General features: G+C 67.2%; 52 protein-coding genes and 1 pseudogene (1 of these 53 cut by a window edge). 18 read left to right on the top strand and 35 right to left on the bottom strand.

The window, feature by feature from the left end; all coding sequences use genetic code 11:
* The 3 genes from Q0Z44_RS04160 to Q0Z44_RS04150 form a co-directional block, all read left to right on the top strand.
* A protein-coding gene (locus tag Q0Z44_RS04160) for an MFS transporter (RefSeq protein ID WP_298010796.1) crosses the window boundary here: on the top strand, positions 1-588 show its 3' portion. It extends 621 nt beyond the left edge of the window; the window shows 588 of its 1,209 coding nt (coding positions 622-1,209); its start codon lies beyond the left edge, outside the window; the stop codon is at positions 586-588.
* Positions 589-708: 120 nt separating this feature from the next.
* Positions 709-3,159, top strand: coding sequence for a catalase (locus tag Q0Z44_RS04155; RefSeq protein ID WP_298010793.1), 2,451 nt, complete (start codon positions 709-711; stop codon positions 3,157-3,159).
* 507 nt (positions 3,160-3,666) lie between these two features.
* Positions 3,667-5,844 (top strand): phage integrase family protein, encoded by a 2,178-nt coding sequence (locus Q0Z44_RS04150; protein ID WP_298010790.1) that lies wholly within the window; start codon positions 3,667-3,669, stop codon positions 5,842-5,844.
* Positions 5,845-5,992: 148 nt separating this feature from the next.
* Here Q0Z44_RS04150 and Q0Z44_RS04145 read toward each other — a convergent pair whose 3' ends face one another.
* Positions 5,993-7,060 carry a ParB/RepB/Spo0J family partition protein gene (locus Q0Z44_RS04145; protein WP_298010786.1) on the bottom strand — a complete coding sequence of 356 codons (1,068 nt, stop codon included), beginning with the start codon at positions 7,058-7,060 and terminating at the stop codon, positions 5,993-5,995.
* Positions 7,057-8,184, bottom strand: coding sequence for an AAA family ATPase (locus tag Q0Z44_RS04140; RefSeq protein WP_298010783.1), 1,128 nt, complete (start codon positions 8,182-8,184; stop codon positions 7,057-7,059). The genes Q0Z44_RS04145 and Q0Z44_RS04140 overlap by 4 nt, the downstream gene beginning before the upstream one ends.
* A 762-nt stretch (positions 8,185-8,946) precedes the next feature.
* Here Q0Z44_RS04140 and Q0Z44_RS04135 point away from each other — a divergent pair.
* On the top strand, positions 8,947-10,272 hold the full coding sequence (locus Q0Z44_RS04135) for a replication initiation protein (RefSeq protein WP_298010780.1): 1,326 nt from the start codon (positions 8,947-8,949) through the stop codon (positions 10,270-10,272).
* Positions 10,273-10,276: 4 nt separating this feature from the next.
* On the opposite strand, the gene Q0Z44_RS04130 is transcribed toward Q0Z44_RS04135, so the two are convergent.
* From Q0Z44_RS04130 to modA, 9 genes are all read right to left on the bottom strand, one after another.
* Positions 10,277-11,068, bottom strand: coding sequence for a heme ABC transporter ATP-binding protein (locus Q0Z44_RS04130; protein ID WP_298010777.1), 792 nt, complete (start codon positions 11,066-11,068; stop codon positions 10,277-10,279).
* Between the two features lie 14 nt (positions 11,069-11,082).
* A complete protein-coding gene (locus tag Q0Z44_RS04125) occupies positions 11,083-12,201 on the bottom strand; it encodes an iron ABC transporter permease (RefSeq protein WP_298010774.1) in 1,119 nt (372 codons plus the stop codon).
* Positions 12,198-13,070, bottom strand: coding sequence for an ABC transporter substrate-binding protein (locus tag Q0Z44_RS04120; RefSeq protein ID WP_298010770.1), 873 nt, complete (start codon positions 13,068-13,070; stop codon positions 12,198-12,200). Before Q0Z44_RS04120 ends, Q0Z44_RS04125 begins: the two co-directional genes overlap by 4 nt.
* Positions 13,067-14,155: a ChuX/HutX family heme-like substrate-binding protein gene (locus tag Q0Z44_RS04115; protein ID WP_298010767.1), complete on the bottom strand. Its 1,089-nt coding sequence runs from the start codon at positions 14,153-14,155 to the stop codon at positions 13,067-13,069. Before Q0Z44_RS04115 ends, Q0Z44_RS04120 begins: the two co-directional genes overlap by 4 nt.
* A 48-nt stretch (positions 14,156-14,203) precedes the next feature.
* A complete protein-coding gene (locus tag Q0Z44_RS04110; protein WP_298010764.1) occupies positions 14,204-16,489 on the bottom strand; it encodes a TonB-dependent receptor in 2,286 nt (761 codons plus the stop codon).
* 27 nt (positions 16,490-16,516) lie between these two features.
* Positions 16,517-17,212 carry a PEPxxWA-CTERM sorting domain-containing protein gene (locus Q0Z44_RS04105; protein WP_298010761.1) on the bottom strand — a complete coding sequence of 232 codons (696 nt, stop codon included), beginning with the start codon at positions 17,210-17,212 and terminating at the stop codon, positions 16,517-16,519.
* 129 nt (positions 17,213-17,341) lie between these two features.
* Entirely contained in the window at positions 17,342-17,548 is a 207-nt protein-coding gene (locus Q0Z44_RS04100; protein ID WP_298010758.1) for a hypothetical protein, read from the bottom strand.
* Positions 17,549-17,793: 245 nt separating this feature from the next.
* Complete coding sequence (locus tag Q0Z44_RS04095; protein WP_298010754.1) at positions 17,794-18,036, bottom strand: hypothetical protein; 243 nt, start codon at positions 18,034-18,036, stop codon at positions 17,794-17,796.
* Positions 18,037-18,228: 192 nt separating this feature from the next.
* Positions 18,229-18,978, bottom strand: a complete 750-nt coding sequence (gene modA, locus Q0Z44_RS04090) for a molybdate ABC transporter substrate-binding protein (RefSeq protein WP_298010752.1) — start codon at positions 18,976-18,978, stop codon at positions 18,229-18,231.
* 158 nt (positions 18,979-19,136) lie between these two features.
* Here modA and chrA point away from each other — a divergent pair, with 158 nt between their 5' ends.
* Positions 19,137-20,504, top strand: coding sequence for a chromate efflux transporter (gene chrA / locus Q0Z44_RS04085; RefSeq protein WP_298010749.1), 1,368 nt, complete (start codon positions 19,137-19,139; stop codon positions 20,502-20,504).
* Positions 20,505-20,513: 9 nt separating this feature from the next.
* On the opposite strand, the gene Q0Z44_RS04080 is transcribed toward chrA, so the two are convergent.
* From Q0Z44_RS04080 to Q0Z44_RS04065, 4 genes are all read right to left on the bottom strand, one after another.
* A complete protein-coding gene (locus tag Q0Z44_RS04080) occupies positions 20,514-21,062 on the bottom strand; it encodes a cysteine hydrolase family protein (RefSeq protein ID WP_298010747.1) in 549 nt (182 codons plus the stop codon).
* A gap of 139 nt (positions 21,063-21,201) precedes the next feature.
* Complete coding sequence (locus Q0Z44_RS04075) at positions 21,202-22,179, bottom strand: GlxA family transcriptional regulator (protein ID WP_298010744.1); 978 nt, start codon at positions 22,177-22,179, stop codon at positions 21,202-21,204.
* A 78-nt stretch (positions 22,180-22,257) separates the two neighbouring features.
* Positions 22,258-23,667, bottom strand: coding sequence for a GntP family permease (locus tag Q0Z44_RS04070; RefSeq protein WP_298010741.1), 1,410 nt, complete (start codon positions 23,665-23,667; stop codon positions 22,258-22,260).
* Entirely contained in the window at positions 23,664-24,176 is a 513-nt protein-coding gene (locus Q0Z44_RS04065) for a hypothetical protein (protein WP_298010738.1), read from the bottom strand. The genes Q0Z44_RS04070 and Q0Z44_RS04065 overlap by 4 nt, the downstream gene beginning before the upstream one ends.
* A gap of 199 nt (positions 24,177-24,375) precedes the next feature.
* On the opposite strand from Q0Z44_RS04065, the gene Q0Z44_RS04060 reads away from it, so the two are divergent.
* Positions 24,376-25,629: an MFS transporter gene (locus Q0Z44_RS04060; protein WP_298010734.1), complete on the top strand. Its 1,254-nt coding sequence runs from the start codon at positions 24,376-24,378 to the stop codon at positions 25,627-25,629.
* 18 nt (positions 25,630-25,647) lie between these two features.
* On the opposite strand, the gene Q0Z44_RS04055 is transcribed toward Q0Z44_RS04060, so the two are convergent.
* The 6 genes from Q0Z44_RS04055 to ytfE form a co-directional block, all read right to left on the bottom strand.
* Entirely contained in the window at positions 25,648-27,651 is a 2,004-nt protein-coding gene (locus Q0Z44_RS04055; RefSeq protein ID WP_298010731.1) for a VWA domain-containing protein, read from the bottom strand.
* 4 nt (positions 27,652-27,655) lie between these two features.
* Positions 27,656-28,456: a CbbQ/NirQ/NorQ/GpvN family protein gene (locus Q0Z44_RS04050; RefSeq protein WP_298010728.1), complete on the bottom strand. Its 801-nt coding sequence runs from the start codon at positions 28,454-28,456 to the stop codon at positions 27,656-27,658.
* A gap of 6 nt (positions 28,457-28,462) precedes the next feature.
* Entirely contained in the window at positions 28,463-29,842 is a 1,380-nt protein-coding gene (locus Q0Z44_RS04045) for a cbb3-type cytochrome c oxidase subunit I (protein ID WP_298010725.1), read from the bottom strand.
* 15 nt (positions 29,843-29,857) lie between these two features.
* A complete protein-coding gene (locus Q0Z44_RS04040; RefSeq protein ID WP_298010722.1) occupies positions 29,858-30,730 on the bottom strand; it encodes a c-type cytochrome in 873 nt (290 codons plus the stop codon).
* Between the two features lie 364 nt (positions 30,731-31,094).
* Positions 31,095-33,812, bottom strand: a complete 2,718-nt coding sequence (locus Q0Z44_RS04035; protein ID WP_298010719.1) for a diguanylate cyclase — start codon at positions 33,810-33,812, stop codon at positions 31,095-31,097.
* 165 nt (positions 33,813-33,977) lie between these two features.
* Positions 33,978-34,631, bottom strand: coding sequence for an iron-sulfur cluster repair protein YtfE (gene ytfE / locus Q0Z44_RS04030; protein ID WP_298010716.1), 654 nt, complete (start codon positions 34,629-34,631; stop codon positions 33,978-33,980).
* Between the two features lie 154 nt (positions 34,632-34,785).
* Here ytfE and norR point away from each other — a divergent pair, with 154 nt between their 5' ends.
* Positions 34,786-36,336 carry a nitric oxide reductase transcriptional regulator NorR gene (gene norR, locus Q0Z44_RS04025; protein ID WP_298010713.1) on the top strand — a complete coding sequence of 517 codons (1,551 nt, stop codon included), beginning with the start codon at positions 34,786-34,788 and terminating at the stop codon, positions 36,334-36,336.
* Between the two features lie 68 nt (positions 36,337-36,404).
* Here norR and Q0Z44_RS04020 read toward each other — a convergent pair whose 3' ends face one another.
* Both Q0Z44_RS04020 and Q0Z44_RS04015 read right to left on the bottom strand, forming a co-directional pair.
* Positions 36,405-36,590: a hypothetical protein gene (locus Q0Z44_RS04020; protein ID WP_298010710.1), complete on the bottom strand. Its 186-nt coding sequence runs from the start codon at positions 36,588-36,590 to the stop codon at positions 36,405-36,407.
* A gap of 7 nt (positions 36,591-36,597) precedes the next feature.
* Complete coding sequence (locus Q0Z44_RS04015) at positions 36,598-37,404, bottom strand: NYN domain-containing protein (protein ID WP_298010707.1); 807 nt, start codon at positions 37,402-37,404, stop codon at positions 36,598-36,600.
* 202 nt (positions 37,405-37,606) lie between these two features.
* Between Q0Z44_RS04015 and Q0Z44_RS04010 the strand changes: the two genes are divergently transcribed.
* The 6 genes from Q0Z44_RS04010 (at position 37,607) to Q0Z44_RS03985 (ending at position 42,888) form a co-directional block, all read left to right on the top strand.
* The gene (locus tag Q0Z44_RS04010; RefSeq protein ID WP_298010704.1) at positions 37,607-38,863 is read left to right on the top strand and encodes a pitrilysin family protein; all 1,257 of its coding nucleotides are present in this window, start codon (positions 37,607-37,609) and stop codon (positions 38,861-38,863) included.
* 21 nt (positions 38,864-38,884) lie between these two features.
* A complete protein-coding gene (locus Q0Z44_RS04005; protein WP_298010701.1) occupies positions 38,885-39,367 on the top strand; it encodes a GreA/GreB family elongation factor in 483 nt (160 codons plus the stop codon).
* A 149-nt stretch (positions 39,368-39,516) separates the two neighbouring features.
* Positions 39,517-41,298, top strand: a complete 1,782-nt coding sequence (locus Q0Z44_RS04000) for a ribonucleoside triphosphate reductase (protein ID WP_298010698.1) — start codon at positions 39,517-39,519, stop codon at positions 41,296-41,298.
* 20 nt (positions 41,299-41,318) lie between these two features.
* Entirely contained in the window at positions 41,319-41,510 is a 192-nt protein-coding gene (nrdD, locus tag Q0Z44_RS03995) for an anaerobic ribonucleoside-triphosphate reductase (protein WP_109038654.1), read from the top strand.
* Positions 41,461-42,213: an anaerobic ribonucleoside-triphosphate reductase activating protein gene (locus tag Q0Z44_RS03990; RefSeq protein ID WP_298010694.1), complete on the top strand. Its 753-nt coding sequence runs from the start codon at positions 41,461-41,463 to the stop codon at positions 42,211-42,213. The genes nrdD and Q0Z44_RS03990 overlap by 50 nt, the downstream gene beginning before the upstream one ends.
* Before the next feature lie 51 nt (positions 42,214-42,264).
* Positions 42,265-42,888 (top strand): LysE family transporter, encoded by a 624-nt coding sequence (locus tag Q0Z44_RS03985; RefSeq protein ID WP_298010691.1) that lies wholly within the window; start codon positions 42,265-42,267, stop codon positions 42,886-42,888.
* 15 nt (positions 42,889-42,903) lie between these two features.
* Here the strand turns inward: Q0Z44_RS03985 and arsB are convergent, their stop codons facing one another.
* From arsB to Q0Z44_RS03960, 5 genes are read right to left on the bottom strand one after another with little or no spacing between them, the layout of a single operon-like run.
* Complete coding sequence (gene arsB, locus Q0Z44_RS03980) at positions 42,904-43,935, bottom strand: ACR3 family arsenite efflux transporter (RefSeq protein WP_298010660.1); 1,032 nt, start codon at positions 43,933-43,935, stop codon at positions 42,904-42,906.
* 12 nt (positions 43,936-43,947) lie between these two features.
* On the bottom strand, positions 43,948-44,451 hold the full coding sequence (locus tag Q0Z44_RS03975) for an arsenate reductase ArsC (protein ID WP_298010656.1): 504 nt from the start codon (positions 44,449-44,451) through the stop codon (positions 43,948-43,950).
* 5 nt (positions 44,452-44,456) lie between these two features.
* Positions 44,457-44,951 (bottom strand): arsenate reductase ArsC, encoded by a 495-nt coding sequence (locus Q0Z44_RS03970; RefSeq protein ID WP_298010653.1) that lies wholly within the window; start codon positions 44,949-44,951, stop codon positions 44,457-44,459.
* Between the two features lie 7 nt (positions 44,952-44,958).
* Positions 44,959-45,462: an ArsI/CadI family heavy metal resistance metalloenzyme gene (locus Q0Z44_RS03965; RefSeq protein WP_298010650.1), complete on the bottom strand. Its 504-nt coding sequence runs from the start codon at positions 45,460-45,462 to the stop codon at positions 44,959-44,961.
* Between the two features lie 12 nt (positions 45,463-45,474).
* Positions 45,475-45,822 carry a helix-turn-helix domain-containing protein gene (locus Q0Z44_RS03960; protein ID WP_298010647.1) on the bottom strand — a complete coding sequence of 116 codons (348 nt, stop codon included), beginning with the start codon at positions 45,820-45,822 and terminating at the stop codon, positions 45,475-45,477.
* Between the two features lie 139 nt (positions 45,823-45,961).
* Here Q0Z44_RS03960 and Q0Z44_RS03955 point away from each other — a divergent pair, with 139 nt between their 5' ends.
* The 5 genes from Q0Z44_RS03955 (at position 45,962) to Q0Z44_RS03935 (ending at position 50,065) form a co-directional block, all read left to right on the top strand.
* A complete protein-coding gene (locus Q0Z44_RS03955; protein ID WP_298010644.1) occupies positions 45,962-46,231 on the top strand; it encodes a helix-turn-helix transcriptional regulator in 270 nt (89 codons plus the stop codon).
* Positions 46,232-46,234: 3 nt separating this feature from the next.
* On the top strand, positions 46,235-47,584 hold the full coding sequence (locus tag Q0Z44_RS03950; protein WP_298010641.1) for a type II toxin-antitoxin system HipA family toxin: 1,350 nt from the start codon (positions 46,235-46,237) through the stop codon (positions 47,582-47,584).
* Positions 47,585-47,682: 98 nt separating this feature from the next.
* Entirely contained in the window at positions 47,683-48,684 is a 1,002-nt protein-coding gene (locus tag Q0Z44_RS03945) for a peptidase U32 family protein (protein ID WP_298010637.1), read from the top strand.
* 14 nt (positions 48,685-48,698) lie between these two features.
* Positions 48,699-49,604 carry a U32 family peptidase gene (locus Q0Z44_RS03940; protein WP_298010635.1) on the top strand — a complete coding sequence of 302 codons (906 nt, stop codon included), beginning with the start codon at positions 48,699-48,701 and terminating at the stop codon, positions 49,602-49,604.
* The gene (locus tag Q0Z44_RS03935; protein ID WP_298010632.1) at positions 49,601-50,065 is read left to right on the top strand and encodes an SCP2 domain-containing protein; all 465 of its coding nucleotides are present in this window, start codon (positions 49,601-49,603) and stop codon (positions 50,063-50,065) included. Before Q0Z44_RS03940 ends, Q0Z44_RS03935 begins: the two co-directional genes overlap by 4 nt.
* Here the strand turns inward: Q0Z44_RS03935 and Q0Z44_RS03930 are convergent, their stop codons facing one another.
* The 7 genes and pseudogenes from Q0Z44_RS03930 to narH all read right to left on the bottom strand — a co-directional run.
* A complete protein-coding gene (locus tag Q0Z44_RS03930; protein WP_298010629.1) occupies positions 50,066-51,295 on the bottom strand; it encodes an NnrS family protein in 1,230 nt (409 codons plus the stop codon).
* The gene (locus Q0Z44_RS03925) at positions 51,292-52,008 is read right to left on the bottom strand and encodes a Crp/Fnr family transcriptional regulator (protein ID WP_298010625.1); all 717 of its coding nucleotides are present in this window, start codon (positions 52,006-52,008) and stop codon (positions 51,292-51,294) included. The genes Q0Z44_RS03930 and Q0Z44_RS03925 overlap by 4 nt, the downstream gene beginning before the upstream one ends.
* 31 nt (positions 52,009-52,039) lie before the next feature.
* The gene (locus tag Q0Z44_RS03920; protein ID WP_294637083.1) at positions 52,040-52,735 is read right to left on the bottom strand and encodes a carbonic anhydrase; all 696 of its coding nucleotides are present in this window, start codon (positions 52,733-52,735) and stop codon (positions 52,040-52,042) included.
* 17 nt (positions 52,736-52,752) lie between these two features.
* Complete coding sequence (locus tag Q0Z44_RS03915; RefSeq protein ID WP_298010838.1) at positions 52,753-53,553, bottom strand: peptidylprolyl isomerase; 801 nt, start codon at positions 53,551-53,553, stop codon at positions 52,753-52,755.
* 33 nt (positions 53,554-53,586) lie between these two features.
* Entirely contained in the window at positions 53,587-54,288 is a 702-nt protein-coding gene (gene narI, locus Q0Z44_RS03910; protein WP_298010620.1) for a respiratory nitrate reductase subunit gamma, read from the bottom strand.
* A complete protein-coding gene (gene narJ / locus Q0Z44_RS03905) occupies positions 54,285-55,016 on the bottom strand; it encodes a nitrate reductase molybdenum cofactor assembly chaperone (protein WP_298010617.1) in 732 nt (243 codons plus the stop codon). Before narJ ends, narI begins: the two co-directional genes overlap by 4 nt.
* Before the next feature lie 3 nt (positions 55,017-55,019).
* Positions 55,020-55,771, bottom strand: a pseudogene (narH, locus tag Q0Z44_RS03900) (nitrate reductase subunit beta); the annotation flags it as partial.

Below are 55,771 nucleotides of genomic sequence, written 5' to 3'. Positions count from 1 at the left end.
CCCACACAGCACACGATCGCAGGCGGTCGACCGGTTCGCGACATCATCGCGCAGCCCAAGTTCGTGTCGGCGGTGGTGATCGGGGCCGTCTCCTACCTGCTGATGAACTTCCTGATGACGGCGGCTCCCCTGGCCATGCACTTGTGTGGCCTGCCCCGTTCTGCCTCGAACACCGGCCTGCAATGGCATGTGATCGCGATGTACGCGCCCAGCTTCTTCACCGGGCGGCTGATTGCGCGCTACGGCGCCCCGCGCGTCGCCATGGCCGGGCTCGCCCTGATCGGCCTGTCTTCGATGGTCGCGCTGCATGACATGGAAGTCGCCCACTTCTGGGGCGCGCTGGTCCTGCTCGGCCTGGGATGGAACCTCGGCTTCCTGGGCGCTTCTGCACTGGTGCTCGAGTGCCATACGCCGGAAGAAGCCACCCGCGTGCAGTCGATCAACGACTTCACGGTCTTCGGGGTCATGGCGATCGGCTCGCTGTCGTCCGGTGGGCTGCTGGCGGCATACGGCTGGAACACCGTGCTGTGGGTGTCCTTCGTGCCGCTGCTTCTGGGCCTGGCCGCATTGCGACTCGTCCGGAAGTGACCCGACGGCTCTGCACAGAGCCTCGTTCACCGCTGGACTGCATGCCGGCCTGCTGCAGCACGAGCGGGCACGGTGATTGCCGGCAGGCGGGCTTGTCCACCTCACTCACACAGGACGCCCATGCCCAAGACGCCACCGAATCCCGCGGCAGCAAAGAACGCTGCAAAGTCATCTCCCCCTGCGAAGAAGTCCGTCGCGGCCAAGGCCGCCGCCCGGAACACCGACAGCGGACCGTCGTACGCGACGCCTGCTCCGGACGGCGACCCGGCGGCCCAGCGCATGGAGCATGTGCAGGCGACGGCGGCTTCCATGCCCTACAACGCCACCAAGGGTGGCGAGTATGGCGCCGTACCGGGCACGGCACCGGCCACAGGCCAGCACGTGACGCCGCCGTCGAGGCTCGTCACGAGCGGCACCCTGTCCGAGGTAAACACCGGCGCGAAGGTCGGCACGCAGGCGCCCGAGGGCGTCAACGCCACCATTGCCCCGCTGGACCGCGTGCGGGTCGATTCCGCCGGCCAGGTGCTCACCACCAATCAGGGCGTGCGTGTGGCGGACAACCAGAACTCGCTCAAAGCGGGCACGCGCGGCCCGGTGCTGCTGGAGGACTTCATCCTCCGCGAGAAGATCACCCACTTTGACCACGAGCGCATTCCTGAGCGCATCGTGCACGCTCGCGGTTCGGCGGCGCACGGCTACTTCGAGGCCTACGAGGACCTCAGCGCGCTGACGATGGCCGCGCCGTTCAAGGCCGCCGGAAAGCGCACGCCCGTGTTCGTGCGCTTCTCAACCGTGCAGGGAGAGCGCGGCAGCAAGGACACCGCGCGCGACGTGCGCGGCTTTGCCGTCAAGTTCTACACCGACGAGGGCAACTGGGACCTGGTGGGCAACAACATCCCGGTGTTCTTCATCCAGGACGCGATGAAGTTCCCCGACCTCGTTCACGCCGTCAAACCCGAGCCGCACCACCAGATGCCGCAGGCCGCAAGCGCCCACGACACCTTCTGGGACTTCGTGTCGCTGATGCCCGAATCCACCCACATGCTGATGTGGGTCATGAGCGACCGCGCCATCCCGCGCAGCTACGCCACCATGCAGGGCTTTGGTGTGCACACCTTCCGGCTGGTCAATGCCGCGGGAGAGTCGGTGCTGGTCAAGTTCCACTGGACGCCCAAAGCCGGCACGCATTCGCTGACCTGGGACGAGGCCGTGAAGATCTCTGGTGCCGACCCCGACTACCACCGCCGCGACCTGTGGGAGCGCATCGAGAGCGGCGCCTACCCGGAGTACGAGCTCGGCATCCAGGTGTTCACCGAGGACGAAGCCGCCAAGTTCAGCTTCGACATCCTGGACGCCACCAAGATCGTGCCCGAGGAACTGGTGCCCGTGCGCCCCATTGGCCGCATGGTGCTCAACCGCAACCCGGACAACTTCTTCGCCGAGACCGAGCAGGTCGCGTTCTGCACCGCCCACATCATCCCGGGGCTGGACTTCACCAACGATCCGCTGCTGGCCGGCCGCATCCATTCCTATGTGGACACGCAGATCACCCGGCTGGGCGGCCCCAACTTTCACGAGATTCCGATCAACTCGCCCATCGCGCCGGTGCACAACAACCAGCGCGACGGTTTGCACCGCCAGGCCATTCACCGTGGCCGAGTGTCCTACGAGCCCAACTCGCTGGCGGGCGGATGCCCCTTCCAGGCCGGCGCGGCGGAGCAGGGCTTCGTGTCCGTTGCGGCGCGGCTGCGCAACCGGGAGGACTCGGCCAAGGTGCGCGCCAAGCCAGAGCTGTTTGCCGAGCATTACAACCAGGCCCGGCTGTTCTACGAGAGCCAGTCGCCGGTGGAGAAGAACCACATCGCCGCTGCCTTCCGCTTCGAGCTGAGCAAGGTCACCGTGCCGGCCATCCGCGAGCGCACGCTGGCGATGCTGCGCAATGCCTCGGAAGACCTCGCTACCCGGGTGGCGGTCGGGCTCAACATGCCGGTGCCCGACCCGATGCCAAAGGCGCTGTCACGCTCGCCCAAGCCGGAAGTCAATGTGTCGGCCGCGCTGTCGCTGTTCGCGCGGCCGGGCAACGGCTCCATCGCCGGCCGCAAGATCATGCTCATGGCTGCCGACGGCGTCATGGGCGAGTCGCTGCTGGCGGTGCATGCTGCGCTGTTCGAGCAGGGCGCGGTGCCGCGCATCGCCGCGCCACGCATCGGGCCGGTGCAGACAGCCGACGGTGTGGAGCTGCAGGCCGATGTCTCTCTTGAGAATGAGCCGGGTTTCCTGTTCGACGCTCTGGTGCTGCCAGATGGCGAGACAGCCGTAAAGGCCCTGTTGCGCGACGGCCATGCCGCCGAGCACATCCGCGACCAGTACCGCCACTGCAAGGCCATCCTGGTGCTGGGCAGCGGGCTGCAACTGCTGCAGGCGGCCGGCATTCCCACCGCCACGGCCAGTGAGGTCTCGGACCCGGGCATCGTGCTGGCCAACGCTGCGGACAGCGGGGCACAAGCCTTCATTCAGGCCGTCGCGCTGCACCGCCACTTCCAGCGGGAAACCGATCCGCCGATGGTGTGAAGCAGCTGGCCTACCGGGCCTCGCACTGCGGAGCGCGAGCAAGGCCAATTGACGCTTTCCGGAGTGATGGAGTGCCAGGAAGGGGCGAGGCTGTTCATCGCCTTGGCTCAAAAGATGCGGCGTCGGCCAGCCGGACGCCGCATTTCCTTTGCCGAGTGACACATGGATTAACTTCCTTATTCGTGTGTGTTTTAAAATGAAGGAAAGACGGAATCGTGAAGAGGATTCGCGCGGAACGGAATCGTCGACGTTCCAAATAGACAAGCAGAACGAATCCAAGGAACCAAAGCGGACCACGCCCGGGGACAGCATTAATGAACAATGTGACCGCGCAGGACGACGTCTGTGGCCCTAAAACAAGTGAACCAGGGGGTGGGCCCCAGAAAGGGCGAAAATCGAGCAGGCGAGCGGGGAACCGGCCTGCTGCGCGTTGTCCGAATATCTTGAGGTATTAAGGTGGGTGACACCCTGAAACCCCGCCGACGAGGACGTCCCGCGGGACAGAAGATGCAGATCGCAGCCGCCGAGCTGCGACACCACCACTTCAGCTTTGTCCGCGCCGTGCTCGAGGGCATCTCACTGCGCAAGGCCTGGACCTTGTACCTGGCGTTCGAAGGCGGGCCAGACGATGAGCGGCATTTCCAGCATCGTTTTGATCGCCTGACCCGCCAGATCCATCTGGCGGCAGAGCAACGCGGCCTTGGCGTTGAGGCCGGACGGGCGCTGTCCCCAAATGGGCGGGGTACGGCAGCCCCGCCTTGCCTCTCCGCCCTGCCCTCGTTGGACGAATGGATCGCCCAACAGTGCGAAGCGCTCGGCCTGGATGTCGATTTCCAGAGCCAGGCGGAGTGGCTTGCCGAGTACGAAGCGGAGCATGGACTCGATCAGCCGAGTGCGCCCATGCCGGCCACCACCCTCTCCTGCTCAGAAGAGACGCAGGCAGCGCGGCTGCAACTTGAATCGCTCAATCGGCTGGCTGGTGAGCTGGCACGCCCCCCAGCCCTCACTGACTCCCTCACGGCGTGGTTGAGCCCGGGCCTGGCCGCGCAGCTCCAGCGCACGGAAGTGGACGGTCGCGCCCTGCCCTTGCTGACCTTGGGAGACCTCATCGACTTCATCAACCTCCGGCAGCATCGGTGGTGGACCCGCGTGCCACGCCTGGGCCGGGTGCGTGCTGAACGGCTGGTGGGGTGGCTGGCGCCCTTGGCCGCCGAGATGGGCCGGCCGCTGCACGATGAGGCGCTCAAGCCTTTCGCATTGCGAGCGCTACGCAGAGGCAGTGAGCGGGGTCTGCTGGCTCCCGCGTCCGTTCGGCATTACGGGCTGGTCCCGCTGGACCGGCTGGCGGTGCCTGAAGGCCTCGACGGACGTACCGGTCTGTTTCGCAACACCACGCCAAATGTGCTCGGGGTTCACACAGATCTGGAAGCCATCCACGCCTGGCTGCAGGGGCACGCCGCCTCGCCGCGGACGCATGCCAGCTACAGCCGCATCGCAGAGCGCTTCTACCTGTGGTGCGTCTGGGTGCGGCGCAAGCCGATGTCATCCCTGACTGAGCCTGACTTCCAGGCGTACCGTGCCTTTCTGGCAGCGCCGCCGGCGGACTGGGTCCAACGTGCGAAAGTGGATCGCCACAGCAGCGAATGGCGGCCATTGAAGCGACCATTGAGTCTGTCGAGCCAAAAGCTGAACTTCTCGGTCATCTCGGCGATGTTGACGGCACTGGTGGAGGCCGGCTACCTGAGCGCCAATGGGGCCCGCGGCGTGCTGCCGAGCATGAAGCTGCCGCACTTCCGCATCGACATTGCGCGCAGCTTCTCCGACGAGCAATGGCAGTGGCTGATGCGTTGCTGGTCCGAGCTGTACGCGGCTGTCGGCCCAGCGGCGGAGGACGGTGGCACGCCACGGCTTCTCCCCGACGCAGTTCATCCCGATCAGGCTTTCGCCCGAGCGGCTTCGTTACGGAGAACCCGGCTCGTGCTGGAGATCGGCGCCACAACGGGGCTGCGGCTGATCGAGTTGGTCACGACCCGTCGGGGTGCGCTGTTTCAGCAAGAGGTGGATGGCCAGGCATTCTGGTTCCTTCGCATCGCCGGCAAAGGCAGTCGCAACCGGGAAGCGCTGCTGCACGACGACATCAAGGCCTTGCTGGACCAGCACCACGCCGACATGAAGGCCGCCGAAACCGCGTTCGATGCGCGCAATCCGCGTGTTCGTACGCTGTGGGCGCCGGAGGCAGCGCCCTCCCCTGGCGGCTCCGCCACTGTGCACGCTGGTCCGGATGCCGACGACGGCCTGCCCCTGGTGGGCGCGTTGCGGAAGGCACCACCGCGCTGGAAGCTGGATGCGCGTGGCCTGCCCGTTCTGGATCGCACTGAACCGCAAAACGCAGACCGCTTCGGGTCACTGGATCCCACGGCGCTCCATCAGGCCCTCAAGCGCTTCTTTCATCGGTGTGCAGACCTGGCCGAAGAAAACGGGGTCGCACTGGATACAGCAGCCTTGCGACACGCATCGACACATTGGTTGAGGCACTTCTTCGCCAACTCGGCAGCGGCAGACAACGTGAGCCCGGCCGCTTTGATGAACGCGATGGGTCACGCGAGTCTGCAGACGACCTCTGTTTACTTGAACACCGAGCGCAAGCTGTTGGTTCAAGAACTCAACAAGATGAAGCGACGTTGAAGTTGTACGGTACAACAGCAGGCAGCCGGTTTCGGCACGGGGCGCTGTTGTACGGTACAACTCCCAGTCCAGCCACTTCGCAGAGTTGTACCGTACAACCAGAAGAAAAAAGCCGCCCTTGGGCGGCTCGTGGGGAACTTGCGCTGGCTCACTTGAACAGTTCCACCAGCCCTTCCACCAGCTTGTCAGTGTCCGCAGAAGACAGTGGCGCATCGAACTCCACCACGGTGCGACCTTTCTTGTCGCGCAGCAAGCGCGCAAACCGTGTACCGTCCGCCTGGGTCAACTCGACCTCGGCGCCCTGCTCCACCGCCACCTGCGCGGGCGACGTCAGCAACGCATAGACCGTCTTCGCAGACAGCAACTCGCCGGCTTCCCGGCGACGACGCACATCGGCCGCGCGGCTCAACAGGCCGGGCAGATCGAGCTTGCGGGCCCGCGTCAGCGCGGTCGCCCAGTTGAACTGGATCTCAGTCGGGCGGCCAAAAGCCGCGAGCACCGCATCCGGCAGCTCGGCGATCTGACAGGCCTTCGAAACGTTGCCCTTGTCCACCCCCAGTGCTTCGGCCATCTCCGACATGTTGCCGAACAGCGCCCAGCCGGTCTGGCCGCCCTTCTCCGCCGGGATCACGGGCGAACAGGCGCGCAGATACCACAGCCCTTGTTCGTAGGCAGAGAGATCCCGTCGCCCGCGGTTCTCGCGCTCCATCTCGATGAACTGGCCGCGCTCGCTCAGGTTCTCGACGATGGCGTTGACCTTGATGCCCAGTTCCAGACACGCTCGATGCCGGCGATGGCCATACACGATGGAGTAGCGAAGCGGCTCGGTCCCAGGGATCGGCACGACCTTGATCGGTTGCACGTTGCCACCGGCCGCCTGGATCTCGGCCTTGAACTCGCGGAACTCGGGTGTGTCAAAGCTCTCGGCGATGCGGTTGGCGAACCGACTGTGCTCGACCAGGTCCGGATCCAAAGCCAGCACCGGCAGCGAGTCAGACCATTTCTGCACTTCCGACTGGAGATCGCCAACCTGCGCCCTCAGCCTTGCGTTCTCCGACTCCAGTCCACTGCGGCGTTCTGCGAGCAACTCACCGGCGGCGGTTCGCGGCCGGCTTTCCGTGGCCGGTGTGGAGCGTGCCGTCACGGCCGCGTCCAGGTTGCCGAGCGACAGCATCGCCCCGATGTCGGTCGGGCGGTTTCCTCGTTTCGTGCTCATTCGTCCCTCCAACCGGCCCACACACTTTGCAATTGGGCGTCGACTTCATCGATGAATGCCTCATAGGCGTCGAATGCGCGGGCATACGTGCCAGCGCTGGCAGCGCTCTTCGGTAGGTCATAGACTGTGCCAAAACCGACCGCCGCCGTGCCAGCAATCGAGGTCCGCGGGATTTCAGTCGCCAGGACCCGCTCGGCGTACACCTCGCGCAGCCACCCCCGCACGATGCGACTCGACGCATCATTGGCGTCGACGCGCGAAGCCAGGATGTTGACGAACTCGAACTTCTTGGCGTCACCCCGCAACTCGCTCAGGCTGTGCGCAATGTCCAGATACAGACTCCAGAATTGGCTCAGCGAGGCGAAATCCAGCGTGCTGGGCGGCACGGGGACCACCAGTCCGTCCGATGCCATCACGGCGTTGATCGTTGTGTAGGAAAGGGAAGGGGGGGTGTCGATGACGATGACGTCGTACTCGTCGCGCAAGGGGTCGAGCCCGAGGTCCAGCACCTTCCAGAATTCGAAGTCCGCGTTGTCCTTCTGGCGCGCAGGCAGCTTGAACTCGGCAGCGTACAGCCGCGTCATCGCCGGAATCAGATCCAGGTCCGGCCAATAGGTCTTGCGCACGGCATAGCGTGCGTCGGTCGCGTCCCCGCTGAACAGGGGCGAGAGCGTGTGTTCCTCATCGATCTCGACGCCCGGCAGCAGGCCAAAAAGCGTGGTCAACGAAGCCTGGGGATCCACGTCGACCAGCAACACCTTGTGCCCGCGCAGGCTCAGCCCCTGGGCCAAGGTGGCCGCAGTGGTCGTTTTCGTGACGCCGCCCTTGAAGTTCGCGACCGAGATCGTGATGCCGGCTAGGCCTTCCGGGCGCAGTCGATCTGCCCGGAAGTGCCGTGTCCACTTCTGGAGTTCCTCGGTGGTCCAGGTGCGACGGCCGCCGCCATCGGGCATCGTGCCCTCGGGCAGCTCGCCCTTGCGGGCCGCGTAGTTGATCTTGTTGCGGTCGGCGCCGGTGAAGTGCTCCAGTTGACTGATGGAGAACACCGGCGCGCTCTTGCGCGCATCGGGGCTCAACAGCGTGCCGCGGATTTTTTCAAGGGCCACTTCCGCCCGCGCAGACATGCGTTCAATGTCTTGGAGAGAAGCTTTTCGATCGTCTCTGAGCATCGTGTATGAATGATGGTGGACTGTATGTGCTTCATTCTAACGAAGCACACCGCCAAGACCATCCATTCCACGAATTTTGAGTTATTTGATTTAAAACGTGGGATCAGCGCGGTCCGTGCCATATGGCGGCCATCGCGGCGTGACGACACCCCTGCTGCACCGAGCCGCGCTGCCAGCACCGTGTTTTAGACATCTTACCGGCGTCAGTGCTCCTGGATTCAAGTCTCTTCAATACGAATACAAGTAGATCTAAGCTTGTGGATAGCCCGAAAAACCGTTGAGTGACAAGCACTTACAGATCCGCTCTGTCCAGTTCTGAACCGCCAGTGTCCATGTTCCAACCGCGTGTGTCCATGCCGCGCCCGCTTCTGTCCTGACGACCCCCGGAGTGTCCGGATTCCAACCGGTTTGTCCACAGGGTGGGTCCGCCGCAGCGGGACGGAATGCATCCCGCACGACCGCAGGGGACGCGGCCGCAGCCGGCGGGCGCATCGGATGCCCGATCACGGCGGGGATGTCCAGTTTTCAACCGGGCTGTGCGGCTCAGCCTTCGGACCGGAAGCCGGTTTCCCAGTCTCGAAACTGTCCAGAAATCAACCGGACGAAGGAAATATCGCCGTGGCGGTTGAAAACCGGACAGCGGCTGGCCGGTACGCCGGACCTCCAACTGTCCGAGCGCGCAATCAACGAAGGACAGATCGAGTACACTGACATGCCATGAGCGACGACCCCTTGACCGCCTCCCTGCCAGCCTTGCGCAAGCCCAACGAGGTGCTGGTGATGATCAGCAAGGACAAGGGAATGACCGCCGTGGCCCGCAAGCTCTATACCGTGTTGCTGTGGGAGGCTCAGCAACAGATGAGGTCGCTGGGGCGTGTACCCGAGGCGACGCACCTTTTTGAAATGCCGTTGCGGCGCGCGTTGTTGCTGGCCGGCAGCAGCACCGAGTCACGCACCCTGGCGCAAGGCTATCTGCGCGAGATGCGCAAGATGGCCATGACCTGGGAGGCGCCGGGCACGACCAACGGCCCGGAATGGCGCGACATGGCGCTGTTGTCGCAGGCTGCATTCGAGATGCGGCACGGTGAGCGTCTGGTGCAATGGGCGTTTCCGCCGGACCTCATTAAGGCCTTGCTGGACCCCAAGCTCTGGACTCTGCAGGATCTGCCCATTCTCGCCAGGCTCGAAAGCTATGGTGCGATCGCGCTGTACGACATCTGCAGCCGCTACAAGAACAACCCTTCCGGCGTGACGAACCGGGCCTCGCCGGCGTGGTGGGTGTCCGCGCTGTCGTCCTCGCCGAAGAAGCGCGAGTGGCGCAAGGTCAAGAACGAATCGGTGCTGGCCGCCATTGCCGAGATCAATGAAAAGTCGGATATCGAGGTGGAGTTGCTCGAGCACCGGCAGGGCAGGGCGGTCACCGAGGTGCAGTTCGCGGTGCGCAAGAAGCGCCAGGACAAGGGCGCCTCCACAGCCGCCGATGCCGCCTGGGCAGCCGTGGACACCGCGCCGGCCCCCCAGCCCACACGTGTTCGTCAGGCGGCCGAGGGACTGGGTCTGCAAGATGCCCAGCTGGCGCCATTGGTGGCGCAGTACAGCGAGGACCGCCTCGTGCGCGCCTTGCTGGACACCCGAGCGCGCGTGCAGCGCACCGACCTTTCGCCCGTGCGCAGCCCTTTGATGTACCTGATGAGCCTGCTGGACCCGCGGGCCGCCGAGGCCTCGCCGCGCGTGGCGGAACCTGCCCCCGCCGAGCGGGCGCCCAGGGAGACGGCGATGCCGGCGCAGGCGGTGGTGGTGGACGCCACCGAAGCAGCCCGGCGCGAGCGCTTCGACCGCGCCGTGGCCGAGATTGCGCACCTGCCCGCGCCGGTGCGGGCCGGGCTGCTGCAGGTGTTGTCGGCCCAGCTGAAGGAGAAGGGGCTGCTGACGCCGTCGATTGCCAAGCGCGTGAGGGAGGGGGACTGGACGTCGCCCTTGCTCAAGGCCGAGATGGTGAAGCTCTACCTGGCGCAGCAGCCGGAGCCTGCGATCGAGCCATGAGTCTTCAGGGAAAGGTCAGCCACTCGCGCTGACCCAGGGGCGGGAAGGGCAGCGGCACCCGTTCGCATGCGACGCCCCACACCTCTCGGATCAGCGGCGGCTGCAGGACCTCGCTGCTGGTGCCGACCCTGACGATGCGCCCTCGGGCCAACACCACGATCTGGTCGGCATGGCTGTTGGCGAGGTTCATGTCGTGCAGCACGACCACGACACCGCATCCCTGCGACGCCAGCGTGCTCAGCAGGCGCATCACGCCCTGCTGGTGGGCGAGATCCAGCGCCGCAGTGGGTTCGTCGAGAAAGAGCCATCGGGGTCGCTGGTCGTCAGGCAGTGCGGTGATCTGCGCCAGCACGCGAGCGAGGTGAACTCGGGCCTTTTCTCCCCCTGACAGCGTGGCGAGCAGACGACCCGCGAGATGCGCGGCTCCCGTCCGGGCCAACGACTCGCTCACCAGATGAGCTTCTCGAGGATGTGGACATTCAACATGGGGAAACCGACCCATCTCGACGATGTCGTGCACGCTGAAATCGAAGGGCACCGTGTGCTCCTGCGAGAACAACGCACGTTGACGGGCGAGCTCTTGTGGCGGCCAATTGGACAAGGGCCTGCTGCCCAGCGTGATGGCGTGGCTCAGTGCAGGATCGAGGCCCGCCATGGCGTTCAGCAAGGTGGATTTGCCGGCGCCATTGGGACCCAGCAGGGCGTGTACCCGGCCGGCGTGGAGCCGGAGCTCGGGAACGTCGAGCACCATGCGGCCGCCATGCTCGACACGAAGGTGCTTTGCGTGCAGTTCCATGCGCCATGCGCCTTTCAAGTTGTCGAAGCGGCCGGGCGCCGCTGCAGGATCCACAGAAATGCCGGCGCCCCCATGAGGCCCGTCAGCACCCCGAGGGGCAACTCGGCCGGTGCGAACAGCGTGCGCGCCGCCGTGTCGGCCAGCACGACCAGGCTGGCCCCGAGCAGGGCCGACCCCGGGAGGACCACCCGGTGGCGCGGCCCGAAGAGCTGCCGCACGATGTGAGGGGCCACCAGTCCGATGAAGCCCACCATGCCGATCACCGCGGTGACGCTGCCCACGGCAAGCGCAGTCAGTGCGACCGAGGCTCGCTGGACGCGGCGGATGCGCACGCCCATGAGGTGCGCCTGCGCCTCACCGAGGGCGAGTGCATCAAGCGACCGGGTGAGGGCGGGGGCGAGCAGCACCGCAGCAGCCACCCATGGGCACACGGCCATCACGGCGGGCCACTGGCTCGGTGCAAGGCTGCCCATCAGCCAGAAGGTGAGGGCCCGCAGCTGTGTGTCATTGGCCAGGTAGGTGAGCAGGCCCAGCCCGGCGCCGGCCAGGGCATTGATGGCCACGCCAACCAACAGCAGCTGCGCGACCTGGATGCGGCCTTGCCGGCGTGCCAGGCGCCAGGCGAGGGCGGTGACGAAGAGCGCACCGGCAAACGCGGCCAGCATCGTGGCCCATGCCCCGATCCCTCGTTGGCTGAATCCCGGCAGCACCGACCCCGCGAGCGGCAGCACGACGATGCAGGTGGCCGCGCCGAGCGCGCCGCCCGCGCTCACGCCGATGAGGCCGGGGTCGGCCAGTGGATTGCGGAACAGCCCTTGAACCAGTGCACCGCTGAGGCCGAGGGCGCCGCCCGCCAGCACCGCCATGGCCAGGCGCGGTGCGCGAATGTGCCAGAACACCTGCGCACCAGCCAGAGAAGGCTCATGAGGTGAGCCAGTTGGCTGCTGCCACAACAGCCAGAGCCGTCCGAGGTCATCGGTGGTGAGGGCATAGGCCCCCTGGGTGGCGGCGAAGGCGAGGGCAGCCACCAGCAAAGGCAGCCCGATGGCCCAGACCCAGCGTGGGTCAACATGCGGGCGGGTGGATGCAATCGGTGGCGGGTCTGCCGGGCGCGGCACCGTCGTCGCGCTCATGCCAGTTGCCGCCTGAGGTCGTCGAGTACGGCGGGCATGCGCGGCCCGAAGCCGAGCAGCCCCATGGCGTCCAGCGCGATCAGGCGCTGGTGCCGCGCGGCGGGCGTCAGGGCCAGGCCCGGCTGTTGCCAGAAGCGCTCGGCGCCGCCCACGAACGCCAGCGACTCGGTGGTGGTGAGGACGACGTCCGGTTGGGCGGCGGCGGCGGCTTCCGCGTTGAGGGCGCGGTAGCCCCGCACGCCTGTGAGCGCGTTCGATGCGCCAACCAGGCCCAGCACCGCATCGGCGGCGGTGTCCGTGCCGGCGGTCATCGCGGCGCCGCCGTGCGCCATCACGAACAACACCCGCGGCGCCGCGGCCTTGCGGGCCAGGCGTGACGCTGTCGTGCGTGCCACCTGTGCCTGCGTCGTCTGCCATTGGCGCTGCAGGCTCGCTGCGACGTCGCGACCGGCCGGACCGCGCCCTGTGGCTTGGGCGACCAGGTGGATCTTGTCGGTCACGTCTTCAAAGCGGTGGCGTGATGCGGCCAGGGTGACCGGGATGCCCGCGGCGCGGACCTGTGCCAGCACCACGGCGGGTCCGGCCTCCTCGGTGCCCAGGACGGCGGTCGGCTGCAGCGCGAGCAGGCCCTCCGCGGACAGGCTGCGCATGTAGCCCACCTTGGTGGTCTGCTGTGCGGCGGGCGGGTAGGCACTCGTCGTGTCGGTGCCCACCAGCGTGGCTTGCGCCTTCAGTGCAAAGGCGATCTCCGTCAGGCTGCCGTGAACCGTCACAAGCCGCGGCGGGCGCCCTGTTGCTGTCGGAGCGGCCTTCACGTCCGTCATCCAGGGCGTCAGGGCGAGGGCGAACAGGTGGCGACGCCGCATCATGCGGCCTCCCGCTCGGCGGCCGAGGTCAGGCCCAAGGCCAGCGCCCGCCAGTCGGGTCGCTCGGGCTGGCCGGGCTTGCGCGCGCCGAAGAACATCACGATCACATCGCCGTGGCGGTCGAACACCTCGATGGAGGTCACCGGTCCGTCGTCGGTCGGCTTGCTGACCAGCCACGTTTCATGGATGGCGTCTTCACGCAGATGCAGGTTGAAGCCATCGTCCAGCACATTGATCCACGGGCCCATGGGTTCGACGCGATGGACGGGGCCGGTGTGGATCTGGATGCAGCCTCGGCTGCCGACAAAGACCATGATGGGCAAGCTGGCGTCGCGCGCCTGGGCCAGCAGGCGGGCGGTCGCATCGGCCGGGGCACGGCGCGTGTGCACGCCCTCCATCAGCCGCAGCGCCTGCAGGCGGCCCACCTGGAAGCGCTTGAGCAGATCAAAGAACTCGTGCGTGTCATGCATCGAAGCCCAGGCCTCACCCAGTCCGAGCGCGTCGATCTCGGCGTCTGGGCGGTCCGGCGTGCGGCCGGGCTCGCCGGGGTCGAAAGCGGGCGAGGGCAGGGGGCTGCGATGGCGCGCCACCAGGGCATGCCAGGCATCCAGATCGGTCTGCGGTCGGGCATGCACCTTGTGCACCGCCACGCCATGCCGGTCGAAGAACTGCAGGCTTTGCTGCACCCCGCGCGGCGTTGATTCGGCCACATGGAAGCCCACGTGCCAGTGGGAGAAGAACAGCCGCAGGTCGATCTCCGGGCCGACGAGGAGGCCCACGGGACCCTGTGCAGAGGCGTGTCGGTACACGCCGATCTTCTCGTGCACGATGTGCTCGTTGCGGGTCAGCGCCATGACCTCGCCGACCTGTTCGAGGCCGCGCAACAGACCCAGCCAGTCAGCGTCGAGCACGACGGCGTGCAGCAGGTTGCCGGCCGGGTGTGCCGGCAGGGTCGGGCTCACAGCATGGGCAGCCACTGCGGCGCCCTCGCTGAGGCCCATGCGGGCGGCCGCGTCGCGGGCGCGCAAGCCCTCGGCCCGCAGGGCGGCGAAGGACGAGCGCAAGAGGTCGTTCGAGGTCGGTGTCATCGTCGGGCTCCATGGGTTTGGCAAGGAAAGAGAGCAAGGGGGGCGCGCTCAGTAGCGCGCGCTGAGGGAGATGCGGACGTTGCGACCCGGGCCGGCGGTGCCCAGTGCGCCGCTCAGTCCGTTGTCGAGCCGGTAGCTCGCATCGGCGAGGTTGTCTGCGGTGAGGGTGGTTTCCCAAGTGGGGTTCAGTCGCCAGGTCAGCGAGGCGCCCAGCAGCCGGTAGCCCGGCGCTTCGGCCACCTGGGTGCGGGCGGTGTCCACGTAGTAGCGGCGTGCCCAGACCTGTTGCCAGCGCAGTCCCCATTCGCCCCACGGGTGTTGGCGCCCGAAGCTCAGATGCACCCGGTCGCCAGGCACGCCGACCAGGTCACTTTCGAACAGGCCGTCGAACTGGCGACCGCGCAGGCGCGAGGCGGCCAGACGCGTGCGCCACTGAGCCCAGCCCACACTGGTTTCCAGCTCGATCCCGCGGCGTCGTTCCCAGCCGGGCTGGATCAGGCGGCCACTGCCGCCGGGCTCGGCCATCAGCGATTCGAGGAGGTGCTCGGTGCGGTTGAAGAAGACGGTGAGCTTGGCCTGGGCCGTGCTGCGCGGCCCGAACAGATCGACCTGGCGGGTGTGCACGCCGGCCTCGAAGCCTTCCGACGTCTCGGGCACGAAGGCGTTGCTGCAGATGCCCGTGGACGGCGCGACCTGGGCACCGGGGGCATAGCCCGGCACGCGTGGCGTCGTGCCGGTGCCCATGCGCAGCAGCGCGTTGTTGTTGCACACACCGTAGCCGGCCCGCATGAAGGCCTCGTCCAGCAGGGGCGGGCGGAAGGACTGGGCGGTCGTGGCGAACACGGTCCACCGCTCGGGCACCAGCGCATAGCTCAAGGTCAGGCTGGGCGAGACCTCGGTGTAGCGCACGGTGTCCGGCTCGCCCGCGGCCTTCAGCAGGTCGGCATTGGCGCCGTGCACTGTGGACGCGATCTGGTCCCAGCGCACACCAGGCAGCACCTGCATGCGGCCAAGGCGCCAGTCGAGTTGCAGAAAGGTGCCCCGCGTGTCACGGGTGCCAGGCGGCTGCGCGGGGTTGTAGCCGTCGCGGTAGAGCGCCTGGTTGAGCGCCGCATTGCCGGTCACGCGCTCGGCGGCACGATCACTGTGGCCAGCTTGCAGACCGGCCCGCAGCGCAAGCTGCTGCCCCAGTGTGCCGGACGAGGCCATGGAAGGGTTGGACGGTCTGCCGAGCAACTGCCAGCGCAGTCGGCTGTCCAGCGTCAGATGCGTCTGGTGCACATCGTCGTCCACCTCGGTTGACAGCGAAAACACCGACCATCCGGGTTCAAAGTGGTCCTGCACGCGCGTGAGACTGCGGCCCAGCGTGGTCTGCCATTCGTGGCCTGCGGCCTCGTCACTCCAGAGCGCCTGCATCGACACGGTGTCGTCATCGATGCGGCGTTGCACCTGGCCGAACGTGCCCACCTGCGCCATGGGCGTGGTGCCGGTGCCCATGGTGCCGCTGAACGTGTCGTAGGCCTGCAGGCCCTGATCGCGGTAGCGGATCCAGCTGGCACTCAGCCGCCATGCGTCGTTGACCCACCAGCTCGCCTTGGCCAGGCCACTGCCCATGTCGACCTCGGACAAGGGCAGGGTGTCGCCCCCTGCCAGCTTGATGTTGCCTCCGGTGCGGCGCGTAAAGGCCAGCACCGTGTCCGTGGCCTCGGTGGGGCGGCCATACACGGCCACCATGGCCTGGCGCTCGTCGTTGTTAGTGGCGTGTCCGATGCGGGCGCGGGCGCCCCACTGTTGCCCGGTGCGCAGCATGTCGCGCGCATCGCGCGTGGTGGCGCTCACGGTGCCGCCCAGCGCGCCGGCGCTTTCCACCTGCGCGCCCCGGCGCACTTCGATGGACTTGAGCAGCTCCGGCTCGATGAAGGTGCCGCCGAAGCGGTACTTCTCGAAGCCTTTCACCACTCCGTCGAGCTCGATGCGCACGTCTTCGTTGTCGCTGTAGCCGCGGATGTTGAAGCCCATCCCGCTGTTGCGCGGTCCGCCCTGCACGGTCACGCCCGGCACCTCGTCCATCACCTGGAAGACCGAGTCCGGCTGTCGCTGCCTCAGCGTCGTTTCGGTGACGGTGGTGCGCGCCTGTGTGGGCGCCATCGTGACGCCCTCCGGCGGCCGCGCGGCGCTGGCCTTCACCTGCACCGCGGGCATCTCCTGTTCAGCGTCTGCGTCTGCAGCGGCCGTGGCCGCGGAAACCGGCAGGGCGGCAGGCAGGCAGGCGGCGGCAACCGCGAACCCGCTGCCCACCGCCCGCCAGCACGACGAGGTCGAGGCCGACTTCACCTCTGTTCCAGATCGGTTCGGTCGACTTCAGGCGCGGCGACGGCGCTGCAACGCCCCCATGGCACCCAGGCCGGCGAGCATCAGGGCCCAGGTCTGCGGTTCCGGCACGGCGGCAGCCGGCGTTTGCACGGCGTAGAAGGCCACCTGGTCCAGGCTCATGTGCGCGCCGCTGGCCGCAAAGCTCGTCAGCCAGGTGGCGGGGCTGCTCAGCGTCACCGTCCACTTCCACAGGCTCTCTTCCTCGGTGCCACCGAAGCCGCCGGTGATGGCCTGGCTGAAGGTGGTCACACGGGTGGCGCTCACGCCGTTGAGCTTGGCGGTGTCGGCCACGGCCGAGCCCACGGTCGACACGCGCAGGTAGACGTCCCACGTGCCGGCCGCCGCCGTGCCCAGATCCAGCGAAAACGCCGAGGCGCCGGAGATGCTGTAGATGTTGCCGCCGCTGGTCGGGAAGGCCGAGCCGGTGGTTTCCGTCAGCGTGCCGGCGCCACCGATGTCGGGCGTGTTGTCGGACGGGTAGCTGAAGATGGCGTTCCACTCGGCATACGTGCTGCCGGTGGCCGGCGAAGCGATCCACGGCGTGGCAGCCGAGGCGCCGATGCCGCTGAAGCCGGCGACGCTGCTGTCCCATTGACCGGCCGTGGCGTGGGCCTGACCGGCAGCCGCGAGGGCCAGGGCGATGGACGAAAGGGCGGGCGCGAAGGCGCGTACAGACAAGGACATGAGGTGCTCTCTGAAGAGGGCGCCGTGTTCCTTACCCACAAAGGCCACAACAGCAGGTTGACGAGGATGGATGCAGTCGGACGGAGAAGTCCGCAGGCCCAGGGCGCCATGCCCTCGGGCAGAAAACGCTCACGCGCTGGCGTCTTTGCCGGCTGCCGCAGGCACGTCGACCACGAAGCGATGCTGCTTGCCGCAGTCCAGAATCACTTCCTTCTGACCCCGCTTGAGCAGACGCACGTCGATCCGCAGCGAGCCATAGCCGTCATGACGGATCAACTCGTCGAGCAGGTGGAGCAGACGATGCTGGACAGGGGCGAGGGAAGTGGCGGTGTCCACGGGGGTCAGCGGGAGAGGGCCCGCGCAAGTGCGTGATGAACTCATTGTTAATGAGAATCATTCGCAATACAAGACGGATGTCCCCCTCGAACGCGGGGTGGTGCTGCGCGCTCAACAGCCCCTGCGCAGGCGCCCTGGAGGAGGGCGAGGGCAGCGCGGCGCCGGCTTACCCACAGAAGCTGTGGATAACTCTGTGGGCTCGGGGCGGGCAAGTCAACCCGCTCCCAGGGCGCCACCTGGTGTGCTCAAGAATGAGGCAGTTCGCAGCGCTCGACCAGCGAGAAGTCACGGTGCCGGGCAATCGTGAGCACGCATGGACTGCCTTCCTGGTAGGCGGTCAAGGGCACGGCGGACGCCTTTCGCGTCACGGCCCAGGTTCGGTTCGCGCCATCCACGGCGTAGACCAGCCCCGACTGCGGGAGCACCTCCAGGACGGTGGCCTGGATGGTGGACAGTTGCACCTTGAAGTCGACGGGATCAGCAAGCATCGGTTCTCCCTTTCGGGTTCATCCTTCGGTCAACAGGCAATGTAAGGGGCAACCCGCGGTACAGCAAGTTGGGCAATCGGACACGCGCATGCGCGATGACCCGCCCGAGAGAAGTGCCCGGGTCCGACGGGCTTTGCGACCCGGAAGCGCGGCGTCTGTCAGCGAGAAGTGGGCGCCGGGCGCACACAGGGGTCAGGGCCCGTATCCATGGCCGCGGATCACGGCCCTCGCCTTGTCCCCCTTGAGAAACAACAGCAGCGCGGTGGCTGCTGCGTGGCCGTGACCCTTCTTCAGCAGCACGGCGTCCTGTCGAATCGGCGTGTGCAGGTCGGGGGGCACCACCCACGCCGAGCCTTCGCCGAGACGGCCATCCACGTAGACCTGCGACAGGGCGACAAAGCCCAGCGCCGCGTTCTGGGTGGCCACGAACTGGTGGGTCTGCGCGATGTTTTCGCCCTGCACGATCTTGGGCCGCAACGGATCGAGCACGCCGAGCTTGCCCATGACCTCAATGGCGGCCGCACCGTAGGGCGCCAGCTTGGGGTCGGCCACGGCGATCTTGTCGAAGGCATCAGGGCGGCGGAGCACCTGGCCCTGTCCGTCCACCAGCCCGGCCCGCTTGCTCCAGAGCACCAGCCTGCCCACGGCGTACGTGAAGCGGCTGCCCGGTACCGCCAAGGCCTCTTGCTCCAGCCGGGCGGGGGTTTCATCGTCCGCAGCCAGCAGCACCTCGAATGGCGCGCCGTTCCGGATCTGCGCGTAGAAACGCCCGGTGGAGCCGAACGCGAGCACGGCTTTGTGGCCGGTGTCCTGCTCGAACAGCGCGGCGATCTTCTGCATCGGGACGGTGAAATTGGCCGCCACGGCCACGGACACCTCGGCCGCGTGAGTGTGCAGGGGCGTGGCCAGCACGGCCGCTGCGGCAAGCAGAAAGCGCTTCATGTCGGGGTCCGTGGTCTGTCTGGTTGCAAAACGCCAATCTAGCATCCGCACCGCTTGCCCATGCGGAGGAGACGGCACGCCGCGTTGCGGTGCGCCGCTTTCATCGCAACGACAATCACGGTGTCCTGCTCAAGACCATGCACCCAGGAGAACGCCGCATGCCTGGCGCCCTCGTTCCATCGCCCACCCCCCACGTTCCCTTGCCCGTTGGTTTCTGGGAGGCGTTCCGCTTCTGGCTCAAGCTCGGCTTCATCAGCTTCGGCGGGCCCGCCGGTCAGATCGCCATCATGCACACGGAGCTGGTGGAGCGGCGCCGCTGGATCAGCGAGCGGCGGTTTCTTCATGCGCTCAACTACTGCATGTTGCTGCCCGGCCCCGAGGCACAGCAGCTGGCCACCTACATCGGCTGGCTGATGCACCGCACGCGGGGTGGCATCGTGGCGGGCGCCCTGTTCGTGCTGCCCTCGCTGTTCATCCTCATCGGCCTGTCCTGGGTCTACTTGGCCTTCGGGCACCTGCCGCTGGTGGCCGGGCTCTTCTACGGCATCAAGCCTGCGGTCACGGCGCTGGTCATCCATGCTGCGCATCGCATCGGCAGCCGCGCCTTGAAGAACCGGTGGCTGTGGGCGATTGCGGGTGCTGCTTTCGTGGCCATCTTCGTACTCGACGCGCCGTTTCCGTTGATCGTGCTGGCGGCCGGGGTCCTGGGCGCAGTGGGTGCCCGCTTTGCACCCCACGTATTCGCCATGGGCGGGGGACACGGCGGGGCGCAGGCCAGCTATGGTCCCGCCCTCATTGACGATGACACGCCGGCACCGCCCCATGCGCTGTTCCGCTGCGCGCGCCTTGCAACCGTGCTGGCCACGGGTGCGGGACTCTGGCTGGGGGCGATGGCCATCCTGATCGCTGTGCAAGGCCTTGATGGCGCACTGACGCAGATGGGATGGTTCTTCACCAAGGCCGCCTTGCTGACGTTTGGCGGTGCCTATGCGGTGCTGCCTTATGTGTACCAGGGCGCGGTCGAGCACCACCAATGGCTCAGCGGGCCGCAGATGATCGACGGCCTGGCGCTGGGTGAAACGACGCCCGGCCCGCTGATCATGGTGGTGGCGTTTGTGGGCTTTGTTGGGGGATGGTTCAAGCAACTGTTCGGGCCGGATGCGCTGTTCCTGGCCGGTGCCACCGCGGCCAGCGTGGTGACCTTCTTCACCTTCTTGCCGTCCTTTGTCTTCATCCTGGCGGGGGGACCGCTGATCGAGTCCACACACGGCAAGCTGAAGTTCACGGCGCCATTGACGGCCATCACGGCCGCGGTCGTGGGCGTGATCCTCAATCTGGCCTTGTTCTTCGCGTACCACGTGCTGTGGCCGCGGGGCTTTCAAGGTCCTTTCGATTCGGCTTCCGCCGTGATCGCACTGGGGGCCGCGGTCGCCTTGTTCCGCTTCAAGGTCGGTGTGATGCCGCTGCTGGCAGCCTGTGCCGTGATCGGCCTGGGCGTGTCCGGGCTGCCAGCGCTGCTTCCGTGAGGACCGGCCTCAGGCGGCGAGGTACTCTCCGGTCGACTTCACCGTGGCGTAGCCGAACGCGAAGGCGGCCATCATGGCCGCGTGCACCTGCGCGGCAGGAACGGTCACACCACCGAATTCAAGGTCCAGCGTGGCACAGGCGTCGTGCAGCACGGTGACGGCGTAACCCATGTCGGCTGCGGCGCGCACACCGGCGTCCACGCACATGTGGCTCATTGCCCCGACGACCACGACCTCTTCCACGCCACGGGCTTCGAGTTGCTGCTTGAGGTTGGTGCCGCGGAAGGCGTTGATGTGGTTCTTGACGATGACGGGCTCGTCGCCATGGGGGGCCACGGTCGGCTGAATTTCCACGCCGTTCGTGCCGGGCACGAATACGGGTGCCTCGCTGTTGGCGAACTCGTGCCGCACGTGGACGACCGGGAAGCCCTTGCTGCGGGCGTCGGCGATCACCTTGGCTGCATTGGCCGATGCCGCTTCAATGCCCGACAGGGGCAGCTTGCCAGAAGGCAGGTATTCGTTCTGCAGGTCGATGACGATCACGGCGCGCTTTTTCATGGAGGTCTCCGGTTCGGTTGTTCGAGGTTGCTTATAAAAGCGCCGCCATGGTCACCCGAAGGCGCCATGGTGCGAAGTGGCCATACCGACAACTTCCGTGTTGCAACCGACAACAGCGCAGAGGGGGCTGCGCCGGTGTTCAGTGCCCGATGCTCTGGTCTGCACTGAAGCGACGGCGGTACTCGCTGGGCGACAGGCCCACGATGCGCGTGAACACCTTGCGAAAGGCGCCTGCGTCGCTGTATCCCACTTCCCATGCCACCCGGTCGATGGACGCCTTGTCGAACTGCAGGAGATCGCGGGCGCGGCCCACGCGCAGCCGTTGGCAGTACTCGGTGGTGGTCATGCCGGTGGCCTTCTGAAAGCGCCGCAGAAAAGTGCGCTCTTCCAGGCGGGCTTGCGCAGCCAGTGTCGGCAGGGCGACGTCCTTGGCCTGCGTGGCCTGCAGCCAATGCTGCACACGCAGCACGGCCGTATCCCCGTGCGACAACCGGGGCGAGAACACGCTGTAATAACGCTGTTCGCGGCCGGGCGGATCGACCAGCAACATGCGGGCCGTTTCCATCATCACAGTCGGGCCCAGCAGACGGTCTACCAGGCGCAGGCCCAGATCCGTCCAGGCCATGAGGCCGCCCGCGGTGATGACGTCACCGTCGTCCACGATCAGCCGGTCGGCATCGACCCGAACCGTCGGATAGCGCGCCTGCAGCTGCTCGGCATACGTCCAGTGCGTCGTCATCGGCCGTCCGGCCATCAGCCCGGTTTCGGCCAGCAGGAAGGCGCCCGCGCACACCGCGCCCATCACCACGCCCTGCGCGTGCTGGTCTCGCAGCCACGCCGACAAGGAGGGCGCCACATCGACGCCATCGGGATCCTCCAAGGTCGGTGGGAGGATGAGCGCCGAGAGCGGCTCCGACGGGGCGTCCGGGTGGCTGTCGAAGACCCGCGACGGTACTCCGTCGTTTCCGTCAGGGCGCCAATGCGTGATGCGCAGGGGAGCGCGCTCGGACTTTTCGCGCGTGCGGGCAAAGCCGCTGGCCAGGCACAACAGGTCGGTCAGCCCGAGCACCGCCGATTGCTGAGCGCCTGGATAGACCACCACACCGATCTCTGCCATCTTCCACCTTCAATTCCTGGAGCCCGCCATGCCGCCCACGCGGCACCCGGGACCATAACGCGATCCGGCCGCGTCCGCTCACACCAGCCCCGTCAGGTAGTACAGCGCGATCACGACGAACACCGCCGACGTCTTGATGCAGGTGATGGCGAAGATATCCTTGTAGGAGGTCCGGTGCGTGAGCCCGGTCACCATCAGCAGCGTGATGACCGCGCCGTTGTGCGGCAGGGTGTCCATCCCGCCGCTGGCCATCGAGGCCACGCGGTGCAGCACCTCCATCGGGATGCCGGAAGCCACGGCGGCCTCCTTGAACTGCTGTGCCATTGCAGCCAGCGCGATGCTCATCCCGCCGGACGCCGACCCGGTGATGCCGGCCAGCGTGGTGACCGCGATGGCCTCGTTGACCAGCGGGTTGGGGATGGCCTTGAGCGCATCGCGGATCACAAGAAAGCCGGGCAGGGCGGCGATGACCGCACCGAACCCGTACTCGCTGGCGGTGTTGACCGCAGCCAGCAACGAGCCCGCGATGGCGTTCTTGCTGCCCTCCGCAAAGCGGGACGGCACCGTGCGGAAGGCGAAGGCCAGCACGGTCAGGATGCCGAGCACCAGCGCCACCTCGACCGACCAGATGCCGATCATCGACTTGACGGCCACCTCGATGGGCTTGTTGAGGCCAGCCAGCGTGACGGACGTGGTGGTGACGGTCGGATCAGGCAGGTAGATCGCGGGGAAGACATGCTTGGTGAACGCCCAGTTGCTGACGCCCACCACCAGCAGCGGCAGGATGGCGACCAGGGGATGGACCGTGATGCCCGCGGCCGCCTGCTCGGGCTCGTTGGTGTGCCCCGTGCCATAGCCTTCGTTGGCCCGCATGGCCTGGCGCAGGCGCCAGTTCAGGTACAGCATGCCCATCAAGAGAATGTAGGCGCCGCCGATGCTGCCCAGAACGGGCGCGGCGTAGATGTCCGTGCCGAAGAAGCTGGTGGGGATGACGTTCTGGATCTGCGGTGTGCCGGGCAGCGCGTCCATCGTGAGGGTGAAGGCACCCAGGGCAATCGTGCCGGGAATCAGGCGCTTGGGCAGATTGCCTTGCCGGAACAACTCGGCTGCGAAGGGGTACACGGCAAAGACCACCACGAACAGCGACACACCGCCGTACGTGAGGATGCTGCACACCAGGACGATGGCCAGCACCGCACGCTGGCGGCCGGCCAGCTGGATCACCGAAGAGGTGATGGACCGGGCAAATCCGGACAACTCGATGACCTTGCCGAAGAGCGCCCCGAGCAGGAACACGGGGAAGTACAGCTTGATGAACACCACCGCCTTGTCCATGAACAGGTCGCTGTACACGGGCATGACCTCGGACGGGGCCGTGAGCAGGACCGCGCCCAGAGCCGCAATGGGCGCAAAGAGGATCACGCTGAGGCCCCGGTAGGCCACGAACATCAGGAAACTCAGGGCCGCGATGCAGATGAGGAAGCTCATGAGGCGATCCTCTCGCGCTGCGCCTGGGCCGTCGGCTCCATGGGCAACGACCGGGTGGCCAGGGCCACGATGGTGGCGCCTGCCGCCACGATCAGCGCGTCTTCGATCAGGCCACTGCGCGTCTGGCCGATGCGCGCCATGGCGCGCTTGCGGCGAGACAGCGTCGCGTAAGCCAGCGGCACGGCGGTGGCAATCGCGACCGAGGCGCCCGTCGGTTCCCTGCCGGGAGGCGCCAGTGCCGCGCCCGCAATGCCGGCGCTCATCACGCGGGCCAGCAGCCCGAGGAAAACCGTCCGGTCGGGCGCGGATTTCATCTTGTCGCCCAGCAGCTCACCGACGCCCATGGCGAGGGCCCCGAACGTGAGCAGGGGCCGGTCAAGGAGAAAGAGCTTCCCGGGCGTGTGGGCCCCCGCGAGGCGAGCTGCGGCGAGGGCAGCCATGGGCGTCATCGAACGCGCGCTGGCCACGGCGCCGATCAGCGCGGAAAAGAGCAGGCTAGGCTTTTTCATGGTGTCGGGCACCCTCGGGTGGGCCGGGGCGCAGGGGTTGTAACGCGACGCGGGGAGCAAACGACGCGCCTGTCCCATTTGCCCAGGCGGCGGGCTCAGGATCGTGCAAAGCCACCGCCGGCACCCTGCCGATCCGCCCTTTGGGACAGCAGCGTGGCCGCATTACCTTACGCTTGCCACTCCCGAGACCGAGTCCCTCATGTCTGCTGAACTCAACGCCCATCGCACCACCGCGGCCGCACCCACGGCATCGCACGCCGACGCACCGTCGCACGGCTTTCTGCTGCCCGTTGTGGGCGGCGCGGCCTTTGCGCACCTGCTCAATGACCTGATCCAGGCGATGCTGCCGTCCATCTTTCCGCTGCTCAAGTCCAGTTTCGCGCTGAGCTTCGGTCAGATCGGCGTGATTGCGCTGGTCTACCAGATCACCGCCTCGCTGCTGCAGCCGTGGATCGGGATGTACACGGACCGGCACCCCAAGCCTTACCTGCTGCCATCCGGCATGGTCATGACCTTGATCGGCATCGGCCTCATCGCCATGGCCGATTCCTACACCATGCTGCTGGTGGCCGCGGCGGTGGTCGGCGTCGGTTCGGCCACCTTCCACCCGGAAGCGTCGCGCGTGGCCCGTCTCGCGTCGGGTGGGCGGTTTGGTACGGCGCAATCCACCTTTCAGGTCGGCGGCAACACGGGCAGCGCCATCGGCCCCTTGCTGGCCGCGGTCATCGTCATCCCGCACGGGCAGCAGGCGGCGGCCTGGTTCATGGTGGCGGCCGTCGTCGCCATCGTGGTGCTGCTGCGCCTGACAGCGTGGGTAAGACGCCATGGCCAGGCCAAGGCCCGCAGCCTCGCTTCTGCGCGTGGCGAGGGCCTGGAGCGTCGGCAGGTGATCCAGGCGGTGGCGGTGATCTGCGTGCTGCTGTTCGCCAAGTTCGTCTACATCGCTTCGTTCACGAACTACTTCACCTTCTACCTGATCCAGCACTTCGGCCTCAGCGTGCAGCACAGTCAGATGTTCCTGTTCCTGTTCCTCTTTCTCGGTGCGGTGGCGGCCGGCACGTTCTTCGGCGGGCCGGTGGGCGATCGCATCGGGCGCAAGGCCGTCATCTGGGTGTCCTTTCTGGGGGTGGCCCCGTTCGCCCTGGCCTTGCCTTACGCCAGCCTGTTCTGGACGGGCGTCCTGGCCTTCGTCATCGGGCTGGTGATGTCGTCGGCCTTCTCTGCCATGGTGGTCTACGCCCAGGAGGCGGTGCCCGGCCGCGTCGGCATGGTGTCGGGGCTGATGTTCGGGCTGATGTTCGGCATCGGGGGCCTCGGTGCTGCTGGGCTTGGTGAACTCGCCGATGCCAAGGGGATCGTCTGGGTCTATGGCCTGACGTCCTTCCTGCCGCTGCTGGGGCTGGCCACGGCGTTCCTGCCCGACACGCGGCGCCCGCGCGCCCGTCCGGTCTGATCCCGGCTCGGCCTCGTCTCAGCCGGATCCCGCGAGCCGTTTCATCCATTCCAGCAGCACGATCGGCAGGCGCTCGGGCCGCGGCAGCATGGCGTAGTGATGCGGCCCGAACACCTGGGGCAGGTAAGCGGCTGCCTGCCGGTCCACCGTGAGGCAGAACGGGTGAATGCCCTGCAGGCGGGCTTCCGTGGCGGCCTGCCGCATGTCTTCCACGCCGTACCGGCCTTCGTAATCGTCGATGTCGTTGGGCTTGCCATCGGACAGCAGCAGCAGCAGGCGATGGTGAGCTGGCTGCTGCATCAAGGTCGCCGTGGCGTGCCGCAGGGCGGCGCCGGCACGGGTGTAGTGCTCGGGCTCCAGTGAGGCGATCCGCCGGGCCACGAGGTCGCTGCGGTGTTCGTCGAAATCCTTGAGCACCCGCACCACCACGCCGCGAGGGCCTTCGCCCGAGAACGCCTGAAGCGCATGCCGCTCACGCATGCTTTCGAGCGCGCGGCTCACCAGCAGCAGGGCCTCCCGCTCCACGTCGATCACCCGGCGATGGGCAGACAGCCACCCATCTGTCGAGCCGCTGATGTCGGTGAGGATGAGCACCGCCATGTCGCGCCGGGCTGGGCGCACCGTCTGGTAGAGGTGGGTCGGCATGGACCGGCCGGCACGCAGATCGGCCCAGGCTTCCACGCAGGCGTTCAGGTCCGGCTCCTCACCGTCGAGCTGCCGGTACAGGCGCAGTCGCTGAGCCTGCAGCATCTCGAACCGACGGCGAACCAGGCTCAGCAGCCCCTGGTTCCGCGCAAGCGTCGCATCGACCCACGCTTGCGGGCCCTCCTGCGCTTCGCTCACGTGCACCGTCACGGCGTTTTCCACATAGCTCTCGCTGCGGTAGTCCCACTCCGGATAGCGGTAGCGGCCCGCGGTGCCCGGATCCCCGCTGGACAGGGCAGCCCTGGCGCGAAAGGCGGGCAGGTCTTCTGATAGCAGCACTTCCTTCGGCCGGATCGGGGTGGCCACCAGCCGGGCCTGCGGCAGCTCGGACAGCGCATCGGCGTATTCCTCGGCCGCGGTGGTGTCGTCGCGGTCGGTGGGCCGCTGCATGCCGATCGGGTCTTCGGCCTGTTCGTGCGGCTGGGCGGTCTGAACCATCCACGCGCCTTGCCGTGTGTCGTCTTCGTCGTCCGGGGCTTCCCGCACTGCGGGGCTGCGCGGCAGGCGGGCGCTGCGTGCGGGGGGCGGTGGCACGCCCTCGGCTTGCGGGTCGCCGGCTCGCAGAAGGGCGGCCGGGGCAGGGCGCCGGAACTCGCCCGTCCACAGGTCGCGGTACAGCAGGCGGCCCGGCGGCGCGTCGGGCAGTTCGCGCGCTTCATGGCGGGCCTGATGCCACACCGCTTCCACCGGCGTCGCCTTGAGGTGGCTCACGGGTTGAGCCAATATCCCCTGCACCACCGCCTCGAGCGGTTGGCGGTGGGTGGGCAACGTGGCCAGTGGTGGACGGACAGACAGCGCATGCTGACGCCAGCTCTGCAAGGCGGCCGCCACGCCAGGCAGCATCCGGACCAGCGCTGCATCGGCGGCATCGGCCTCCCGCACCAGGAACAGCGCCTGCTCGACGGGGTGGCTCAGCGAAGACCAGCCCTCGGCACTGCCCCGAACGGCGCGCATCGCCTGCTGCAGCAGCGCCAGACGATAGGGGGTGGTGTCAGCCGGTTCGCGCCCGAAGGGCAGGGTGGCCGGCAGCCAGATGGTGTGGCCATCGGTCGCCGGCAGCGCCTGCTGCACGCGCACGCCTTCCCCGCGGCGAAACAGCTTGTCGAGCAGTGTGGCCGGGGCGGGCGGATCCGCCTGCCGGAGTGCAAACGCACGTCCGAAGACTGCATGGGCCAGCAGGTCGAGCCGCCGGCTCACGTCCCGCAGGGTGATGCCCTCTGCCTGCGATGCGGGCGGTCGGTGCCGCCGCCACAGGTCGCGCACGAAGATCGTGGCGTGTCGCGCGGCGTCCTGAAGGACATCTTCGGCCTCGGCCATGGCGTCACACGAACGTGGCGTCCACCAGGTCGCGCATGGCCGACACCAGCGTCGGGTCGTCCGAGAGTGGCGCAACGATCGCGGTATGGCAGGCCTGCCGGGCCTCGATGCCGCCGGCCATCAGGCGCCCGGCATGGACAAGCAAGCGGGTGCTTGGCACCTCGGCCAGACCCTGGTCCTGCAGCGTGCGCAGGCGGCCGCCGAGGGCCACCAGGCCGTGGGCCATGCCCGCGTCAATGCCGCTTTCATGCGCCACCACGCGGGCTTCCTGCTCGGGCGACGGGAAGCTAAAGTCGAGCGCCACGAAACGCTGGCGCGTGCTGGGCTTGAGTTCCTTCAGCATGCGCTGGTAGCCCGGGTTGTACGAGACAACCAGCTGGAAGCCGGGCGCCGCTTCGAGCAACTCGCCCGTCTTGTCGACAGGCAGCATGCGGCGATAGTCGGTCAGCGGGTGCACCAGCACTACCGTGTCCTGCCGGGCTTCCACCACCTCGTCCAGATAGCAGATGGCGCCTTCCCGAACGGCCCGCGTCAAGGGCCCGTCCTGCCACTGCGTGCCGTCGTGCCGGATGTGGAAGCGGCCGATGAGGTCGCTGGCGGTCAGGTCGTCATGGCAGGACACCGTGATCAACGGGCGGCCCAGCCGCCAGGCCATGTGCTCCACGAAGCGGGTCTTGCCGCAGCCGGTCGGCCCCTTGAGCATCACGGCAAGGTGGCGCTGATGGCACTGCGTGAAGATCTCGACCTCGGCGCCCGAGGCCATGTAGAAGGGTGCCTGGCCGGTGGCTTGGGCGTCTCCAGTCATCACGGGTCAGACCCGCACCGGGCGGACGGGCGCTGGAGTGGGAATGCGTTCATCGGCGTCCTTCACCACCTCGAAGCGCGGCGCATACCGGAAGAAGTCGATGATGAAGAGCGCGACCCCCAACGCGAACAGGCTGGCCGTGCCGATCAGCATCAGGAAGTGCACCTGGATCTTGAGCTGGGCGTCGAGGTAGCCGAGGCCCATGATGCGTTCCAGATAGACCTGTCCGATGCCCGCGGTCGCGAACGACAGTGTCATGCCGAACATGCCGACCAGTTGCAGCCAGAACGCCCAGTAGCCCATGGCCGTGCCCTGTTCACGCCGCGCAGGCGAGATCACCGGCAGGGCATACGTGATCATGGCCAGCACAATCATCGCGTAAGCCCCATAGAAGGCCGCGTGGCCGTGCATGGCCGTGATCAGCGTGCCGTGCGTCCACTTGTTGACGCTGGGCCAGGTGTGCGCCAGGCCGAGCAGCCCCGCGCCGAACAGCGTGAAGATGGCGCTGCCCAGCGTCCAGTGCAGGGCCAGCGTGTTGGGGTGGGCCAGGCCCGAACGGCGCATGGCCGAGTAGGCGTAGATCGCCATGCCGACCAGGGCCGCGGGCTCCAGCGCGCTGAAGATGCCCCCGATGGGCAGCCAGTAGCTGGGCACGCCCACCCAGTAGTAATGGTGCGCCGTGCCCAGGATGCCGGCAATGAACACCAGCCCGACGATCACGTACAGCCACTTCTCGAGCACCTCGCGGTCGGCGCCCGAGAGCCGGATCAGCAGGTAGGCCAGGAAGCCGCCCTGGATCATCTCCCACACGCCTTCCACCCACAGGTGGATGGTCCACCAGCGGTAGAAGATGGAGACCACGTAGTTGTCATGCTCGATCAGCGCGGGCAGGTACAGCACCGCCGCGCCGGCAATCCCCAGCAACAGCACCCCCTCGGTGGTCGTGAAGCGGCCCGACTTGCGGATCGTCATCACGACGTTGTAGAGGAACATGAGCATCACCACCACGATGACGATCTTGTGGGGCAGCGGTTGCTCCAGCAGCTTGTTGCCGGTGCCATAGCGGAAGAGGTAGCCGATGACGGCCGTGACGCCCATCAGCACCCACAAGCCTAGCTGGATGTAGGCCAGCTTCACGCTGTGCAGTTCGGTGCGCGACTCGTCGGGCACCATCCAGTAGGTGGCGCCCATGAAGCCCGTGAGCACCCACACAACCAGCAGGTTGGTGTGGATCACCTTGGTCACGTCGAACGGCAGGATGTAAAGCAGCGGGTCGGGCCCGAGGTACTTGGCCGCAGACAGCAGGCCGAAGACGATCTGCAGGCCGAAGAGCGCCATCGCCACGGCGAAGTACCAGTAGGCGACCGATTGAGAGTGGTATCGCATGCGGGACCTCGCGGGTTAACGGAGCGATGAGAGGTAGGCGACGAGCTGGTCTAGCTGCTCGGGCGTCAGGCTCTTGCTGTAGGTGTCGGGCATGAAGGACACGCCGTTGGCCGAGTACATGGCGCCGGGCACCACATGCGCGCTCGGGCTCTGCACTGCCTCGCGGAGGTAGCCGGCCACATCCTTGGCCTTGCCCTTGTAATCCGACGAGCCGATCAATTGCGCGGCACGGCTGCCCACGCCGGACAGCGAGGGCCCGGCCATGTTCACGCCCGGGGCCAGCGAATGGCAGGCGGCACAGGCGGGCGTGGCCGCGCGGAAGACGCGCTCGCCCAGCGCAATCGGGTTTTCGTTGCCCGACAGCGGCCGCGCGCCCGGTGGCACGGCGCTGCCGTCCGTCTTCTCACCGGAAGTTTCGGCCTGCTGCCGTGCGGTCATGTCGGTGCCCGGGAAGGTGGCGCCCGTCACCAGGATCGGCCGGGGTGGCCAGCCCTGGTTGTCGACGTTGCTCACCCAGGTCAGAAAGCTCACGAGGTTGCGGATCTCCTCGTCGCTCAGATCCTGCTTGGGCATCAGGCGACGGTGGCGCTGCTCGTCGTAGAACTGCGCCGGGTTGCGCATGTAGGCCTGCAGGTAGGCGTCGCCGCGCAGCTTGGCGATCTTGGTGAGGTCAGGTGCGTAGTAGGCGCCTTCGCCAAACAGCGTGTGGCAGTTCACGCAGTTGAACTTGTGCCAGACGTCCTTGCCGGCAATCACCTGGGGTGTGAGCTGGTCGGCGTTGGTCAGCTTGGGAAACTGCCGATGGCTGTCGATGGTCAGCCCGAGGAAGACCACGGTGGCCACCGCCGTGCAGGCGATGGCAAAGGTGCGGGATTGCTTCTTGTTCATGGCGTCTTCCTCGTCAGACGCCGATGCCGGCCCAGTAGGTGGCCGAGATGTAGACCGCGTAGATGACCGCCAGGGCCATCAGCAGCACGATGACGTAGCTCACGATCTTGAGCGGGCCGTGCATGGAAACCCCCTTGTTGTGCCTGGTTTGTGAGGCCCTGTCCTTGCGGACAGGTGGCCGGCGGTGGGGCGCCGGGGTGGCCAAGCAGAGCAAGCGGTGTTCCCTGGCAGTCCGGGGCACCGCGCCAGAGGAAGAGGGAGACGCGTGCCAGGGACGGTCTTCCTTCAGGCAGGTTTGACCGGTAAATCTTCTCCGCCACTGGCTCGTTGCATGAGCCATGTCGGCGGCATCGCAGCCCGCGCGTCAGAAGGTGGTCACGTGGAACGTGGCCCGACCCGCGCGCTTGGCGGTGTAGAGCGCCTGATCGGCCTTGTCCAGCAAGGCGGACCCGGTGCCCGCACCGCCCTCGAACACCGCCACGCCAATGCTGGTGGAGGTCTGCACCACGCCGTCCTGCACCGCGATCGGCTCGTCCATGGCGCGTTCGATCTTGTCAGCCACCAGTGTGGCTTCCTCGGCCTGATGCAGGCCTTCAAGGATCACGGTGAACTCGTCACCTGCCAGGCGGCACACCGCATCGGTGGCCCTGACCGCACCCACCAGCCGCTGGGCAAACCCCTTGAGCAGGTCGTCGCCCACCCCGTGGCCTCGCGTGTCGTTGATGTGCTTGAAGCGGTCAAGGTCCAGGTACAGCAGGGCCATGGCCCGGCCGGACCGGCGGGCCCGTGCCATGGCCTCATCCAGCTTCTCTTCGAAGTAGCGGCGGTTGGGCAGGCCGGTCAGGCTGTCGTGGCGCGCCAGTTCAAGCAGTTGCTGTTCGTAGACCTTGGATTGCGTGATGTCAAAGGTCAGCGCGTGCACGCCGTGTACCTCGCCCGATGCACCCAGATCCGGGATGTAGAGCGCCATCACATGGCGATGAGCGTCACCATGATGCAATTGCGTGGTGAACTCGACCCGCTCGCCACGGAGCGCCGACTTCAGCTTGCGGCTCCACGACTCGTCGGCCAGAAGGGCCTCGAGTGGCCGGTTCACGATGTCGGTCACGGGTCGATCGAACCACTGCTCGAAGGTCGCGTTGCAGAAGCGGTAGACCCCTTCCGTGTCGATGTAGGCGATCAACACCGGGAGGTTGTTGGTGATGGCCCGCAGCTGCGCCTGGTTGGTGGCCAGCAGTTGCTCGGCCTCCTTGCGGTCGGTGATGTCAAGCGTCATCTCATAGACGCCGCAGACCTCGCCTGCCGGGCCCCGGTCTGGAATGAAGTAGTGCAGCTGGTGGTGCTTGCCACCTCGCTCGTGTGTCGTCTCGAACTGGACGGCGACCCCCTCGAGCGCCTGCCTGAATCGTGGCTCGATCACGTTGCGTTCCGCTTCGTCGAGGAAGTCGCGCGCAAAGGCCCCGAGCAGCGCGCGTTCCGGCAGGCGCAGCGTGCGGGCGCGGTGCGTGTTGACGCTCACGAAGCGACCTTGCCGGTCCATCACGGCGATCTCGGCGGGCATGTTGTTCATGATGTCCCGCAGATGGCGTTCGCTGGCGGCCAGCTTTTCCTCCGAGGCCTTGCGCTCCGAGATGTCGCGCAGGAAGGCATGGGCGATCCACTGCCCGCCCTCTTTCAGCGCCGACACCGAGAGCTCCACCGGGATGAGCCGTCCCGTCCGATGAAGGGCCATCACCTCGATGCGCTGGCCGATGACCGGACCCATCCCGGATCCCAGAAAGCGCGCGAACCCCCGGTTGTGCGCCTCGCGGTGCTCCGCAGGGATCAGCACCTGATCCAGCCGCAGGCCCAGCACATGGGCGCGAGGCCAGCCGAAGGTCTCCTCGGCCTCCTTGTTCCATTCTGTGATGGCGCCGCCCGCATCGATGCTGACGAAGGCGTCGCCTGCGTGCTCCAGCACGGCGCGAAGGCGGCGCTGGATCTCCAGTTGCGCCGACTCGGCCTGGTTCTTGTGTGCACGCACGGCGTTGTAGGCCTCGGCCAGTTCCCGCAGGTCCTTCGGGCCCGATTGCAAGGGCAGCGCCTTGTCGTTGCCGTGGGTGGCGGCCTGAAGCTCTCGTTTCAGATGCACCAGTGGGCGCAATTGCCGTCGCGTCACCGCGCCCATCAGCAAGCCGCCCAGCACCGCGAACACCACGGCGCCGATGACGAGCTGGTCAGACCGGGATTCGATCGGCGCATAGGCCTCGGCTGTGGGGTAGGCCGCACACAGCACCCAGGGCACGGATTCCAGCGACTTGAACGTGTACAGCGCCTTCAAGCCGCGGCTGTTGACCCCTTCGATCGTGCCTTCAAACCCTGCGAGCGCGGCATGCAGGGGCTTGCTCACGTGAGCCGGTGGCACCGGCGTCATGATGCGCTTCACATCGTGGTGGAGCACGAGCCGGGCGTCTTCGCCTTTCGAGGCCAGGTAGAAATAGCCGCCCTGGCCGACGCGGGTTTCGCGCAGCGATGCCAGGAAGTTGTCGCGGGTCAGGATGAGGCTGCCCAGCAGGGCGCCTGCGACTCTGCCGTGCGCGTCGCGAATCGGGGCGGCAAACACCAGGGTCGGCTCCCCCGTCATCTTGTTGGCGAGGGGTTCCGAGATGACAACCTCGCCCGTGCGCATGGCCTTCTGAAAGTAGGCCCGGTCTGCGATGGAGATCACGCCTTCGTTCGGACGCACCGGCCATTCGGTGATCACATGGCCTTTGGCATCGGTGATCACGACGATGTCGAACAGGCTCTGGAAAAGCTTTCGGTGCGAGAAGTCGGCCCTCAGGGCGAGGGGTTCGTTCAGCAGTTCGGCATTGATGGTCTGGGCGACCGTGGCCACTGCCTGCTTGCGCAGCAGCAGCTTCTCATCGATGTCTTCCGCAACGCTGTGGACCAGCGCCCCTTGTGCCGCGAAGGCGGCCTGCCGCAGGTCGGTCCGCAGGACGGAGATGCCGGCCGCAGACAGCACCGCCACCCCGAAGAGGACGATGATGGTGGCCCAGAGGGTGACCCGGCCCTGGATGCTGAGGGAGGAATAGAGTTTCACGGTGCGATGGCGCTGTGCCGCCAACACTATGGCAAGCACGTGCATCGACCGGTCGGTGGATAAGGCAGGGCAATCGCGAGATCCGGAAAACCGCCGCGTCATGCGTCACGGATTGCCTTGCCGCGATGGCCCCACCGCCCTTGGGCGCACCGTTTCAGCGGTGTTTCATCCGCGCTCGAACAGCACGTTGTTCTCGAGGTGGATGTGCTCCATCAGGTCCTCGCGCAGCGTCTGCAGGCCCAGGTACAGCGCACGCCAGGTGTTGCAGGCGCCACGAGGCAGGGTGATGCCGTGGGTGAGCGCTTCCAGCTTGGCCAGCTCGCCACCGTGATGGTCATGCTCATGGCGCATCACCTGGATGGGCATGGCGGCCACGCCGGGCTGTCCGCGCTGCAGCATCGGGAACAGCACCATCTCTTCCTTCTGCATGTGGCTCTCCAACTCCTGCAGCATGTTTTCGAGGTGGTCGGCCAGGCCGAGCGGGCACTCGGGGCGGTCGCCGTGCACGGATTCCACGCGGCGGGCCAGGCGGATGAGCTCGGGCAGCTGCTCACGGTGCCGCGCATGGAAGCGCTCGAGGATGTGTTCGATCAGCGCCGGGGTGGGGGCATCCGTCCAGTCGACCGCGCCATCGGCCTGCGGTTGCAGCCGGGCCAGTTGCGCGACGATGCGGGCAGCGTCGATGCCGGCCTTGTCGGCCGCCTGCTGCAGCGTCTGCTTGCCGCCGCAGCAGAAGTCGAGGTGGTATTCGTGGAACACCTTGGTGGCGCCCGGGATGGTGCGGGCCAGCAAGCCCAGAGATTCGTCGGCGTGGTTCATGGTGAAGGGCTCCTTCGTGTGAGATGCCTCCCATAGCGCAAGCTGCGCGCCAGGGCGCCGGTCCTTGAAAATCAAGCAATTACCGTGGTGGCGGGTAGAATTAACCCTTAAAGTGAGGGTCGTTTAAACCGTGCATGGGGTAAATATCACCACGATGGCGACGCTGGGGTGGGCGGACCTAGCCGTGGCGCTGCCGCGCGCCGTGCGGCTGCAGCGCCTGGTGTCGCAACTGAAGGCGCAGTTCGCCTGCCATGCGGTGGCCTTGCTGCAGGAAGAAGGCGAACGGCTGCGCCCTGTGGCCGTCGATGGGCTGACACGCGATGCCATGGGCCGGGCCTTCGTGATTGCGCAGCACCCGCGCCTGTCGGCCATCCTGTTGGGACGGGGCGTGGTGCACTTCGAACACGCCAGCACGCTGCCTGATCCCTACGACGGCCTGGTCGACGCCATGGCCGGCGAGCCGCTGCCGGTGCACGACTGCATGGGCGCGAGCGTTGTGGTCGACGGCCACCGCTGGGGCGTGCTCACGCTGGACGCCCTGCGCCCCGGCACGTTCGACACCGTGGCCCGCGAGGCGCTGCAGCAGTGCCTGCCCTGGGTCGCGGCCGCAGTGCGCATGAGCCAGCTCGAGCAGGAAGTACAGGCCTTGCGCCAGGCGCGCGTGGCCGAACCCGACCCGGTGGGGCGCGGGGTCAGCGCCGGGCCGTGGCTGGGCCTGATCGGCCACAGCCCGGCGCTGCAGCGGGTGCTGCACGAGGTCGACGTGGTGGCCCAGTCCGATCTGCCTGTGCTGCTGATGGGCGAGACGGGTGTCGGCAAGGACCTGTTTGCCAGCCGCGTGCACGAGCACTCGCCGCGCGCGGGCAAGCCCATGGTCCATGTGAACTGCGCGGCATTGCCCGAGTCGCTCGCGGAAAGCGAGCTGTTTGGCCACGTGCGCGGTGCCTTCTCGGGCGCCACCACCGACCGTGCCGGGCGCTTCGAAGCGGCCCGAGGCGGTACCGTGTTCCTGGACGAGGTGGGCGAGCTGCCCCTCACCATCCAGGCCAAGCTGCTGCGCACGCTGCAGAACGGCGAGGTGCAGCGCCTGGGCGCCGACAAGCCCGTGAAGGTGGACGTGCGCATCGTGGCCGCCACCAACCGCGCGCTGCGCGACGCCGTCGCCGAAGGCACCTTCCGGGCCGACCTGTATCACCGGCTGTCCGTGTACCCGGTGCACGTGCCCCCGCTGCGCGATCGCGGCGACGACATCCTGCTGCTGGCCGGCCACTTCCTGGAAGTGAACCGGGCCCGGCTGGGCCTGCGCAGCCTGAGGCTGGACGCCGCGGCAGAAGCCGCGTTGCTGGCCTACCCCTGGCCGGGCAACGTGCGTGAGCTGGAGCACGTGATCGGCCGGGCGGCCCTCAAGCTGCTGACCCGTGGCGTGAGCCGCAGCGACATCGCGACGCTCACGGTAGACCTGCTGGATCTGTCTTCCGACACCCTCGTGGGCGGCTCATCGCATGAGCCGACGGTGCGCTGTCCGGCCGATAACCATGACACACCCCAGCCGGTGACCCTGCACGAACAGGTCGATCAGCTTCAACGCCAGGCCATCCGGCAGGCATTGCGGCACACCGATGGAAACTGGGCCATGGCGGCGCGTCAGTTGGGGGTGGATTCGAGCAACCTGCACAAGCTGGCGAAGCGGTTGGGGTTGAAGTGAGCGCACCGATCTGCCCTTCCCAAGCATGCGAGGTTGAGAGAGGTCGACGGCAACCGGCTGCGCCACGGTCACTGGAAATCCTCTTCGCGCTGGTGGCGCGCGCCGACCCTGCGATAGCTGTAAGGCGTGGTCGCGAGGTACCCATCCGCAGCAGTGCGAATGGCCTCGACCGCCTCGTGGGCACGCATGGTTTCTTCGACAGTCGCGGTGCGATCCAGCAGGACTTCTATTTCCTCTGAACGTTCTCGCTGCAAGTCGAGTTCACCTGACCCTTAACTGATGGTCGACATCCCCCTTGCGTAACTCCACCGCATCGGCCAACCCTTTGATCATTTCGCTGAAGCTCCCGTAACCGTGATCCTTGAAATCAAACGTTGGATCCAGCCGCTTGATCATCGGCAGCACGCTCGCCTTGTTCACCCACGCATCGCCCTTTGATTCGGCCAGCAGCCGCACCGCGCGGCGCAGCAACTCCGCCGCACGGTTCACCGGAGGCGCGGGTATGGCGGGGCTTGTGTCTTCGGGCACAGGTTCAACACTTTCAGCCTCCAACAGGCTTTCATAAAAGCGGAACTCGTGGCAACTCTTGGCCCAGTGCTTGTTCGTGTTCCGCTTAGTCCCGATACCGATCAGCGTGCGTCCTGCTGCCTTGATCTTCTGTGCCACGGGCATGAAGTCGCTGTCGCCGCCCACGATGATGACCGTACCGATATGTTGGAAGCGGCCGATGTCTTCGGCAGCATCGAGGCACAGCTTGATGTCTGCGCCGTTCTTGGCCGAGGCGCCCGGCGGGAAGAGCTGGATCAACTCGACGGATGCTTGCAATAAGGCGTCACGGTAGCGGCCGAAGTACTGCCAGTTGCCATAAGCCCGGTTGATGGCGATGGGCCCATACGATGCACCCAACTCGACCAGGGCCTGCACGTCCACCAGCGGCTCCTGCACCTTGAAGCGGTTGTCCTGCTTGGCATAGACACCTTCGCCGTACTTCGTTTCCATCACGCCGGCGTGCAGGTTCTCGAAGTCCCAGTAAATTGCCACTGATCGGGTGTTGTCGTTGTCGGCCAAGCTGTGCTTCCTTCAGTACTCAATCGTACTCAGGCAATGTACATGCACGGTCTCAGGGTCTCATGCGGGTGAGGGTTGGGGCGCAGGCGGTGGACAACTGGTAAGCCGCGGGTCGCGGCGACAATGGGTCATGCAAGATGAAATTGGTACCCAGCCGCTTCTCCGTACGCTGCCCAACGGTGTCCGGCTGTTGGCCCTTCCCATGTCCCACGTACGGAGCGTCAGCGTGGGCGTCTTCCTGCGCGTCGGGTCTCGCGACGAAACGCCCGCCACCAATGGCATCGGCCATGTCCTCGAGCACATGGCCTTCAAGGGCACCACCACGCGTTCCGTGCAGGCGATCAACCTGGATGCGGAGCGGCTGGGCGCAGACGTCAACGCCTACACGGGCAAGGACAGCACCGGCTATTTCATGACCGGCCTGGCCGCGCACGCGCAGCAACTGCTCGGCATGACGGCCGACATCGTGCTCCACAGCACGTTTCCCGAGGTTGAACTGCAGCGCGAACTGGAGGTGATCCGCCAGGAAGCCATCGAGTACGACGAAGACCCCGACGACAGTGGCAACGACCTGCTCGACCGCGCCATCTGGGGCGCCCATCCCATGGGCATGCCCGTGATCGGCACGGTCGAGAACATCGAGGGCTTCACGCGCGACGATCTGGTTCGCCACGTGCAGCGGCATTACGTGGCCGACAACACGGTCGTCGTCGCGGCCGGCCACTTCGACGTCGACGCGTGGATGAGCCACGCCGAGGATCTGTTCGCGGCCATGCCGGCATCGACCGACGGCGTCAGGTCGCATCCACCCACGCCCGCGGCATATGCCGGCCAGGCGGTGGCCCGGCGCTTCACGCAGGTGTCGCAGGTGTTCCTGAACGTTGCGTATCCCGTGATGCCCACGGGCCCGGACGACATGCCATCGCGGCGCTTGCGTCTGGCCGCCGCGCTTGCGGCCAATCTGTTCGGCTGCGGGATGTCGGCCCCGTTGGTCGACACGGTGCGCGAGCGGCTCGGCCTGGCCTACACCGCCGATGCGAGCATCGACGGTGGAGACAAGTGGCTCAATTTCGTGGTGCATGCGGTGACCACCCCGGACAAGATCGAGGCGCTGGTTCAGGCGACCGGCGACCTGCTGCATGCGCAGACAACCCGCATTGATCCTGTCCATCTGGAGCGCGCGAAAAACCAGTTGACCGTCTCGTACGTGCGTGCCAGTGAGCGACCCTTCGCGACAATGGAGCGGGCCGTCGAGGAACTCTGGGCCAGTGGGAACGTGACGCCGCTGTCCGAGACCATGGCCTTGATCGACGACATCCGCGCGGAAGAAGTGCGGGACGTCTTCGTGCGGATGCTCGCCCATCCCCCGGCGCTGTCGATCACCGGCAAGGGTGTCAGCGCCAAGTCTGCGCGGCACCTGGCGGGCTGTCTGGCCGCCAGCGTCCTTCAGAAGCCGTAGACGAGTTCGAAGTCTTTCATCATGGACAAACTCTTGCTACAGCAGCAGGTGCTGGAACGGCTCGCCGAAGACCTGCTGCAGGTCGAACAGGCAGCCCGGACGGCCCATGAAACGGCGACGCACGAAGAGAACATCGCCGAGAACAAGTACGACACATTGGGGCTCGAAGCGGCCTATCTGGCCACCGGCCAGGCCCGTCGTGCGGAGGCCATCCGCCAGGCGATCGCCCATTGGCGCCAGTTCCGCCCGCGCCCCTACGATGCCAGCCAAGGCATCCAGCTCGGTGCGTTGGTGTGCCTGGTCGACGCCGACGACAAGCAGCAACAGCTCTTTCTCGGCCTGCATGGGGGCAGCATGCAGCTGCTCAGTGGTGCCCAGCTCGTTCAGGTCATCAGCAGCGACTCCCCTTTGGGCCAGGCCATGCTGGGCAAGTGCGAAGGGGATGAATTGACCATCCAGGTCGCGCTGACCCGACAGCAGTTCGAGGTGCTGTGGGTTCATTGACGGCTCGCCGAGACCGCGGCCACCGTGTGGCCTCGCCTGCTGATCCGCAGTGTGCATTTGACGCGCGTCAAAACCCTCTTGTTCAGAGGTTAGAACACTACCTGTAGCGTTCCGGGGTGGTCCCGGACACTAGATGTAGTGGAGCTGACATGACGCCGCCTTTGACCGCCGCGACCTCTTCCCGGGCCGAGATCCCGCCCCCAGACCGGCGGATCGCCGTGGACGTGGAGCGCTCGGTCAACGAATACCTCGACCGCCAGGACTGGCGCATCCACGCCAACGCCAACCAGGGCTATTCGCTCGGCGGGCTGATTCTCAACGTGTCGGGCAAGGTGATCGCCAACTACTGGCTCAGCCACGTGTACCCGGCCGAGATCGGGCAGGCCCACCGCGACGCGGACATCCACATCCATGACCTCGACATGCTCTCGGGCTACTGCGCCGGCTGGTCGCTGCGCACGCTGCTTCACGAGGGCCTCAACGGCGTGCCGGGCAAGGTCGAGGCGGGCCCGCCCAAGCACCTCTCGTCGGCTGTGGGGCAGATCGTCAACTTCCTGGGCACGCTGCAGAACGAATGGGCCGGGGCCCAGGCCTTCAGTTCCTTCGACACTTACCTTGCGCCCTTCATCCGCAAGGACGCGCTGGATTACGCGCAGGTGCGCCAGTGCATCCAGGAGCTGATCTACAACCTGAACGTGCCGTCGCGGTGGGGCACGCAGACGCCTTTCACCAACCTGACGTTCGACTGGACCTGCCCCGAAGACCTGCGCGAGCAGGTGCCCGTGATCGGGGGCGTCGAGATGCCGTTCAGCTATGGCGAGCTGCAGGCCGAGATGGACATGATCAACCAGGCCTACATCGACGTGATGATGACGGGCGATGCCAAGGGCCGGGCGTTCACGTTCCCCATCCCCACCTACAACATCACCAAGGATTTCGACTGGGACCATCCGAACACGCAGCGGTTGTTCGAGATGACGGCCAAGTATGGCTTGCCTTACTTCCAGAACTTCCTGAACTCCGAGTTGCAGCCGCACATGATCCGTTCGATGTGCTGCCGCCTGCAGCTCGACTTGCGCGAGCTGCTCAAGCGTGGCAACGGGCTGTTTGGCTCGGCCGAACAGACGGGCTCGCTCGGTGTGGTCACGCTCAACTGTGCGCGCCTGGGTTACCTGCATGCGGGCGACGAGGCCGCGCTGCTGGCCCGCACCGACGCGCTGCTCGATCTGGCCGGGCGCAGCCTCGAGATCAAGCGCAAGGTCATCCAGGAGCACATGGATGCCGGGCTCTTTCCCTACACCAAGCGCTACCTGGGCACGCTGCGCAACCACTTTTCGACGGTGGGCGTGAACGGCATCAACGAGATGATCCGCAACTTCACGGGCGATGCGCACGACATCACCACCGCGTGGGGCGAGGCCTTTGCGGTGCGCTTCCTGGATCACATCCGCGGGCGCATCACGGCCATGCAGGAAGCCACCGGCCACCTGTACAACCTCGAAGCCACACCCGCCGAGGGCACGACCTACCGGTTCGCCAAGGAAGACCGCCAGCGCTGGCCCGACATCCTGCAGGCGGGCACGGACGCGCAGCCCTACTACACGAACTCGTCTCAACTGCCTGTGGGCTTCTGCGATGACCCGTTCGAGGCGCTGGCCCGGCAGGAGCCGCTGCAGACCCGATACACGGGGGGCACGGTGCTGCACCTCTACCTCGGTGAGCGGGTGTCATCGGCCGAGGCCTGTAAGGCGCTGGTGCGCCGTGCACTGAGCCGCTTCCGTCTTCCCTACATCACCGTCACGCCGACGTTCTCGATCTGCCCGGTGCACGGTTACCTGGCGGGCGAGCACGCCTTCTGCCCGCACTGCGACGAAGCCGCCCTGGCGCGTCGGCAGCCGACGCCGGCCACCCCTGATCTCCAACCCGCCTGATCCTGCTTGAAAGGAAACCCATGTCCGACATCGCACACACCCCCGACGCCCCCCACCCGGTTCTGGCCGAGCACGAACGCCAGCGCTGCGAGGTGTGGACCCGTGTGATGGGCTACCACCGGCCCGTGGCCTCGTTCAACATCGGCAAGAAAGGCGAGTTCCATGAACGGCGCTACTTCATCGAACCTGACCGCGAAGCCGTTCGCGCCTGAGCCGCGCGTGCCCGGTTGCCTGGCTGTCGGCGGGTTCACGCCGCTGAGCACGACCGACTGGCCGGGCAAGCTGGCGGCGGTCGTGTTCGTGCAGGGCTGCCCCTGGCGCTGCCACTATTGCCACAACCCGGATCTGCAGGCGCGGCCCGCAGGCGATGCGAGCCGATGGCATCGGGTGCTCGACACGCTCGTGCAGCGTGTCGGGCTGCTGGATGGCGTCGTGTTCAGCGGCGGTGAGCCGACGCTGGATGCAGCCTTGCCCGATGCGATCCGACGGGTGCGTGACCTGGGCTTCGAGGTCGGTCTGCACACGGCGGGGCTGTACCCCGATCGGCTGGCGCGTTGTCTGCCCCTGGTGGACTGGGTCGCGCTGGACGTTAAGACCGCGTTCGACGACTACGAGGCGGTGACGGGCGTGCGCGGCAGCGGAGAGCCCGTGCGGGACAGCCTGCATCGCGTGCTGGCCAGCGGCAAGCTCCACGAGTTGCGCACCACCTGGCACCCTGCGCTGTTGCCCGATGGCGCCCTCATGCGGCTGGCGGATGAGCTGGCTGAGGCAGGTGCCCACACATGGATGCTGCAAGGCTATCGCCCGACGCCAGACACGCAGGCGGCGCTGGGTGCGGGTTGGCAGACGCCGCCCGCGGCCCTGGTGAGCCGGCTCGCGCGGCCGGGGCTCACGGTGCAGCTGCGCGGCAGCTGAGCGTCCCGGCCCGCCCTGCGCTACAGTGCCCGTTGAACTGTGGAGCGGGCCGTGTCCTTCGAACTCTGGTTGGTTTACCTTGTGGCGGCTGTGGGGCTGTCCTTTGCGCCAGGTCCCAATGGGCTGCTTGCCCTGACGCATGGCGCGCGCTTCGGCCTGCAGCGCACGCTGTTCACTGTGCTGGGCGGTGCGCTGGGCTTTCTGGTGCTGATCGCCGTGTCGCTGGCCGGCATGGGCGCGCTGCTGGCCGCATCCGAGCGGGGCTTCCTGATGGCCAAGATGCTGGGCGCCGCGTACCTGGCCTATCTGGGCCTGCGCCTGTGGATGGCGCCGGCACAACCCATCGCCGTGGCGGCCGATGGTGAGAGCGTGCCCACTGCATCAGCGTTCAAGCTCTTTCTGCAGGGCTTTCTGGTGGCCGTGTCCAACCCCAAGGGCATCGTCTTCTTCGCTGCGTTTCTGCCGCAGTTCATTGTGCCCGGCGTGCCGTTCTGGACGCAGCTGGCGGTGTTTGGTGGCACGTTCGTGGTCGTCGAGGTGCTGTACGAAGCCATGCTGGCTGCACTGGCCCAGCGCATTGCACCCTGGTTGAGCAACCACGCGAGCTGGTTCAACCGGGTGACGGGCGGCGTGTTCGTGGCGTTCGGGGTGGCGCTGGCCAACGCCCATCGTTGAGCCCCTGCCGGGGTGTCACGCCCGGGCCGCCCCCTGCTCGTACCAGCCCTTGCTCTGGTTCACGAGCCGCACCACCAGCAGCATCACCGGCACTTCGATCAGCACGCCCACCACCGTGGCCAGCGCCGCGCCCGACTGGAAGCCGAAGAGGCTGATCGCGGCGGCCACGGCCAGCTCGAAGAAGTTGCTGGCGCCGATCAGGGCGGAAGGGCAGGCCACGCTGTGCGACTCACCCACCCGGCGATTGAGCCAGTAGGCCAAGGCCGAGTTGAAGAACACCTGGATCAGGATGGGCACGGCCAGCATGGCGATGACCAGTGGCTGCTGGATGATGGCCTGGCCCTGGAAGGCAAACAGCAGCACGAGGGTGGCCAGCAGGGCCGAGATGGACCAGGGGCCGATCTTTGCCAGGGCAGCCTCGAACGCCGCGGGCCCGCGTGCCAGCAAGGCCCTGCGGATGACTTGTGCGAGGATGACCGGGATCACGATGTACAGCACCACCGACGTAACCAGCGTGTCCCACGGCACGGTGATGGCCGATAAGCCCAGCAGCAGCCCCACGATGGGTGCAAAGGCGAACACCATGATGGTGTCGTTGAGCGCCACCTGGCTCAAGGTGAACAGGGGGTGGCCGTTGGTCAGCCGGCTCCAGACGAACACCATGGCCGTGCAGGGCGCGGCGGCCAGCAGGATCAGGCCGGCAATGTAGCTGTCGAGTTGGTCAGCGGGCAGCCACGGGGCAAACACCTGGCGCACGAACAGCCAGCCCAGAAAGGCCATTGAAAAGGGCTTCACGGCCCAGTTGACGAACAGCGTGACGCCGATGCCCTTCCAGTGCGACTTCACCTGCGCCAGGCTGGCGAAGTCGACCTTGATGAGCATGGGGGTGACCATGACCCAGATGAGCAGGCCCACAGGCAGATTGACCTGCGCCACCTCCATGCGGCCGATGGCGTGAAAGGGGGCCGGGATGAACTGGCCCAGGGCGATGCCCACGACGATGCACAGGAAAACCCAGACCGTGAGGTAACGCTCGAAGATGCTCATGGTGGCCACCTCTCAGCTGTGCGCGATGGCAGACAGGGCGTCGGCCAGTTCCGACTTGTCCATCGTGTCGAGCGGCAGGGCCAGCAGCTGCAGCATCCGGTAGCCGATGGCCTGGCGCGTGAGCTCGAAAGCCCGGCGCTTGCCCTCATCGCCCCCCTCGGCATTCGAGGGGTCCGGGTAGCCCCAGTGCACTTTGACCGGCTGGCCATGGCCGCCAAAGAAGACGGGGCAGGCTTCCGCCGCCGCGCTGTCACACACGGTGATGACGATGGACAGTGGCGGGGCGTCCGGGCCGGTGAATTCATCCCAGCTCTTGCTGCGGTAGGCCGACGTGTCGATGCCGGCGTTGTTCAGGGCCTCGATGGCAAAGGGATTGAGGCGGCCACTCGGGGCGCTGCCCGCACTGTGCGCCCGGACATCCTTGCCCAGTTTCCGGGCCAGGTGGTTGAGCATGCCTTCGGACAGCACGCTGCGTGCGGAGTTGTGCGTGCACAGGATCAGGACGTGGACGGTCATGGGAATCAGAGCTTGCCGATGGCGTTGAGTTGAGACTGGATGGAAAGCGAGGCGAGGCTGCTTTCCGGCAAGGCGAGCATCAGCTCGATGCGCCGCTTCAGGATCTGGGCGACGTCGGTGAAGGCCTGCTGTTGACGCTCCGGGCTGCCCTCCACGGCCGCCGGATCGGCCACCCCCCAATGGGCAGTAACCGGCTGGCCTGGCCACACGGGGCACACCTCCCCTGCGGCGTTGTCGCAGACGGTGAAGACGAAGTCCAGCCGCGGTGCGCCAGCCTGCGCGAACTCATCCCAGCTCTTGCTGTGGAAGTCGGTCTGGGGCACCCCGAGGCGGCTCAGCACGGCCAGTGCGAGCGGGTGCACGACGCCTTTCGGCTGGCTGCCAGCGGACCAGGCGATGAAGCGGCCTGCCCCCAGCTTGTTGAGCAGGGCTTCGGCAATGATGGACCGGGCAGAGTTGCCTGTGCAGACGAACAGGACGTGGTACGGCTTGTCGGTCATGGGCGCCTCAGCAGCAGCTGGAGCCGGTCGGCTTGACGGGGATGGGGAAGGGGCGGGTGCGGTTCACCGGCGTGCAGCAGGCGCTGGCTTCCGTGCTGGCCGAAGCGGCTGTTTGCTGGGCCAGGTCGGGCGACTCGCGGAAGGTCGGGATGGTGCCCAGGGTGCGGAAGTGCTCCCACGGCAGACCTTGCGGGTCGAGCACCCAGTGCTTGTCGCTGCGCGCATAGCAGCAGGTGGTCGCCCCTTCGTCGATCAGGGCGAGGTCGGCTGCCTGCGCCTGGGCCTTGAGCGCGGTGAGGTCGGCTTCGTCATCGACCTGGATGCCGAGGTGGTCCAGCCCCACATGGCCCTGGCCGCGCGTGGAAATCGCGAAGTTCACGGCCGGGTCATCCAGCATCCATTTCGCGTAATCGGCTTCGACCCGCGCGGGTTGGGCGCCGAACATCTTCGAATAGAAGTCGATGTTGCGGGCGAGGTCGTCGACGTGGATGTGGACGTGGAATCGCTTCATGGTCAGCTCCGGTCAGCAGGCAGAACAGGCACGCGCAGAAGACGGCGCGCTCGGGGTGGCAGTAGGGCTGCAGGGCTGGCCCTGGCAGCAGTGCTCGGTCAGGTAACCCAGCAGGCCGTTCATGTGGTCGAAGGCGGCCCGGTAGATCAGGTGGCGCCCATTGCGCTCCTGCGAGATCAGCCCGGCGTGGGTCAATTCCTTGAGGTGGAAGGACAGCGAGGTGGCGGGCACGTCGAGTTGCTCGGTCAGGGCGCCCGGGGTGAGGCCGGCCGGACCGGCAACCACGAGCGCGCGAAACACGCGCAGGCGGACGGGTTGGGCCAGGGCGGCAAGGGACTGGATGACGTCTTTCTCTTCCATTGTTCAATAATAGTTGAATCAATGAATCTGTCAAGCCGACACGGTGAGTCGTGGCTGAGCGAACAGCTTACGAACTGTATTTGCGTTTTACGCATCTGAAGCTGTAATATCTGAATACAGATCAGAGGCTGTACACGCCATGCCCCAATTCCCCCTCCGCACCGCGGCCCAGTTGCCGCCCCTGTTGCAGGCCTTTCGCAAGGCAGCCGGCCTCACGCAGAGGGAGGTGGCGCTGCGCCTGGGCGTGTCGCAGCAAACGTACTCCGCCATGGAGCGCAATGCGGACAAGGTCGGGGCGGCGCGTCTGCTCAGGCTGTTGCACATCCTGGGCGTGGAACTCGTGCTGACCCAGCCCGGGCAGAGCGCACCGGCTGATTCGGATGCCGGCAGCGACAAGCCGATCTGGTAAGCCATGGGCCGCCTCTCGCACACCCGCACGTTGGGACTCTGGATGAATGGCGAGCGCGTCGGGGCCTGGCGTGTGGCACCCAACGCACCGGACACGCTGCAGTATGACCCGGCCTGGACGGTCTCCCCGCAGGGGCGGCCGTTGTCGTTGTCGCTGCCCTTTACCCCGGGCAACGCCCCGCACCGCGGCCCGGCCGTGCGTGCCTATTTCGAGAACCTCCTGCCCGACAGCAAGGACATCCGCGAGCGCATGGCGCATCGCTTTCGCGTGGGCTCCACCGAGGCATTTGCCTTGTTGGCCGAAGTGGGGCGCGACTGTGTGGGCGCGCTCGAGATCCTGCCCGAGGGCCAGGCCGTGGCCGGAGTGGCACCGCTGCAGACCGAACCGCTGACAGAGGCCCAGGTCGCGCAAGTGCTGCGCGGTGCCACCACCTCACGGGCGCTGCGATGGTCGGGCGAGGCCGACGACTTCCGCATCTCGATCGCCGGAGCGCAGGAGAAGACCGCCCTGCTATGGCATGACGGATGGTGGCACCGGCCACGCGGCCACACGCCCACCACCCACATCTTCAAGCTGCCCCTGGGTCTGATTGGCGGCATGCGCCTGGACATGCGTCACTCGGTGGAGAACGAGTGGCTGTGCGCCCAGATTCTCGGGGCCTTTGGTATCCCGGTGGCGGCTTGTCAGCCCGCGCAATTCGAGGAGCTCAAGGTGCTGGTGGTCGAGCGCTTCGATCGTGCCTGGTGGACATCGCCGGCCGGAGACCGCCGGCTCCTGCGCCTGCCGCAGGAAGACCTCTGTCAGGCCACCGGAGTGCCTCCCGAGGCCAAGTACGAGGCCGACGGTGGCCCGGGCATGGACCGGATCTTCGACGTGCTGGACGGCTCGATGAACCGTGAGCCTGACCGGCGCGTCTTCTTTCTGGCGCAGCTGCTTTTCTGGATGCTGTGCGCCACCGACGGGCATGCCAAGAACTTCAGCCTGTTTCTTCGCCCGGGCGGCCGCTACCAGCTGACGCCGCTGTATGACGTGCTGTCGGCCTATCCGGTGCTGGGCGGCGGCCCGGGGCAGATCGCGCCGCTGCGCGCTCGAATGGCGATGGCGGTGCGATCTCGCAACGCCCATTGGCACCGGCGCGACATCATGCGCCGCCATTGGGTGGCGCTCGGTGCCCGGCACGGGGTGTTGACCGAGGAGGGGCTGGATGCCTCGCACCTGATCGACGCGGTGGTGACGCGCACACCCGCGGTGGTGACCGCCGTGCAGGCGAGGTTGCCTGCGGGCTTTCCGGCACAGGTGGCCGAGACCATTCTCGCTGGCCTGCAGGATGCGGCCCGACGACTGTCCGGCTGAGGTGTTGACGGGTCCAGGCAACGCCACCGCCGCAGCTTGACCCTGCGCAAAGCCCTCCTGACAGGGGGTGCCTAGAGTGCGCCTCCATGGATGCAGTCATGAAGCCCGAACTGGTCTGTCCGGCCGGTTCACCGCGCGCGCTCGACGTTGCGCTGGAAGCCGGTGCCGATGCGGTCTACCTCGGCCTGCGCGATGCCACCAACGCCCGCAATTTTGCCGGGCTCAATTTTTCTCCCGCTGAACTGAAAGTCGCCGTACAGCAGGCTCACCGGTTGAGCCGCAAGGTGCTGATGGCGATCAACACGCAGGCGCTGGCATCCGACCCGGCAGGCTGGTTCCGCGCCGTCGATGCCGCGGCCGACGCGGGCGTCGATGCGCTCATCGTGGCCGATGTGGCCGTGATGGCCTATGCGAAGCGCCATCACCCGGATTTGCGGTTGCACCTGTCGGTGCAGGGCTCGGCCACCAACCACGAGGCGATTGCGCTGTACCACGAGCGCTATGGCATCCAGCGTGCGGTTCTGCCGCGGGTGCTGACCCTGTCGCAGGTGGCCCATGTGATTCGCCAGTCGCCGGTCGAGATCGAAGTCTTCGGCTTCGGTAGCCTGTGCGTGATGGTAGAGGGCCGTTGTGCGCTGTCGTCGTACGCCACCGGGTGTTCTCCGAACAACGCGGGCGTGTGCTCCCCCGCGGAAGCCGTGCGCTGGGAGGAGCAGGGCGGGCAGGTGGACGCGCGCTTGGGCGGCGTGCTCATCGACCGCTACGGGCCCGGCGAGCACCGGGCCTATCCCACGCTGTGCAAGGGTCGCTTCGACGTGGCCGGGCAACTGGACCACGCACTGGAAGAGCCCACCAGCCTGAACACGCTCGATGTGTTGCCCGAGCTCATCCAGGCCGGCGTGTCGGCCATCAAGATCGAAGGGCGACAGCGCAGTGCAGCCTACATCAGGCAGGTCACCAAGGTGTGGCGCCAGGCGATCGACCAGGCCATGGCCGGGTTGGACCGCTTCCAGGTGGCACCTGTGTGGCGACAGACTCTGGAGCGGGTCTCCGAAGGGCGCCAGACGACGCTGGGCGCGCTGAGTCGACCTTGGCAATGAAACCGGATCACGACATGAGCCTGAGCCTGACCATCGGACCGGTGCAATACCACTGGGGCCGCGATGCCCTCCTGCAGTTCTACGCGGACGTGGCCGACAGCACCGCACGGGATGTCGTCATCGGCGAGGTGGTGTGCTCGCGGCGGCGCGACATGAAGCCCGTCGACTGGGTTGCCATCGCGGCCGAGTTGACCCAGGCCGGCAAACAGGTGTGGCTGGGCACGCTGGCCCTGATTGAAACCGAGGCCGAGCTGCGTGCGGTGCGGCAGGCGGTCGAGCGCGGTGACGTGCAGATCGAGGCCAACGATGCGGCCGCTGTGCGGCTGGCCTGGCACGCCGGGCGCCCCTGGTCGATCGGCACGCATGTGAACGTCTACAGCAGCGAGGCCCTGGCCGAGTATCGGGACATGGGCGCCACCCGGTGGCTCGCCCCGGTCGAGCTGGACCTGGCGGGCGTGCGGACGGTGGCTGCGGCGCACCGCGACGCGATCGCGGTGGAGGTGATGGCCTTCGGCCGCCTGCCGCTGGCCTTGTCGGCACGGTGCTTCACGGCCCGACACCACAACCTGCAGAAGGACCAGTGCGGCTTCATCTGCCGGGACGATCCGGACGGCTGCACGGTGAGATCGCAGGAGGGGCAGGTGTTCCTCGCACTCAATGGCATCCAGACGCAGTCGGGGGCGGTGCAATGCCTGGTGCACCACCTGCCGGCCTTGCGCGCGGCGGGCGTGAATGCGCTGAGGCTGTCGCCGTGCTCGCAGGACTTCCGCGAGGTGATGGCCGTGTACGAGGCCCTGGTGGTCGGCGATCTGGCCGCGCAGGAAGCCGAGCGCGTGCTGCGTGGCCTGCGCCTGCCCGGGCCGCTGGCCGACGGCTTTGCAACGGCCCGCGAGCCGGGCATGAACTGGAGCATGGCATGACGACGACCTCGACCCCCGCTTGGCCGTGGACAGCCCTGGCCCGTGTGGCGCCCACGCTGTCTGCGGTGGCGCGCCGCCTGCCGACACAGCCGCCTTCGTGGGCAGCGGCTCAGTTCCTGACCCAGCGCTGGTGGCCGCTCGTCTCGCCCGAGATCCAGGCGCGACTGTGTGGGCGCCGCGTCGATGTGGTGGTGACAGACCTTGGTGTGACGCTGCACCTGCGGGCCACGCCGGGCGGGCTGGTCGTGGCTCAACCGAGCGAGCCGGTGGCGGTGCGCCTGCAGGCCGAGGCCCGTGCCTTCATCGACCTGATGCAGGGCCGCGATGACCCGGACACGCTGTTCTTCGAGCAGCGCCTGGTGATGGAGGGCGATACGGCCTTCGCGTTGTTGCTCAAGAACACGCTGGATGCCATCGGCCCGGTGGAGTGGCGGCCCTGGCGGCCGGCCGCGCGGGGCTGATCAGCCTGGGCGCCCGTCGCGTCGGGGGCGCAGGTACCACCGGATCAGGCGCACCGACCACACGCCCAGCACAGCCAGCCAGGCCCACGCCGCAGCGGGGGTGAGCCAGGGCGAGGCGGCCGGCCAGAGCTGTGCCACCAGCCGCGTCACGGCCACGCCTTGCAGGGCCAGGAAAACGGCCCACACGAAGTCGTCGGCCACCAGGGTGCGGCCGCCGTGACCGCAACTCACGCGGGTCACCATGGCCATGAGCAGCGAGCCGAGCGCGCCGATGCCCAGTGCATGCACGGCCAGCAGCGGATCGGCGTGGAGCTCGAGCAGAAAGGCCACGCCCAGCCAGACAAAGCCCAGGTGCAGCATGGCGAGCAGGCGAATGCGCAGGCTCTGCACCAGGCCCCAGCGCACGCCCAGGGCGATCACGAGCAGGCCCCAAGGCAGTGCGAGAGCTGGGCGCACGTAGCCGGGCAGCGTCGCGCGGGGCAGCACCCCGAGCGCATCCCCGACGTGCAGGACGCCCTGGGCCCACAGGCCGGACAGCAGCGTCCACAAGAGCCAGTTCGGTCGCCAGGCGTCCAGTGCCGGCATGGCCGCGGCCGTGAAGAAGGGAATCATGCGGTGCAGCGCCACCACGAACACTGGGGCGATCCAGAACCACAGCAGGCCCAGCAACGTGGCGTGCCACAGCGGCCAGGCGCCTTGCTGCAGGGCCACCGCAGACACCGCCAGCAGCACGGCGCCCACACAGCCCGACACGGCAATCAAACGGGCATGCAGGGTGTCCTCCTGCCGGCTCTGGCGCAGCAGCCCGATGAAGCGGATCAGCAGGTCCAGCCAGCCCAGCAGGCTCAGCAGCAGCCCGGCACTGGTCCAGGCAGGGTGCCAATATGCGCCAATGGCTGCGACCCACCACCCGGCGCACAGCGCCACGCTGCCGCGCAGCAGCTGCGGTGCCGTGGGCGCCGTCACGTTGAGCCAGCGCGGGCCGGCCGTGAACAGGAAGCCGATGAAGTACAGCGGCATGAAGGCGCCGACCATCAGCTGTGCGTGCAGCCAGCCAGGCGGCAGGGCCATGCCGGGGTGACCGGTCCAGCGCAGGGCGTTGAACCCCGCCCACCAGCCGGAGACAGCCAGCAGGTTTACTGCCGCCAGAAAGAAGCCAAGGCGGTGGGGAGCCCACAACAGGTGGGCCAGGCGCAGGGGACCGGGCTCGGCCGGGCGGGTGGGCTTCATCGCTGGATGGCCAGCCGCTCGGGATGCGGGATGCAGATTTCGCGACGGTGCATGTGAATCAGCCTGGCCAGGTGGAGCTCGCGCAGGATACGGGAGAAGTGTTCGGGGGTGATCGACAACAACGATGCCACCGTGTTCTTGCTGACCGGCAGCTCGACCAGCCGCTGCTCACCCTCATCCGATGGCGCCTCTGCGGCCGGCGCCGACCGCGCCAGCGTCGGCAGGTGCAGCAGATAGCTGCACACCCGTTCCATGGCGGTGCGCAGTGTGGTGGCCTCGATCTCGCGCATCATGCGGCGTACCTGTCGGGCCGCATCGTCCAGCAGGCGCGTGGCCATCTCGGGATCACGCTGCAGTTCCATCCGCAGCACGTCGCCCGGAACGATGAGCACCACGGCGGCCGTCAGCGCCTGCGCATGGTGCTGGTGTGTTTCGGCGTGGGTCATGTGCGTGCCGGGCAGCGTCTCGCCCCGGCCCACCACGTCGATCACCTTCTCATGGCCATCCGGGGCGCGCGCGTAGACCTTGACCTGGCCGTCCAGCACCGCGTGCAGTCCTTCGCAGAGGCCGCCGGCCGAGAACACCTCCCCGCCCCGCGGGATTGAGCGGAGTTCGCACTGCGCCATCAGATCGACCAGCCGCGCATGGTCGAGCCGCGAAAAGGCGGCGTTCTCAGCCAGGCGGGCAGCGGCGCCGCTCGTGTCCATGGGCATGGTCGCAAGGCTCCTGCGCGCTTCGGCGGGCTCAGTGCTCGCCCCAGCGCGTGTCGATTTCGTTGAACACCACCGCGTCGTCGGCCGGTGGCTCGTGATACGGGCCGGTGCCGCTGTGACTGGCCTGCGAGGCCGGCAGAAACTGCCCGGTCCGCACATCGAAGACATGCACCTCACCATCCTCGATCACGTAATGCCAGCCGTGCAGCGTGACCTCACGGCGCTCCACCCGCGCGCGCACCATGGGGTAGTCCATCAGCCGCTCGAGCTGCAGCACCACGGCGCGTTGCTCGGTGCGCCGCAACGCTTCGGGCGTCACCTGCACGGGCAGCGCGGCCTCGCGGGCCATGTCGAGCCAACCCTGCAGGTTGCGGGCTTCGGCGGGCACTTCTTCGTACAGCGCCTTCATGGCGCCGCAGTGCGAGTGTCCGCACACCACAATGCGTGACACCTTGAGGTTCAACATCGCGAACTCGATGGCCGCCGCCGTGCCATGCAGGCCGTGCAGCCCCATGTAGGGCGGCACGAGTGCGCCGACGTTGCGCACGATGAACAGCTCGCCCGGCCCTGCGCCCGTGAGCAGATAGGGCACCAGGCGCGAGTCCGAGCAGCCGATGAACAGCGTGGTCGGATGCTGACCGTCCGTCACCAGCGTCTGGAAGCGCGACTGGTGCTGCGGAAAGAAGTCGTCGTGGAAGCGTCGCAGACGCTGCAGCAGGTCGTCCATGGCGGGACCTTCCTCGCTCACTGCAGCAGCGGCGACGTGGCCGCGTCGATGTCGGCACCTTCCACTCCGTGCTGTGCCGCCAGCACGGCACAGGCCTGACGCAGGGCGGTGGCAAAGGCCTGCTGCTTGAGCGCCTGGGCCACGGCCTGCTGCACGGCTTCGAACGGGGGCTGGGTGCCGGGCTCGCGCTCGCTGACCTCCACCACGTGCAGGCCGAAGCGGCTGTGAACCAGCCGTGGCAGCACGCCGATGTGGGCCTGGGCCTCGTCCTGGCCAAACAGTTCGCGGGCGAACTCCGGCGCGCATTCCTCGGCCGTGAGCCAGCCCAGCGCACCGCCGTCCGCCCCGCTGGGGCAGTTGGACAGCGCACGGGCCTGCTCGGCAAAGGTCTCGGGTGCGGCGCGCACGGCGATCAGCACCTGCTCGGCGCGCTGCCGCAGCGCCTGCACGTCCACGCCCTCGGTGACGGCAAACAGGATGTGGCGCGCCTGGACCCGCTCGCCCTGCGCGTAACGGGCGCTGTGGGCGGCATGGTAGCGGCGGCACGTGGCCTCGTCGGGCTCGGGCAGGGTGATGTGGCGGGCGAGCCAGGCGTCGATGGCGTCGGCGGCAGCCTCGCTGAGCACGCCTTCCACGGGCGCCGGGTCATCGGCGTCGAGCAGGCCGTCTTCGATCGCGGCCAGACGCAGCAGAGCCAGGCTGGCGATCTGGCGGCGCTCCGCGTCGGTCAGTGCGGCGGGCTCGGGGTGGAGCACGTCCGGGCCCACGCGCAGGATCGACTGCAGCGCGGGAGACGATGGGATGGGGAGGTCCATGATGAGGGGCCTTTCAGGCGGTTCGCACGGGGCGTTTCAGCGCGGCAGGCCGGTGCGGCGGCTGCGGACGAGCTGCCACGGACGGGCAACGTAGCCCACCGAGGCGAAGCCGCTCCACACGTGCACGAGGCGCGTGAAGGGGAAGAGGATGAACAGCGTCATGCCGGCGACCATGTGAACCTTGAAGACGGTCGACACGTCGGCAATCATGCTGGCGGCGTCCCCGCGGAAGGTCACGATGTGCTGAGCCCAGGCCATCAGCTGCAGCATGGTTTCGCCATCGCGGTGCTGCAGCGACAGCGGCACGGTCGACAGGCCGAGCAACAGGGTGCCCAGGATCCAGAACAGCACGACGAAGTCACGCGGCTTGGAGGTGGCGCGCACACGCGGGTCGTTCAGGCGGCGGGCAATCAGCATCAGCAGGCCGATCAGGCACAGGCTGCCGAGCGTGCCACCGGCCACGACGGCCAGCATCTGCTTCTGCGAGGCCGACACACCCAGGGCGTGCACCAGGTCGGCCGGGGTCAGCATGCCGACCAGGTGGCCGAAGAACAGGCCGATGATGCCCAGGTGGAACAGGTTGGAGCCGGCACGCAGCAGGCCGCCCGAGAGCATCTGGCTCGATTCGCTGCGCCAGGTGTACTGATCACGGTCGAAACGCACCAGGCTGCCCAGCAGGAACACGACCATGGCGATGTAGGGATAGATCCCGAAGAAGAACTGGTGGGTGAGGCTCATGCTGATGCTCCTCGTTGCGGCGCAGCGGCTTGCTTGCGCACGATGTGGATGGGTTGGGGAACGTCGGGGCGCTGCTGGCCGCGGCTGCTGCAGCCGCCGAAGGCATCCGGCTCCTGCCAGGCGTCGTCCAGGGCTTCGTCCTCGGTGACCTCGGTCGGCTCGATGGCCTGGGCCATCAGCTCGAGCACCGCCGCCGGGATGTGGGCATACAGGCTGCGCCGTTTCAGCAGCGCCGCGTACAGCGCGTTCAGGATGTGGGCGAACTCGCCGGTGAAGTCGCGTGCGGCCGGGCCGTCCAGCGTCGAGACGAACTCGAGCACCAGAGGCAGGTAGTCCGGCAGCTCACCACCCTGGTCGGGGTGCAGGTGCAGGCCGGCTTCCTCGTAGGTGCGGATCAGGTCGACCATGGCCTGGCCGCGGTCGCGCGAATCGCCGTGCACGTGTTCGAACAGGTGCAGCGAGGTGGCGCGGCCCCGGTCGAACAGCTCCACGTAGTCGGACTCGACCTCGTACGGATCGCTGTGCTGCAGCTGGCTCACCAGCCGAGCCAGACCGGCCTGGCGGTCGGCCGACAGCCAGCGCTCGTCACGCAGGGCCTGGGCCAGCTCGCCCAGGTGCTCGCGCTGGGTCGCGTCCGGATAAGCCAGAAGGCGTGCCAGGGCACGCAGGCTGCGCGCCGGGGTGGCGGCGGGGGCCACGGCCAGGTCGGCATTCAGGATGTCGCTCATGGCTTAGATCTCCGACTTGATGGGGATGGTGCGCTTCTTCTTGGCACCGAACAGGCTGGGCTCGCTGTGGCCGTCCGAGCAGCCGTTGCCGAACGAGAAGCCGCAGCCGCCCTTCATGTCGAAGGCGTCTTCGGCGTACTCGCGGTGGGCCGACGGGATCACGAAGCGATCTTCGTAGTTGGCGATCGCCATGATCTGGTACATGTCTTCCACCAGATCGGGCGTCAGGCCCACCTGGTCGATGGCCTTCATGTTGGGCTGGCCGTCGACATGCTTGCCGCGCATGTAGGCGCGCATGGCGAGCATGCGTTCCAGGGCGCGCGACACGGGTGCGACGTCACCGGCGGTCATCAGGTTGGCCAGGTACTTCAGCGGGATGCGCAGCTGGTTGACGTCCGGGATCTCGCCGTTGGTGCCGACGTGGCCCGAGTGGGCGGCGGCCTGGATAGGCGAGAGGGGCGGGATGTACCAGACCATCGGCAGCGTGCGGTACTCGGGGTGCAGCGGCAGGGCCACCTTCCAGTCCACGGCCATCTTGTAGACGGGGCTGTTGCGGGCGGCGGTCAGCCACGCCTCGGGCACGCCGTCGGCACGGGCCTGTTCGATCACCTTCGGGTCGTTGGGATCCAGGAAGATGTCGAGCTGGGCCTGGTACAGGTCACGGTCGTGCTCGGTGCTGGCGGCCTGCTCGATGCGGTCCGCGTCGTACAGCAGCACGCCCAGGTAGCGGATGCGGCCCACGCAGGTTTCCGAGC

Origin of the sequence: uncultured Aquabacterium sp., from assembly GCF_947366995.1 — a bacterium.
Lineage (GTDB): Bacteria > Pseudomonadota > Gammaproteobacteria > Burkholderiales > Burkholderiaceae_C > Aquabacterium.
Note: the sequence above shows the minus strand (reverse complement) of the source record. Positions and strands in the feature narration are given on the sequence as shown.

Bases quoted from the DNA above. Each gene is read 5' to 3' on its own strand.
- Q0Z44_RS04155 (WP_298010793.1), top strand. From the start codon at position 709: ATGCCCAAGACGCCACCGAATCCCGCGGCAGCAAAGAACGCTGCAAAG.
- Q0Z44_RS04150 (WP_298010790.1), top strand. From the start codon at position 3,667: ATGCAGATCGCAGCCGCCGAGCTGCGACACCACCACTTCAGCTTTGTC.
- Q0Z44_RS04145 (WP_298010786.1), bottom strand. From the start codon at position 7,060: ATGAGCACGAAACGAGGAAACCGCCCGACCGACATCGGGGCGATGCTG.
- Q0Z44_RS04140 (WP_298010783.1), bottom strand. From the start codon at position 8,184: ATGTCTGCGCGGGCGGAAGTGGCCCTTGAAAAAATCCGCGGCACGCTG.
- Q0Z44_RS04135 (WP_298010780.1), top strand. From the start codon at position 8,947: ATGAGCGACGACCCCTTGACCGCCTCCCTGCCAGCCTTGCGCAAGCCC.
- Q0Z44_RS04130 (WP_298010777.1), bottom strand. From the start codon at position 11,068: ATGGAACTGCACGCAAAGCACCTTCGTGTCGAGCATGGCGGCCGCATG.
- Q0Z44_RS04125 (WP_298010774.1), bottom strand. From the start codon at position 12,201: ATGAGCGCGACGACGGTGCCGCGCCCGGCAGACCCGCCACCGATTGCA.
- Q0Z44_RS04120 (WP_298010770.1), bottom strand. From the start codon at position 13,070: ATGATGCGGCGTCGCCACCTGTTCGCCCTCGCCCTGACGCCCTGGATG.
- Q0Z44_RS04115 (WP_298010767.1), bottom strand. From the start codon at position 14,155: ATGACACCGACCTCGAACGACCTCTTGCGCTCGTCCTTCGCCGCCCTG.
- Q0Z44_RS04105 (WP_298010761.1), bottom strand. From the start codon at position 17,212: ATGTCCTTGTCTGTACGCGCCTTCGCGCCCGCCCTTTCGTCCATCGCC.
- Q0Z44_RS04095 (WP_298010754.1), bottom strand. From the start codon at position 18,036: ATGCTTGCTGATCCCGTCGACTTCAAGGTGCAACTGTCCACCATCCAG.
- modA (WP_298010752.1), bottom strand. From the start codon at position 18,978: ATGAAGCGCTTTCTGCTTGCCGCAGCGGCCGTGCTGGCCACGCCCCTG.
- chrA (WP_298010749.1), top strand. From the start codon at position 19,137: ATGCCTGGCGCCCTCGTTCCATCGCCCACCCCCCACGTTCCCTTGCCC.
- Q0Z44_RS04080 (WP_298010747.1), bottom strand. From the start codon at position 21,062: ATGAAAAAGCGCGCCGTGATCGTCATCGACCTGCAGAACGAATACCTG.
- Q0Z44_RS04075 (WP_298010744.1), bottom strand. From the start codon at position 22,179: ATGGCAGAGATCGGTGTGGTGGTCTATCCAGGCGCTCAGCAATCGGCG.
- Q0Z44_RS04070 (WP_298010741.1), bottom strand. From the start codon at position 23,667: ATGAGCTTCCTCATCTGCATCGCGGCCCTGAGTTTCCTGATGTTCGTG.
- Q0Z44_RS04065 (WP_298010738.1), bottom strand. From the start codon at position 24,176: ATGAAAAAGCCTAGCCTGCTCTTTTCCGCGCTGATCGGCGCCGTGGCC.
- Q0Z44_RS04060 (WP_298010734.1), top strand. From the start codon at position 24,376: ATGTCTGCTGAACTCAACGCCCATCGCACCACCGCGGCCGCACCCACG.
- Q0Z44_RS04055 (WP_298010731.1), bottom strand. From the start codon at position 27,651: ATGGCCGAGGCCGAAGATGTCCTTCAGGACGCCGCGCGACACGCCACG.
- Q0Z44_RS04050 (WP_298010728.1), bottom strand. From the start codon at position 28,456: ATGACTGGAGACGCCCAAGCCACCGGCCAGGCACCCTTCTACATGGCC.
- Q0Z44_RS04045 (WP_298010725.1), bottom strand. From the start codon at position 29,842: ATGCGATACCACTCTCAATCGGTCGCCTACTGGTACTTCGCCGTGGCG.
- Q0Z44_RS04040 (WP_298010722.1), bottom strand. From the start codon at position 30,730: ATGAACAAGAAGCAATCCCGCACCTTTGCCATCGCCTGCACGGCGGTG.
- ytfE (WP_298010716.1), bottom strand. From the start codon at position 34,631: ATGAACCACGCCGACGAATCTCTGGGCTTGCTGGCCCGCACCATCCCG.
- norR (WP_298010713.1), top strand. From the start codon at position 34,786: ATGGCGACGCTGGGGTGGGCGGACCTAGCCGTGGCGCTGCCGCGCGCC.
- Q0Z44_RS04010 (WP_298010704.1), top strand. From the start codon at position 37,607: ATGTCCCACGTACGGAGCGTCAGCGTGGGCGTCTTCCTGCGCGTCGGG.
- Q0Z44_RS04005 (WP_298010701.1), top strand. From the start codon at position 38,885: ATGGACAAACTCTTGCTACAGCAGCAGGTGCTGGAACGGCTCGCCGAA.
- Q0Z44_RS04000 (WP_298010698.1), top strand. From the start codon at position 39,517: ATGACGCCGCCTTTGACCGCCGCGACCTCTTCCCGGGCCGAGATCCCG.
- nrdD (WP_109038654.1), top strand. From the start codon at position 41,319: ATGTCCGACATCGCACACACCCCCGACGCCCCCCACCCGGTTCTGGCC.
- Q0Z44_RS03990 (WP_298010694.1), top strand. From the start codon at position 41,461: ATGAACGGCGCTACTTCATCGAACCTGACCGCGAAGCCGTTCGCGCCT.
- arsB (WP_298010660.1), bottom strand. From the start codon at position 43,935: ATGAGCATCTTCGAGCGTTACCTCACGGTCTGGGTTTTCCTGTGCATC.
- Q0Z44_RS03975 (WP_298010656.1), bottom strand. From the start codon at position 44,451: ATGACCGTCCACGTCCTGATCCTGTGCACGCACAACTCCGCACGCAGC.
- Q0Z44_RS03970 (WP_298010653.1), bottom strand. From the start codon at position 44,951: ATGACCGACAAGCCGTACCACGTCCTGTTCGTCTGCACAGGCAACTCT.
- Q0Z44_RS03965 (WP_298010650.1), bottom strand. From the start codon at position 45,462: ATGAAGCGATTCCACGTCCACATCCACGTCGACGACCTCGCCCGCAAC.
- Q0Z44_RS03960 (WP_298010647.1), bottom strand. From the start codon at position 45,822: ATGGAAGAGAAAGACGTCATCCAGTCCCTTGCCGCCCTGGCCCAACCC.
- Q0Z44_RS03955 (WP_298010644.1), top strand. From the start codon at position 45,962: ATGCCCCAATTCCCCCTCCGCACCGCGGCCCAGTTGCCGCCCCTGTTG.
- Q0Z44_RS03950 (WP_298010641.1), top strand. From the start codon at position 46,235: ATGGGCCGCCTCTCGCACACCCGCACGTTGGGACTCTGGATGAATGGC.
- Q0Z44_RS03945 (WP_298010637.1), top strand. From the start codon at position 47,683: ATGAAGCCCGAACTGGTCTGTCCGGCCGGTTCACCGCGCGCGCTCGAC.
- Q0Z44_RS03940 (WP_298010635.1), top strand. From the start codon at position 48,699: ATGAGCCTGAGCCTGACCATCGGACCGGTGCAATACCACTGGGGCCGC.
- Q0Z44_RS03935 (WP_298010632.1), top strand. From the start codon at position 49,601: ATGACGACGACCTCGACCCCCGCTTGGCCGTGGACAGCCCTGGCCCGT.
- Q0Z44_RS03930 (WP_298010629.1), bottom strand. From the start codon at position 51,295: ATGAAGCCCACCCGCCCGGCCGAGCCCGGTCCCCTGCGCCTGGCCCAC.
- Q0Z44_RS03925 (WP_298010625.1), bottom strand. From the start codon at position 52,008: ATGCCCATGGACACGAGCGGCGCCGCTGCCCGCCTGGCTGAGAACGCC.
- Q0Z44_RS03920 (WP_294637083.1), bottom strand. From the start codon at position 52,735: ATGGACGACCTGCTGCAGCGTCTGCGACGCTTCCACGACGACTTCTTT.
- narI (WP_298010620.1), bottom strand. From the start codon at position 54,288: ATGAGCCTCACCCACCAGTTCTTCTTCGGGATCTATCCCTACATCGCC.
- narJ (WP_298010617.1), bottom strand. From the start codon at position 55,016: ATGAGCGACATCCTGAATGCCGACCTGGCCGTGGCCCCCGCCGCCACC.